The following is a 54,304-nucleotide window of genomic DNA, read 5'->3' as shown; positions in this document are numbered from 1 at the left end:
CGGTTCGCGTTCTGCGGCACGCCCCCACGGTCGGCGTACGCGCCGCCGCCGGTGTTGAACCGTCGGGACTCGGGCATGGTGTGAACGGTAGGAGCGACGCCGGCCGCCTCGGGGCGGAATGCCGGTCGATTCCCCCGTCTGGAGCGCGACCTGGCACACGCGAACGCGCGCGAAACACGCCCTTCACGCGGTGCGGCCCAGCCGGCCTCCGTCATGCGTACGGTCGGTGGGAGGTTATCAACATCAATAACGCCAGATGATGTTGATAACCTCCCACCGACCGCCGCGTCTCACGGTGCGGCTCACGAGTCAGCCGCTGATCAGGAGGACCACGCCGCCGAGCAGGGCGAGTGCCGACAGGCCCGCCAGCAGGGCGGCATGGGTGCGGGAGCCGCCGACGAGACGCAGGGCCAGGGCGAGGGGACCGATGGGCAGCATGGCGTGGGTTCCTTCCGACGGGGTGGTGGCGGCGATCCGGAGTGCGGCGGCGCCGGCGCCCAGCGCGACGCGCAGGGCGGAGAGGTCGAGGTCGGCGGCGCCGTGGACGTCGGCGCGCCACTGCTCCAGGTAGCGGGCGCGCCGGTCGGCTCCGGGCAGGAGGGCGGCGGCGACTCGGACCACCGCCAACGCGAGCCGGGTCACTGGGCGGTCCGGGTCACTGGGCGGTCCGGGTCATTGGGCGGTCCGGGGACGTAAGGGCGCCTGGGCCCGGGCACCGGCGCGGGCGACGACCCGGCGGGCCTCGGCGGCGCCATCGGCGGTCAGCCGGTACATGCGGCGGCGGGGGCCGCGGCGGGTGGCGTCGTCGTCCCAGTGCGAGGTGACCCAGCCGGCGTGCTCGAGGCGGTCGAGCAGGGGGTAGACGCTCCCGGACGGCCGCCCGGTCACCTTGATGATCTCCAGGCCCCACCGGGGCTGGTCGCTGTCGAGCAGCACCCCCAGCACGTCGACGGTCGCCCGTCCGATCCGGCCCAACGGCTCCATGCGGCTTACCCTACCTATGTAGTTTAAGCGCGTCCAGCAGAATGGGCGTATGCGTCTGGTGTCGTTGCTGCCGTCGGCCACCGAGATCGTCTACGCGCTCGGGCTGGGCGACGACCTGGTCGGCGTCACGTTCGAGTGCGACGAGCCGGCCCGCGCCCGCGTCGACAAGGCCGTGGTGGTCGGCGGCCGCGACACCCGCGGCTTGACGCCGGCGGCGATCGACGCCTACGTGCGCGAGCGTGTCGCCGCCGGCGACGACCTCTACACGCTGCACGCGGGCGCGTTGGCCGCCCTCGACCCCGACCTGATCCTCACGCAGGACCTCTGCCGCGTCTGCGCGCTGCCCGCCGGCGACGTCGACGCGGCGCTGGCCCACCTCGGCTGCCGCGCCGACGTCCTGTCGCTCGACCCGCACACGCTCGACGAGGTTCTCGCGACGATCACCGCGGTCGGCGAGCGGGCCGGCGTGCCGGACCGGGCGGCCGACGTCGTGGCCGGGCTGCGTCGCCGGCTCGCGGCGATCGCGTCGTCGGTGCGGGGACGCACACCGCCGCGCGTCGTGGTGGTGGAGTGGGTCGACCCGCCCTTCACGGCGGGGCACTGGGTGCCGGACCTGGTGCGCGCGGCGGGTGGGGAGCCGGTCGCGGCCCGTCCGGGTGGGCGCTCCGTGGTGACGACGTGGGGCGACCTCGCCGCCGCCGCGCCCGACGTGGTGCTGGTGGCCCCGTGCGGCTACGACCTGGCCGGTGCCGCGGAGCAGGCCCGTACGGTGCTGCCGCACTTCCCCGGTGCCCGGGTGTGGGCGATCGACGCGAACGGCCTCGTGGTGCGGCCCGGCCCCCGCCTGGTCGACGGGGTGGCGGCGATCGCCGCGATCCTGCACCCCGACGCCGTGCCGCCCGCGCCGGAGGGGGCGATGGTGCGGGTCACCGCGTGACCCGACCCACCCAGGCGTCGACCTCGCTGCGGCGGTAGCCCCGGAGGGTCAGGTCGAAGGCCGGCTCCGGGTACGGCGGTGCCCCCGTGCGCACGCCCTCGACCCAGGCGTCGACCTGGGCCCGGTCGTACCCCCGCAGGTCGATCGCGAAGCGGGGGACGGGCGACGGCACCGGCGGCGGCACCGACAGCGGCACCGACAGCGGCAGCGCGTGGTCGGACCGCGTGAGGGCGGCCGGCGTCACGGCACGCGCCGCCCCGGACACGGCGGCGAACACCTCGTCGTACGTGCGGTCGTCGGTGTCGTCGGGCAGGTCGATGACGATCTGTCGGGGCACCGGTCCATTGTGCGGGCGGGCAGCGTCGTGCGTGGACCCGCTAGGCTCCAGCTCCGATGACAGACCTGCTGGCACAGCTCAACCGCGACATCTGGAAGCCTTTCGCCGCCGCGTACGGCGCGCTCGACGCCGGGGCGTTGATGGACCTCGCCATGGTGGCCGACCGCGGCGACCGGATCGGCATCGAGTTCCGGTTCCACGAGCGGATCGCGGCCGGCGACCTCGCCAGCGAACGCGGCCTGTTCGGCCTGTCGGTCGTGCCCGCCGAGGGTGAGCCGCGCGAGCGCTACGGCCGGTTCCACACGGTCGCCCGGCGGGTCGACGGCCGGTGGCGGTTCGCGGTCGACTACGACACGGTCGGCGGCGCCGACGCCGCGGCGTTCGGGGCGGCCGCGGCCGTCGACGACCTGGCGCGGTTCGCGCCGGCGTAGGCACATGTTCGACCGCTACCTCGCTTCACTGGCCGGTTCGTGGGACGCGCTCGCCGCGCCGCACGCCGACGCGCTCGTGGTGCGCGGCGACGGCTTCCTGGCGTCCCGCATCGACCGTCATCCGGTGCTGAACAACGTCGCGCTCCTGCGTCCCGACGCCCTGGACGCGGCGCTGGCGGTCTTCGACGGCACCGACCGGTACGCGGTCTGGTCGGCCGACGACGCCACGGCGGCGGCGATCGAAGCCGCGGGACTCGTACGCGACACGACCACGGTGCCCATGGTGTGCGACCTCGCCGACCCACCCTCCACAGTGGACGGCGTGCGCGAAGGTGTCGACCCCGACGTGGTCGCCGACATCACCGGTGTCGACGTCGCCCTGCTGCGTGGCGTGCCGGGGCTGTGGACGTTCGCGAGCGCGGGCCTGGAGTCCTGCCTCGCGCTGTTCCCGGTCGACACCGACGTGAACGTGGGCTTCGTGGGCACGCGGGAGTCCGCCCGCCGGCGCGGGCTGGCCGGCCGGGTGCTGCGGTACGCGCTGCGCGCGGCGCACGACAGCGGCTTCCGCACGGCCAGCCTGCAGTCGACCCCGATGGCGGAGGGGCTGTACCGGCAGGCGGGGTTCGTTCCGGTCGGTCACTGGCGCGAATGGGTGCCCGCCGGCTCGCGCAGCGCCGCGTAGACCTCGCTCTCGTACGCCAGCAACGCCTTGTCGCCGCGGGCGCGCGGGCGCGGCGCGTCGATGCTGAACTCGCGGGCGACGCGTCCGGGACGGGCCGACAGCAGGACGACCCGGTCGGCGAGCAGGACCGCCTCCCCGACGTCGTGGGTGACGAACACGACGGTGGTGCGCCGGCGCGACCACAGCTCCAGCAGGTCCTGCTGGAGCCGGACGCGGGTGATGTGGTCGACGGCGCCGTACGGCTCGTCCATCAGCAGCACCGACGGGTCGCGGACGAGCGCCCGCGCGAGCCCCGCGCGTTGCCGCATGCCGCCGGAGAGCTGGTGCGGGTAGCGCTCGTCCTGCCCCGCCAGGCCGACGACCGCGAGCTGCGCGGCGACGCGCCGGCGGCGGTCGGCCGCCGGCACGCCGTCGAGCTCCAGCCCGATGCCGACGTTGCGGCCGACCGTGCGCCACGGGTACAGCGCCGGGTCCTGGAAGACGACACCGATCTCCGGACGCGGGCCGTCCACCGGCCGGTCGCGGTAGCGCACCTCGCCCGCGTCGGCCCGCTGGAGCCCGGCGAGGATCTCCAGCAGCGTGCTCTTGCCGCTGCCGCTCGGCCCCAGAACGACCAGGAACTCGCCGTCGTGCACGTCGAGGCTCACGTCGTCGAGCGCGACCGTGTCGCGGAACCGCCGGGTGAGCCCGCGCACCTGGAAGGCGGTCATCACACCTTCTTCGGGTCGGGGTAGACGAACGGGAGCGCGAACTCCCGGGGAATGAACCGCTGGTCGATGAGCTTCCCGGCGTCGTAGAGCTTCTTCTGGTGGCCGACCTCGATCTCGATGTCCTGGCTCGTGCGGACCGCGTCGAGGTCGATGGCCGCGTTGCCCTCCCAGATCACGTCCTCGAGCTCGATCGCCGTGCGGACCGCCTCCTTGTCTATTGTGGACAGTTTGGCTTGCAGCCACGGGATGTACTCGTCGTAGCTCTCCTTGGCGAGCCTGTAGGCGCGGTAGTACGCGCGCAGCCCCGCCGTCAGCAGCTCCGGGTCGTTCCTGATGACGCCGTCGCCGGCGATCAGCGTGCCGGTCTGGTACGTCGGCAGGTACTCCCAGCCGCGGGCGAGCGTGACCGTCCTGCGCTCCAGCTCACCGAGTGCGGCGAACGGCTGGTGGATGATCGTCGCGTCGACCTTGCCGGTCGTGATGGCGCCGTACGCGGTCTCCTGGGTGCCGGCGGCGACGAGCGTGACGTCCTTCTTCGGGTCGAGCCCGTGCGCCCGCAGGATCTTCAGCGCGTACGTCTCCATGCCCGAGCCCGCGGTGGCGATGCCGACGGTCCTCCCGCGCAGACCCTCCACTGTGGAGAGTCCCGTCCGGCCGATGAGCCAGAACGGCCCCTTGCTGCGGAACCCGGCGCCGACGAGCTTGATGGGCGCTCCGCCGTCGGCGGCGCGCAGCTGCGTGGTGGTCGGCCCGAACGCGAACGTGACGTCGCCCGTACCGGTGGAGACGATGAGGTCGGTGGACTGGACCCACTCGACCTTCAGACCCTCCTCCTTCCAGATGCCCTTCTCCTCGGCGTAGCGCAGCGGAAGCTGCGTGTAGCTCGTCGAGTCCGGCAGTTTGATGGTCTTCAGGCCGTCGGCGCCGGCCTCCGCCGGTCCGTCACCGCACGCGGCGGTCCAGCCCAGAACGGGGGCCGCGACCAGCGCGCTCAGGATGGCTCGTCTGTGCATGGTGGGTCTCCTCAGGCGTGTTTCCAACGCAGCAGTACCTTGCGTTCCAGCAGGTCGACCAGGCCGATGATGGTCACGGCGATCACCGTGACGTAGATGACCAGACAGAACAGGGTCGGTGTGTCGTAGAGGGCGGTGGCCCGGTTGAACAGGTAGCCGATGCCTCCCTTGGAGGCGACGATCTCGGCGAAGAGGGTGCCGACGAGGATCCCGCCGCCCTCCAGCCGCACGGCGGCGAAGATCGACGTGGACGCCGACGGCAGGACCACCTTCGTGACGATCTGGCGTTGGTTGGCGCCGTTGGCGCGCGCGACCCGCAGGTGCCGCTCGTCGACCTGTTTGATGCCGGCGATCGTGTTGAACAGCGGGACGAACACCGAGAACAGGAAGACGATCGCGACCTTGTGGTCGACGCCGATGCCGAGGTACAGCGTCATCAACGGGATGACGGTGACCTTCGGAACCGCGTACAGCGCGCTGACGAACGGGCTGGCGAACCGGTGCGCCGCCGACGACAGCCCGAACCAGACGCCCAGGCCCACGCCGACGGTGACGCCGAGCGCGGTGCCGACGACGCCGGCGAACAACGTCAGCCCGGTGTGGTACAGCAGGCGCTGCTCGGAGAACAGCGTCGGGAACCGCTCGACGATCTGCGTCGGCGACGCGAGGTAGATGCGCGGCACCACGCCGTTGTCGACCAGCAGCTGCACCGTCAGCAGGATCCCGGCGAGCACGAGCAGCTGGCCGGCGCGGATCACCCAGGTCCTGCGCCGCGGCGCCGTCGGCGGCGCGGACGCCCGCTCCGCGACCGGCGTCTTCTCCAGGAGGATGCTCATCGCGAGAGCGCGGGTTCGGGCGGTGCCGTGAGCCGCGGGTCGGTGGCGTCCTCGGTGGTGCCGAGGTTGCCTTCCAGCGTCCGCGCCTCGTACTCGGTGCGGAACAGCCCGCGCCGCTGCAGCTCCGGCACCACCAGGTCGACGAACGTGTCGGCCGGTCCGCGGTGGTAGGGCGGGAACAGCTGGACCCCGTCGAGCACACCCTCGTCGAGGTTGTTCTCCAGCCAGTCCGCCGCCGTGCGGGCGTCACCGACGAGCACGCCCTGCGCGTAGCGGTGGTTGAGCGTGAACCGGTACAGGTCCCCGAGCGTGACGTCCTCGCCGAGGGTGGCGAACACGACGTCGCGCAGCCATACGCGGTCGTCGGACGACAGCCGGCCGCGGGCGGCGGGCGCGTCGTCGCGTACCAGGTCCTTCAACGTGTCGGCCGCCAGCGTCGACAGGTCGAGGACGTCGCGGACGCGTTCGGTCTCGCGGACCCCGGTGAGGTCGACGCCGAACGCCCGCGCGTAGGCCGCCGGAATCTGGGTGGTGTGCTGGAACGCCTCGATCTCGTTGAACTTCGCGCGGGCCTCGCGGTTGGTGCCGGCGACGTAGAACGTCACGCCGGGGATGATCTTGAACCGCTCGGGGTCACGTCCGCGGGCGGCGACGAGGTCCTTGAGCCGCCGGTACTCCCGCTTTCCCTCGTCGATGCCGAGGTACGGCGAGAACCGCACGTGGGCGAGGTCGGCGCCGTAGTCCAGGGACTCCTGCGACTGTCCGACGTGGACGTTCGGGATCTGCCGCTGCACCGGCGGCGGGGCGTTCAACGGTCCGCGCACCTCGAAGAACCGGCCCTTGAAGTCGACGCGCCGCCACGCGTCTGGGCGTACCAGGACGCCGCCCTCCTTGTCGTCGAGCACGAAGTCGCGGTCCCAGCTGTTCAGAAGCTGGTTGAGCACCACGGTGAACTCGCGGGCCCGCTCGTACTTGGTGGCGTCGGTGGGGATGTTGGTTCCGGCGTAGTTCAGGTGCGGGCCGCCCTCACGGTCTATGCCCATGACCACGTTGAGCGCCGCGCGCCCGTTGCTGAAGTTGTCGAGCGTGGCCAGCTGCCGGGCGACCGTGAACGGGTGCTCGAACGACGAGTTCACCGACACGAGAAAGCCGACGTTGCGGGTGATCGCGGCGGCGTAGCCGGCGAACACCGCGCTGTCCCAGCGGTGGATGCGTTGCAGCCGGTCGGGTTCGCTGGCCAGCGAGCTGCCGGCGAAGATGTAGTCGAGTCTGCCGCGCTCGGCGATGCGGGCGATGTCGACGATGACGCTCGGGTCGTACAGGCCGCTGCTGGTGGCCTCGGGAAGCCGCCACGCCTGGATGTCCCAGCCGGTTCCGTAGGCGGCGAGCCCGATCCGGAGTTTCTTCCTCATAAGCTACAAAGCCTATGGGTCAGATAGGTAATAGCAAGGTGTTGGGACGTTGGTCACCAGGGGATGTTGCGATCGGCCCGTCGCGACGTACTGTGGATGGTCCTGATTGCCGGATGGCGTTCCCATATCGTGGATACCCCGGAGACAGCTCAGGAGAGTCTTTGCTGAGGCAGATCAAGGGCGGGCGGCCGGTCGCCTCCGACGAGGAGCTCCGATCGATCGGCGGCACCGGCCGGATCTTCCGGGTCGGGTTCGGCGGACTGCTGCGCGGCGGGCGCGACGAGTGGCGCACGTTCGTCCCGTCGGTGCTCGCGGCCCTGGTGCAGGGTGGCGCGATCGTCGCCGCCGCGTCCGGTCTCGGCTGGGTCACCTCGAACGTCATCACGCCCGCGTTCACCTCCGGGCACACGGGCGTCGGCGCCGCGGCCACGGCGGCCGCCGTCATCGTGGGCTTCTCCCTGCTGCGGGTCAGCGGCCTGGCGAGCCGCCGCGTGCTGTCGGGGATCACCCAGTTCCGGCTGCAGGCCCGGTACCGCCGCGAGCTGACCCGCCGCCACCAACGGCTGAGCCTCGCCTGGCACCGGCGCAACCCGCCCGGTCAGATGCTGTCGACCGTCGGCTCCGACGTCGAGGCCGTGTGGTCGCCGATGATGCCGTTCCCGTTCGCGATCGGCGTTCTCTTCATGCTCCTCGCCGGCGTGGCGGCCACCGTGGCCGCCGATCGCGTGCTGGCGCTCGTCGCGACGGTGCTGGTGCCGCTCATCGTCGCGGTCAACCTGGTCTACCAGCGGCGGGTGGCCCCGCGCCTGCGGCACGCCCAGCAGATGCGTGCGCACGTCGCCTCGATCGCGCACGAGAGCTTCGAGGGCGAACAGGTGGTCCGCACGCTCGGGCTCCGCGACGCGCAGACGCGGCTGTTCGCCGACGCCGCGACGCGGCTGCGCGACGCGAACGTGCGCGCCGGCCGGGTCACCGCCGCGTTCGACCCGGTCGTGGAACTGCTGCCCACCACGGGCGTGCTCGTCGTGCTGCTGGTCGGCGCGAACCGCGTCGCGGTGGGCGCGATGGACACCGGCGTGCTCATCCAGGTCACCTATCTGTTGACCACGATGGCCTTCCCGCTGCAGATCATCGGCCGGCTGCTGAGCGGCCTGCCGCTGTCGGTGGTCGGGCGCGAGCGCGTCGGCCGCACGCTCGCCAGCGACGAGGAACTGCCGTACGGCGCCGGCGTGCTGGCCGACGACGGCCGCGGTGACGGTGCCGGGCTGCACGCGCGGCTCGACGGCGTCGGCTTCGGCTACGACCCGGCGCATCCGGTCGTCGACGGGCTCGACCTCGACCTGCCGCCCGGCACCGTCACCGCGGTCGTCGGCGCCACCGGCGCCGGAAAGAGCACGCTGGTGAGCCTGCTCGGCCGCCTGTTCGACCCGGCGCACGGCACCGTCACCTACGACGGCCGTGACGCGCGCGACCTCGCGCCGGGGCAGGCCACCGGCGCTGTCGCACTGGTGGCGCAGCAGACGTTCCTGTTCGACGACACGGTGCGCACGAACGTCGCGCTCGACGGCCCGTCCTCCGACGACGAGATCTGGCGGGCGCTGCGGTCCGCCTCCGCCGACCGGTTCGTCGCCGCGTTGCCGCACGGCCTCGACACCGTGCTGGGCGAGCGCGGCGCGACGCTGTCGGGCGGGCAGAGGCAACGGATCGCGTTGGCACGGGCGGTGGTCCGCCGGCCGCGGCTGCTGATCCTCGACGACGCGACGTCGGCCCTGGACACCCGGGTCGAGCGCGACATCCTGGCCCGGCTGCGCGACGCGGTGCGGGAGACCACTGGAACCGCTGGACTGTCGCGGGGAGAGGCGACGCTGCTCGTGGTGGCCTACCGCAGGAGCAGCATCGTGCTCGCCGACCGGGTGGTGTTCGTCCACGATGGACGGATCACCGCGACCGGCACCCACCGCGAGCTGTTCGCCACCGTGCCGGCCTACCGCGACCTGGTGGGTGCCTACGACGACGCCGTCGAGGTCGACGAGCTGGCCCGGGTGGTGGGGACATGAGCGGGGACGGGTCGCTCGCGACGATCCGGCGCGGCCTGCGCGCCACGCCCGAGATCTTCACGGGACTGTGGCTGACGCTGCTGCTCGCGGTGTTCGCGGCCGGTGGGCGCATCGTGGTGCCGATGGCCACCCGTTACACCGTCGACCACGGGCTCACCGACACCGGTGCCGTGCTCGGTGCGGTGTCCGTGGCGGCGCTCGTGGTCGTCGTCGCGGGGGTGTGCTCGTGGGCGATGAACACGCGCCTGGTGCGGGCCAGCGAGACCGCGCTGGCGGCGCTGCGCGTCCGTGCCTTCGACCACATCCACCGGCTGTCGTCGCTGACCCGGCACCGGGAACGCCGCGGCTCGCTGGTGGCCCGGGTCAGCTCCGACGTCGACATCATCACCCAGTTCACCCAGGCCGGCGGCGTCACGCTGCTCATCAGCCTGCTGCAGATGGGCATCGCGACGGTCGTCATGGTCTGGTACTCGTGGGTGCTCGCGTTCGTGGTGCTCGGCTGCTTCGTGCCGGCGGCGCTGCTGATGCGGGCCGCGCAGCGGCGGGTGGCCGCCCGCTACCGGCAGCTGCGCCGCGACGTGGGGGAGCTGTACGGCGTGCTGGGCGAGGCCGCGTCCGGCGCGGTCACCGTCCGCTCGTACGGGGCGGGGGAGCTGAGCCAGCGGCGGCTCGACGACGCGGTCGACACGGTGCGCCGGTCACAGACCGCGGCCCTGCCGCCGTTGGCCGTCGGCTTCTCGTTGGGGGAGCTGGTCGCGGGTGTCTCGACCGCCGCGGTCGTGGTGTGCGGGCTGGTGATGTCGACGTCCGGCTACCGCGACGGCGCGTGGGTGGGCTGGTTCGGCACGATCAGCCTCGGCGAGCTGCTGGCGTTCGTCCTTCTCATCACGTTCTTCTCCCGCCCGATCCAGCAGTCGGTCGAGATCCTCAACGAGGCCCAGAACGCGGTCGCCGGTTGGCGGCGGGTCCTCGAGATCCTCGACACGCCCGCCGACGACGGGGAGCCGGAGGAGCCGGAGCCGCTGCCGCCCGGTCCCCTCGCGGTGGAAGCGCGCGACGTGGAGTACACCTATCCGACCGGGCCGCGGGTGCTGCACGGGGTGTCGGTCGACATCCCGGCCGGCGCGCACGTGGCCGTGGTCGGCGCGACCGGCTCGGGCAAGAGCACGTTCGCGAAGCTGCTGACCCGCCAGCTCGTGCCGGAGCGCGGCGGGATCCTCCTGAACGGCGTCGCGCTCGGCCGGGTGGCGCCGGAGTCGCTGTACGGGCGGGTCGCGATCGTGCCGCAGGACTGCTTCCTGTTCGATACCACGATCGAGGAGAACCTGCGCCTGGCCCGGCCCGACAGCACCGACGACGACCTCCTCGACGCGCTCGCCGACCTCGACCTGACCGGGTGGCTCGCGTCGCTGCCCGACGGGCTGCGGACCCGCGTCGGGCTGCGGGGCGAGGAGCTGTCGGCGGGGGAGCGGCAGCTGGTCGCGCTCGTGCGCACCTACCTCGTGCGTCCCGACCTGCTGATCCTCGACGAGGCCACCAGCGCCGTCGACCCGGCCACCGACGTGCGCCTGCAGCGGGCGCTGCGCCGGGTGACCGGCGACCGCACCACGATCACGATCGCGCACCGGATGGCGACCGCGGAGACCGCCGACCGGGTGCTCGTGTTCCACAGTGGACGGATCGTCGAGCAGGGGCACCATCGCGACCTGGTGGCGCTCGACGGCGTCTACGCGGGTCTGCACCGGGCCTGGACCGCGCTGAAGGCCGACCCGGTCTGAGCCCCGGCCCGCTGCCGGCTGGGGGCGGGCGGACGGAGCCGGGACCTGCCCTCGTCCGCACCGGCAGCGGTGGTCTCGCCGGAACAGCCACGAGTATCGATTGAATACGATCGAGTCCGCAAGCGTTGCGGGCACCGGCTCCATGGAGCCATCGCGTGGAGCCACGGACGTATCGACGTGGAGCGACGGCGTTGTTACCGTGGCGCCGTGTCTGACGGGCGACGGGTGCGCGGGGAGATCGAGAAGCTGCCCAGCGGGTCGCTGCGGGTGCGGGTCTACGCGGGCATCGACCCGGTGACCCGCCGGCGGCGGTACCTGACGCGCACCGTGCCCGCCGGCCCCACCGCGGTCCGCGACGCCGAGCACCTGCGCTCCCAGTTGCTCGCCGACGCGGCCGTCCGCCCGGCGCGGCCCGCCGGGGCGGCGTGCCTCGAGGTGGTGTTCTTCGGGATGCAGAGCAACCTCGCGATCCCGGTGCTGCACGGCGTCGAGGCGGTGGCCGCCCCGCACGACCTCACCGTCGGCTTCGTCGACGTGCTGCACCGGTCGGGCCGGTCGTGGGCGCACGACCTGCTGGCCCGCCGGCCGACCGGGGTCGTCACCGTGTGCCTGAGCCCGCCCACCCTCGAGCACGAGGTCCTGGCGGCCGGCGGCGTCCCGCTCGTCACGCTCGACCCGACCGGCGAGCCGGACCATCCGGTCCCCTCGGTGGGCGCCGCCGACGCTGCCGGCGCGACCGCCGCCGCCCGGCACCTGCTGGGCCTGGGCCACCGGCGCATCGGCGTCATCACCGGCCCGCCCGACCGGCTGTGCGCCCGCGCCCGCCTCGACGGCGCCCGTGCCGCGATGGACGCCGCCGGCGTGCCGCTGGACCCCGCCCTGGTGCGGACCGGCCTGTGGTTCGCCTTCGAGGACGGCCTGAACCACGCCCGCGAACTGCTGCGCCTGCCCGACCCGCCGACCGCACTCCTGTGCGGAAACGACCTGCAGGCACTCGGCGCGTGCGAGGCGGCCCGGCGGGCGGGACTGCGGATCCCGCAGGACCTCAGCGTCGTCGGGTTCGACGACATCCCGCCGGCGAGCTGGTGCGGACCGGCGTTGACGACGGTGCGCCAGCCGTTCACCGAGATGGGCGCGGCGGCGGCCGGGATGGTGGTGTCGATGGCGGCGGGCCGTCCACCGGAGCGGACCCGCGTGGAGCTGCCGACGACCCTGATCGTCCGCGACAGCACGGCGCCACCGTCCCCTTAGGATGCCCCCGGGAACGTGTGCTCCCTGGCTCCGGACGGTGCGGAAACGGGTCACCGCGATCGGCCCGGTGCCGCGATAATCATCGACGTCATCGGGACGGTCGGAGGGAAAGCCATGAGCGGGGAGACAACGGGAACCGCGGAGTCCGAAGTGGACGATCGCGCACCGGAGAGTGCGGAAGCGGACGAACCCGCCCAGCCCGAGGCGGTCGGGAAGGACCCGGCCGGGGAGGGCACGGGTTCGCGGCGGCCGGTGGCGGTGCTCGCCATGGTGTCCGTGACGCTGCTGGTCGCCGCGGTGGTGTTCGGGGTGCTGTTCGCCCGGGAGCGGTCGCAGCGGCAGCGGGCCGAACGCGACCTCGCGGCGCAGACGGCGCTTGCCGCGCAGCGCGCGACCGACCTCGATGCCGTGCGGGCGCAGCGGGCCGAGATCGAGCGGAAGCTGGCCACGGCCGAGGCGCAGCTGCTGAGCCCGGAGGCCAAGGCCGCGATCAACGCCTGCGTGAAGTCCTACGCCGTGTTGGAGAAGACCATCGAGGACGCCGGGCGCACCGGCTACGGGTCCGGTTCCTCCGTGACGGTGCTCCCGGCCGGTGCGGCTCCCGGAAAGCTCTGCACCGCCGCCGAACCGTACCTGGCGAAGCTCGCCTGATCAGGCCGGGACGGGCAGCACCTCGACGTAGCCGTCGGTGCCGTCGACGCGGATGCGCTGCCCGTCCCGGATCAGCGTCGTCGCCCGTTCGACGCCGACGACGGCGGGCAGGCCGTACTCGCGGGCGATCACGGCCCCGTGGGTCATCAGGCCGCCGACCTCGGTCACCAGGCCGGCGATGCTGACGAACGCGGGCGTCCAGCTCGGGTCGGTGAACGCGGTGACGAGGATGTCGCCGGGCTCGAGGTCCGCGTCGGCGAGGTCGGCGATCACGCGGGCGCGGCCTTCGACGGTGCCGGCGGAGACGGCCAGGCCGACCAGGGCGCCCGGCGGGAGGCCCTCGCGGCGGTAGCTGCCGGTGACGACCTCGCCGTCGGAGGTGAAGACCCTCGGCGGGGTGAGCGCCCCGTACGACGCGTGTGCCTCCCTGCGTTCGCGGACGAGCCGCCCGTCGACGCGGCCGGTGCGCACGACGTCGTAGAGCTCGTCGAACGTCAGGTAGAAGATGTCCTCGCCGTGCTCGCGCAGCAGTGCCCGCTTGTAGACGGAGTACAGGCTCACCATGTGGTACTTGGGGTACTCCCGGTACCCGGCGAACGCGCGTACCCGGTCGATCATCTCCTTGGTCTCACGGGCTTTCCGCTCGCCGTCGGGTTGGGAACGCAGGCGCGCCAGCAGGTCCCGTTCCGCCTCACGCGCGTCCCGTAGGCCCTGTGCGAAAAGGCGCGCGCGGGCACCCGGCTCGAAGCCCCGTACGTTGCTCAGGATCAGCGGCACGAGCGCGGTCGGCCGTTCGCTCCACCGCGGCCGGGTGATGTCGATCTCGCCGACGCAGCGCATGCCGTAGCGGTCGAGGAAGGACCGGATGGCGTCGCGGGTCTCCGGTCCGCCGTCCACCGACGGCAGGTCGTCGAGGGAGTCGGCGTTCTCCAGGAACGCCACCACGTCCGGGTGGCGGCGCACCACGTCGGCGACGTCGAGAAGCGCCAGGCCCATCTCCGAGGTGACGTTGTGGGGGACCGACTGCGTGAGGCGGTCGGCCGCGTTCCGCTCGCCCAGCCACTCGTGGAGGTGGTCGTTCAGCCACCACGTGGCCTCCATGCCGGCCATGACCACGCGCATGCTCCGCGGGTCGAACATGACCCGCCGGAGGTCCTGGAGGTCGGCCCGGATGAAGTCCAGCAGCGCCGCACCGGACAGCCCGGCGATCTCGCGCTCCACGGCGGCGATCGCCGCCTCGGACCGGGCGATCAGGTCGGTGACGATCGCGGGGTCGGTCGCGATCGGTTCCTGCGCGCCGCCTCCGGGCGGTGCCCAGGGCTCGTCGGGCACCGACGGCAGGAACCCCGGGCGGTCGGCGATGGTGCGCAGCGCGTCTCCGATCAGCGGGTCGGAGCGTCCCAGGGCGCCGATGAGACCGGCGCGACCGGTGGGCGTGGCCAGCACCCGGGTGACGTCGACGAACAGCCGCCCGCCGGCCTCGGCCATCGGCCGGGGCGTGGTCAGCTGCCAGAACGACAGCCCGAGCGGCTTCAACGGGTCGGTCATCATCTGCTGGTGGCCGACGGAGACGTAGACGTGGTTCCCGCCGTCGTCGTTCGCGGGAACCGGGAACACCGTGGTGATCGGCCGGCTCTGTACGATCCACACCCGGCCGTCGTCGTCGAGGCACCACTCGATGTCCTGTGGGTGGCCGAAGTGCGCCTCGATCCGCCGGCCGAGCCCGTCGAGCCGCAGCACCTCGTCGGCGGTGAGCAGCGGACGCTCCACTGTGGACACCACCGCGCCGTCGCGCACGGTGTGGGCCTCGGCGTTCACCCGTCCCGACACGAGCGCCTCGCCGAGACCCGGCGCGGCCTCGACGGTGGTCACCCCGCGGTGGGACGTGACCGGGTCGGCGGTGAACAGCACCCCCGACGCCCTCGCGTGGACCATCCGCTGCACGACCACGGCCATGTCGACGACGCGGTCGTCGATCCCGTTGCGCCGGCGGTAGGCGACGGCCCGCTCGGTGAACAGCGACGCCCAGCACCGGCGCATGTGCCCGAGAACCGCTTCCGCACCGACGACGTCGAGGAACGTGTCGTGCTGGCCGGCGAAGGACGCGGACGGCAGGTCCTCGGCGGTCGCGCTCGACCGGACGGCGTACGCGACCCCCTCCTCGACCCGGGCGGCGACCGCCGCCGCGAGGTCGTCGGGGATCGGGACCGCCTCGACGGCCCGCCGGAGATCCGTGGTCAGCCCGTCGATCGCCGGGGTGACGATCGCATGGAAGGCCCCGGTCGTCACGCAGAAGCCCGGCGGGACCGCGACGCCCTCGATCCGGGTGAGCTCGCCGAGGTGCGCGCCCTTGCCGCCGGCGAGCGCGACCTGCGTGCGGTCGAGTCCGGTGAGGTCCACGAGGTAGCTGGTCACGCGCCCATTCTCCGCTGCGACTAGAGTCCGGATCATGGCGGGACTGCTGAGGCGTCTGATCGGTCGGGGTGGGCCACCCGGTGCGGCGCGGCCCGCGGGCCGGCGTCAGGTGCGCGCGCTGCAACGCGGGCCGCTGTCGTACTCGCCGGACGCGAACGGGCGGGCCGACCCCGGCGAGATCGTCTGGACGTGGGTCCCGTACGAGGACGACCCGAGCCAGGGCAAGGACCGTCCGGTGCTCATCGTCGGCCGTTCCGGGGCGACCGTGTTCGGGCTGATGCTGTCGAGCCAGTCCGACCGCGACGGCCAGCCGCACTGGCTCGCGCTCGGCGCCGGCTCCTGGGACCGCGACAACCGTCCCAGCTGGCTGCGGCTCGACCGCGTCCTGAAGATGCCCGACGACAGCATCCGCCGCGAGGGGGCGGTGCTGGACAAGCGCCGCTTCGACACCGTCAGCGGCGCCCTCCGCGCCGGCTACGGGTGGAGCTAGAGGTCGACGACCTTGTTCTCGCCGATCGGCGGGTTGCGGTGCAGGGCCACCGACGCGGCGTACTGGATGAGCGTCACGACCTTGCCGTGCGGGGCGTCCCAGTACTCGGCCGAGTCGGCGTGCACGCGGATCAGCGTCAGGCCGGGGGTGTCGAGGCCCTCGGGGAACCACGCCTTCAGCGGCGCGCTCCACAGCTCCTCGGCCTTCGCGCGGTCGTGGACGACCTCGGCCGTACCCGAGACCGACACCCAGGCGTTGTTCTTGGTGCCGAAGGCGACGTTCACCTGCGGGTGGGTGCGGATCTCGTCGATCTTGGGACTGTCGTCGTAGGAGAAGAACCACAGGTCGCCGTCGAATTCGACCTCCTGCAGGCCCATCGGGCGGCTCACGTGCCGGCCGTCGGCGGTCATCGTCGTGAACATGCAGATCCGTCCGCCGCGGATCAGCTCGGTGACCTTCGCCCGCGCCTCCGGGTCGGCGGTGTGCTCGGCGGTGTGGTTCAGCTCGGCGCTCATCACCTGCGCCTGCCCGCACCGGCGCGAACGAAACCTCGGGCCGGTGACACGCCGGCCGGTCCGGGGTTCCCGGGTCGGGGCGATCGGTGGAATCATCGGCGCATGACGGCGTGGCGGGACTTCGAAGCGGCGGAACCCGAGTTCGCGGCGCGCGTCCGCGCGCTGTTCGAGGCCCACCGGCACAAGACGCTGGCCACCCTGCGGGCCGACGGCTCGCCCCGGATCTCCGGCATCGAGACGGTCTTCGAGGACGGCGAGCTCGTCTTCGGCTCGATGCCCGCCGCGCGCAAGGGCGCCGACCTCCGCCGCGACCCGCGGTTCGCGCTGCACAGCTCCACCGTCGACCCGGCCGAGGGCGGCGAGGCCGACTGGCCGGGTGAGGCGAAGATCGCCGGCCGCGCTGTCGCCGCCGGGCCGACCACGGCAGGCCCGGAGGGCGACCGCTTCCACGCCGACATCACCGAGGTCGTGCACACGCACCTGAACGAGAAGGCCACCATGCTCGTCGTCGACTGGTGGACACCCACCCACGGCCTGCGCACCGTCGAACGCGCGTAGCAACGGGGGCCACGCGCGGTCGGCTAGGGAGCGTGGTCGTGGACGAGGTGGCTCGCCAGCGCGACCGCGAACTCCGCCGCGTTGCGCGCGGCGACGCGCTGCCAGCCCGACCGGTCCGCCGACCGCTTCCCGCCGTTGGCGTGGTCGCTGATCCCGCGGATGCTCAGCACCGGCAGCGAATGGTTGAGGTGACCGGCGAGCGCGGCTCCGCCACTCTCCATGTCGATGGCGACGGCGTCGTTGTAGTGGCGCCGGATCAGCTCGACTACAGGGCCCGCCAGTGAGTCGAGGAGGACCTCGCCGGCGGCGACGGGCTTCAGGTGCACGGCCGGAGCCTCGTCGGTCCAGCTCATGGTCTGCGCGATGTAGCCGGCGAGCTGCTCCAGCTCGTGCGGGGCGTTCCAGGTCTGCGGCCGGGCGAGGAAGCCGTCGCGGTCGTCCTTGCCACCGTGGAACGCGTACACCTTGGTCGCCACCACGACGTCGCCGAGGTCGATCTCGTCGTTGAGCGCACCGGCGACGCCGACGAACAGGAGCGCCTGCGGCTGGAACATGGCGATCGCACGCTCGGCGATCAACGCGCTGGCGGTGTTGCCCTGCCCGGTCCTGACCATGGCGACCCGGCAGCCGCCGCCGTTCAGCCGGCCGACCTCGAACAGGGTGCCGCCGGCGTGCTGGCACGGTTCGGGCGCCGTGACCAGGTCGCGGACGGCCTGGTACTCCAGTCCGAGTGCGGTGAGAAAGGCGACCTCCGCGGATGGAACCTCGATCCGGCTCTGTTTTCGGGCCGTCGGCATCATGGTGAACCCCCCTTGGCTCCACCGTCGGTCGGGCGGTGTCCCCCTGCCGCCTCATCAATTCGACCGGCGTGGAATTCACTATCCGTGATCATCATTCACGGTGAAATGCATCATTCAGATGGAGCCAATTCTTCGCAAAGAGGGACGGACCGCCACCTCGCATACTGCCAATGTTCTCCCTGCCAGGTGTCGCCGTGGTTCTGGTGTGCGGTCATCCGACAGAAGTCGCGGGGTCACCTTTCTGTTTCGTAAATCGCGGTTGGCGCACGCGCATTCGCCCGTTTGTGAATAATCGCGCGATGAGCGATTACGCTGACACCCATGAGGATCTCGAGCCCGGCTCACCGCGAGGGTCGGAACTCGGTCTCCGAATGCTTGCGAAGGCATGTGCGAACTCCGGATGCCCGACCATTTACGAAAGTGATCGCGGAACGTTGGTTGTCCAGGGCTATGCCGTCTCCGCCGCGCAGGCGGGTATCGACCTGCCGGACGGTGAACTGCTCGTAGAGATCCCGGTCGATCTGCTGAGTCAGGTCGCCAAAGCCGTCAACTGACCACGTGATCCGCGCCGGAGGAGGCGATGTCCGTGGAAAACCCCGACACTTCCTCCGGCACGGACGGGCCGGTCGGCCGCATTCTGGCGACGATGCGCCGCTCGAGAAAGCTCAGCGGGGCGGAACTCGCCAAGCGGGTCGGCATGAGCCAGCCGAAGATCTCCCGTCTCGAGAACGGGGTGGGCTTTCCCGACCCGGAGGACGTCGGCCGGATCGCCCGGGAGCTGGGCGCGGAGGACGATGAGATCCGCCGGCTCGTGGAGCTCGCCGAACGGGCGCACAACCGGATGACGGACTGGCGACCGTTTCCCACTCCGCTGGCGAGCAAGCAGCGGGGCGTGGCCCACTGGGAGTCCGACGCCGCGACGCTGCGACAGTTCGAACCGGCCGTGATCTGCGGGCTCCTGCAGACAAGTGGCTACGCGCGCGCGGTGTTGTCGACCTTTCAGGAACTCATTCTGCTCGACGCCGAACCCGCGGCCGGCCCGTCGGTGGCAGAGGCTGTCTCGGCCCGGATGCGGCGCCAGGAGGTGCTCGCCGACGAGGGCAAGTCGTTCCGGTTCATCCTGTCGGAGACGGCGTTGGGTAACCGGATCTGTCCCTCCGACGAGATGCCGTCCCAGATCCACCGGCTGCGTCAGGTCGCCCGGCAGGACAATGTGTCTCTGGCGATCATTCCCGCGGATGCGTTGTGGCGTGTTCCGCCGATGCACGGCTTCCAGCTCTTCGACGAGAAGACCGTGACGGTCGACCTGTTCAACACCGGCCTCGAGTCGCACGGCAGGGCCGACGCGCGCATGTACCGGCAGGTCTTCGACTGGCTCGCCGATCAGGCGGTGCACGACATCGACCCGATTCTCGATCGGTACCTCGACCGTTACGTCGATCTTCTACGGGCTCCCGGCCGCGGCTGAGTTTCCCCTGACCCGGGACGGCGGGACGCCGTTCCGGACCGGTCATACCGCCCGGCCCAGTGATTGATTGATGTGAATATCTAGACCTCCCGCCGCTTTACCGTGTTGCCATTCCACGAGAAAGCGGGAGGCGACCGTGCACCCCACCCACCGACGGCTGCTCCGATCAGCGGCCGCGACGGCGCTCGCGGCCATGCTCGCGGTGCCCCTCGGCGCCGCGAACGCGACAGCGGCACCACCCCTGGAGGCCGACACCGGTCGGGCCCTGGTCGACGAGTCGGACTTCCGCGGTGCCCCGGCCGGCGAGGAGCTGACCACCGCCCTGACGCTCAGCTACCGCCGGCCGAAGGTCGAGGTCACCCACCCCGGCGCGACGTACGTCAAGGTGCACTTCGCCTCGCTGCGGCTCGCGCCCGGCGACCACGTGACCGTCTCCGACCCGACCGGCCGCGAGGTGCACACGTACTCGGCCGACCCGACGCGGACGGTGGCCGGCGCCGCCGACAGCGGGTACACCGTCCACCGCAGCAGCGGCTTCGCCGCGATGTCGGTCGACGGCCAGACCGCGGTCGTGACGCTGCACCGGGCCTCGACGAACACGGCGTCGGCGGCCAGCCTGGACCGGCGCGGGTTCGGCGCCCGCATCGACCGGTTCTGGCGCGGCTTCACCGAGGCCGAGGTCGCCGACCGGACCATCGTCACCACCGCGGTCTGCGGCACCGACGCCCGCCGCGACGTGGTCTGCTACCGCACCAGCCACCCGACCGAGTTCGCCCGCTCGAACGCCGTGGCCCGCCTGCTGCGCAACGGCAGCGGCTTCTGCACCGCCTGGCGGGTCGGACGCACGAACCGCGCGCTGACCAACAACCACTGCGTCGCGACGGCCGCCGCCGTGCAGTCGATGGAGGTGCAGTTCGCGTACGAGTGCGCCACCTGCGGCGGCAACAACCCGGGCGCGGGCGTCAAGGTGAGCGGTGCCCAGCTGCTGCGCACCAACGCCTCGCTGGACTACACCCTGTTCTCGGTGAACAACTTCGCCACGATCGAGCGCTTCGGCACGCTGTTCCTCGACGTGCGCGCCGCAGTGACCGGTGAGCGGATCTACATCCCGGGCCACGGTGACGCCCGGCCGAAGCGACTGTCCATCTTCGACAGTGCGCAGAGCGCGCCGTTCTGCACGGTCGCGAACCCGAACCGCGGCGTCAACATCGCCTACAACTGCGACACCTCCGGCGGCAACTCCGGGTCGCCGGTGCTGGCCGGGTCGTCGCACCGCGTGATCGCCCTGCACCACCTGGGCTCCTGCCCGAACAACAACCAGGGCGTGAAGATCAACCTGATCTACCCGGAGATCAGCTCGATGATCGACAACTCCGGTTGACACCCGGCCGAAGGAGACCACCGGCGGCGGCCCACCCCTCGCGGGCCGCCGCCGGTCCCATCAGGGGGTTCCGTAGGCGCGCACGGTGATGGTCCCCGGGTCGAAGTCCTTCGGGAGGTTGTCCAGGACCACGGTCGCCCGCCCGCCGGGGCGCAGGTCGACGTAGTTGTCGCTGTAGCGGACGCCGGGAGCGGCGGTCACGCGGGCCTGGTAGGTCAGCGTGGCCGCATCGATGGTGACGGTCGCCGTGGTCGGGTCGAACGTCCACCGTGGAGCCTCCCGGCTCAGGCGCAGGTCCTTCACCTCGCCGCCGAAGAGGCGGTTGCGGGGGAAGGCGTCGTCGGTGCTGTGGACCCACACCCAGTGACCGGTGGGCAGCCGCTCCGAACGTGCCCACACCGACCTCGACTCGCCGGCCGCCAGCGTCACGGGAACGTCCAGTGTGGACAGTTCCGTGCCGTCGGCGTCGGTGAACGTGACGACCGCGGTGGTCGACACCGGCCGCGGAGTGCTGTTGCTGACCCACAGCTCCAGCGCGGCGGCGGTCTCCGCGAACGTCGCCACCACCGGGGCGAACGTGCGGCGCAGCGCGAAGAAGCTGGCCTTCGGGACGGCGTCGTAGTCGACGACCGACCAGCTGAAGCCCGGCCACACGTCGTTGAACTGCCACACGAGCGTGCCGCCGCAGTGCGGCTGCCGACGGCGGTAGTGCTCGATGCCGAACTTGAGCCCCTCTGCCTGCGCGGCCATCGTGACGTCGACGTACTCCCGCATCGTCGTGGGCAGGCCGGTGACGATCTCGAGGACCGCGTCGCCCTTGTTCTTCGGGTTGTCCTTGTTGTGGGCGTCGAACGATCCACTGTGGATCGACAGCGACTCCGCCGGGATCCAGCGCTCCAGTGTGGACAGTTCCGGCGACGCGTGGATGCCGAACTCGCTGATGAACTTGCCGCGGTCGTTGGCGTACCTACGGTGGTGACGCGCCTGGCCGGGATCGGTGTACGGACCGCCGCCCGCGCCGAAGTCGAACCCGTGCCAGACCTCCCACGCGTGCCGGTCGCCGTCGCGCACGCCGTTGGCCGCCATCCAGCCCTCCGCCGGGTCCTCGCCCCACGGGCTGCCCGGCCAGTACGGCACGCCGCCGTCGTGGCGGGCGACCGCCTCCGGCAGGATCCGATGGAAGAAGTGCCAGCCCCAGTCGCCCTCGTCGTAGCCCTGGTAGGCGAAGCCGTGCACCATCTGGACCTCGTTGTTGCCGCACCACAACGCCATGCTGGCCCGGTTGCGCAGCCGCCGCACCTGGTACGCGGCCTCCAGGGTGACCTCGCGTTGCAGGTCGGGATCGGCGCTCGGGTAGTCGATGCAGGCGAACATGAAGTCGTGCCAGACGAGGATGCCGAGCTCGTCGGTCACCGCGTAGAAGGCGTCGTGCTCGTAGACGCCGCCGCCCCAGATCCGCAGCATCGTCATGTTGCCGGCGCGGGCGAGGCCGATCAGCTCGCGGTAGCGCGCCTCGTCGACCGACCCGACGAGCATGTCGGCCGGGATCCAGTTGGCGCCGCGGGCGAACACCGGAACCCCGTTGAGGAGGAAGCGGAAGTACCGGCCGCCCTCCGGGTCGGGTGACCGGTCGAGCGCGATCGTGCGCAGCCCCACCCGGTCGGTGCGGCGGTCGAGGACCCGGCCGTCCACGTCGGACAGTTCGATGTGGACGTCGTAGAGCGTCGGTGTCCCGAGGTCGTGCGTCCACCACAGCTCGGCGTCGTCGACGCGCAGGGCCGCGCTCCCGCGGGTCCCGTCGATCGGGACCGTGACCGCCTGCGACCCGCCGGCCGGGCCGGCCAGGGTGACCCGCGCGGACAGGCCCTCGACCGGGCCAAACGCGTCGACCTCGACCGCGACGGTGAGCTCGGCCGCGGTGCCGTCGAGCGCGTCGGTGCGCACGTGGTGACCGGTGATCGCGGCGCCCCGCTCGCGCACCAGCTCGACCGGCCGCCAGATGCCGACCGACGGGACGCGCGGGCCGAAGTCCCAGCCCCAGGAGAACGTCGCCTTGCGGCGGAGCGTGGCGAGCGGCAGCTCGGTGGGCAGCCCCACCTCGGCCTCGTCGCCGTCGCCGGGCGCGGTGGCGAAAAGCGTCGCGATGCGCTCGTTCAACGCGACCGCGGCCGCCGGCGCGGTGAGACCCGCGAGCGGCGGCCGGAACCGGACGAGGACCTCGTTGCCGTCGGCCAGCAGGGACGTCACGTCGACCTCGAACGGGCGGAACATGTTCTCGTGGTGGCCGAGGTGCGTGCCGTTGAGCCACACGTCGGCGACCGTGTCGAGGCCGTGGAAGACCAGCCGCACGCGCTCGTCGTCGGCGAGCGCGCCGGGGCCGTCGAACCCGGCGCGGTACCACCAGTCACGCTCCTCGATCCAGCGGACCGACTCCTCGTTGCGGTCGTGGTAGGGGTGCTCGATGCGCCCGGCGGCGAGCAGCGACTCGTGCACGCCGCCGGGCACGACGGCCGGGATCCAGTCGGCGTCGCCGAGGTCGTCCGGCTGGCTGCCGGTGGGCGCCTCGGCCAGCGCGAAGGTGCTGATGGTCATGTCGGGACCATAACCCAAGTTGGTAGTGACTACCAGGTTTCTCCGGTAGGGTTCCGGAGGTGGGACTCCGTGAGCAGAACGCCCGCCGCGCCCGGGTCACGATCGCCGACGCGGCCCTGGACCTGTTCGACCGGCAGGGCTACGAGGCCACCACGATGGAGCAGATCGCCGCGGCCGCCGACGTCGGAACCTCGACGCTGTACCGGTACTTCCCGACCAAGGACAGCACGCTGCTGCGGCACCCCGCGTTCGACGCCCGCACGCTGTCCGACCACCTCGCGGCGCGGCCCGACGGCGAACCCGTCGAGGAGGCGCTCGGCCACGCCCTGGCCGGCTGGCTCGCCGACCTCGACGGGCAACTCGACACGGTCGCCCGGGTCCGGCTGCAGATCGACCGCAACCCGAACGTCCGAGCCCGCGTGTGGGACGTCTGGTACCGCCAGCGGACCATCCTCGAACAGGCGCTCGCCGAGCGGCTCGGCGTCGACCCCGACGCGCTGCACGTCCGGGTGGCCGCGCAGACGGTGCTGATGGTCGCGCAGCTGGCCCTGGACCAGGCCCGCTCGACGGTCGACCCCGAGCCGCTCACCGTTCACGCCGAACGCGTGGTCGCGTTGCTGGCCGACGGATCCGTGCCGCTGCCGCGGCTCACCCCGCGCAATCAGCGGAGGTCGAAGCGGCCGCGGCGGAACGCCGCCATCGGGTAGCGGGCGCCCGTCGAGTGGTCGACGACCTCGGCGCGCTGGTCGTTCCAGGTCCACTGCTTCTGGGGACGCTCACCCGTGGCGATCTGGGTGCGACGCACCCGGTTGCGGTCGGCCTCGGCGGCCTCGACCGCGGCGGCGCCCAGCCGGCGCTCCAGTTCGGCGAACGCCGCCTCGATGTTCTGCCGCTGGCTGCGTGACGCGGTGGCCACCACGACCAGCCCGGTGGGCCGGTGCGTCAGCCGCGCGCACTGCTCGGTCTTGTTGCGGTGCTGACCGCCCGGACCGGAACCGCTGTACACGTCGATGTCGACGTCGTCGCGGGACAGGCCCGGGCCGACCGTCGCGACCGCGTCGAGGACGGCGACCGTGGCGGTGGACGTGTGCCGCCGGCCGGCCCGGTCGTTACGCGGGATCCGCTGGATGCGGTGCGTACCGGTGAGGTCGTGCAGGCGCAGGCCGGCGGCGTGTCGACCGGTGACGGTCACGGTGATGGTCCGGCCGGTGCGGACGGTGGCCCGGCAGCCGTGGCGGCGGGCGTGAGCGGAGACGGCATCGGTGAGCTCGGTGGCGAACGCGACGGCGTCGTCGCCGCCCTCACCCGGCCGGATCTCGACAACCACTGTGGACATGACGAAGGAGCCCTTTCGCGGGACGCGGGGAAGGGCGCACGGCAGGGTGTCCGGGACGGCGACTGTGCGCGCCGCGGGCAGCGGAATGCCACCGACGGGGATGGGAACGCCGGCCCGCGACGTCAGCGACGGCCGGGGAGGTGGGGCACGGCACCCATGGCCGGCTGGGCCGGCGACGGGGAGACGGGTGCGCACCACATGCCTCCCAGTATGCATCACCGTCGCCACACCTTGCCGTTCCGGCAACAAGGTTTGCTGACAGGCTCGGCGAGAGCCAAGGTGAGCCGATGGACGCACAGTTCTGGGACGAGCGCTACGCCGGTCACCACCAGTTGTTCAGCGGGGCGCCCAACGGCGTGCTCGTCACCGAGGTGGCCGATCTGCCGCCGGGCCGGGCGCTCGACGTCGGCTGCGGCGAGGGCGCCGACACGCACTGGCTGGCCCGGCGCGGCTGGCGGGTCACGGCCGTCGACATCTCACGGGTCGCCCTGCGGCGGGCCGCCGACGCCGACCCGGACACCGCCGACCGCGTCGAGTGGGTGCTGGCGGACCTCACCGCGGCGCCGGCGCCCCGCGGCCCGTTCGACCTGGTCTCGGTCCACTACTTTCCGCTGCCGCGCCGGCGCGACCACGCCGCCGTGCGCGGCCTGATCGACGCGGTGGCGCCCGGCGGGACGCTCCTCTTCGTCGGCCACGACCTGGCCGACCTGCCGCCGCCCGCCGAGCTCGGCATCGACCCGACCGACTACTACCAGCCGCACGAGGTCGCCGGCCTGCTCGACGACGGCTGGACCGTGCTGGTGGACGAGACCCGGCCGCGGACGGCGTCGACCAACCACCACACCCACGACACCGTGCTGCGTGCCCGACGGGCCTAGGGCGTGTCCGGTGGATCTTGTCGAGCCGAGGCGAGGCTCAGACGGCGATCCGGCAAGGCGGAGCTTTGCCCGGATACCGGTGTTGTATCCGGGTGAAGCTCCAACGCCGCCGGGCGCCGTCTGAGTCCGCCGCAGGCCGGCAAGGATCCACCGGACACGCCCTACACGGTCCACGGGCGCAGCTTCTCCGGGTTGCGTACCGCCCAGATGTCGCGGATCCGCCCGCCGACGATGTCGAACGCGATCACCGTCACCGTCACTCCGTCCTGCTGGGCGACCAGCCCCGGCTGGCCGTTGACCGTCCGCTCCAGCAGCGTCAGGCCGGTGGCCCGCCCGGCGAGGTCGGCGAACACGCGCGCCACCTCCGCGCTGCCGACGACCGGCCGCAGCACCGCGGTCACCAGGCCGCCGCCGTCGCCGGTCGCGGTGACCGCGGGGTCGAGCACCGCGATCAGCGCGGCGATGTCGCGCGCCTGCCACGCCTGCTTGAACTCCCGGACGACCGCGGCGCGCTCCCGGGTCGGCGTCGGCGGCTCCCCGACGGACCGGACGCGCCGGCGGGCCGACGAGGCGAGCTGGCGGCACGCGGCCGGCGTGCGCCCGACGATCTCGGCCACGTCGGCGAACCCGTACCGGAACACGTCGTGGAGGATGAACGCGACCCGCTCGGCGGGGGTCATCGACTCCAGCATCACGAGGAACGCCATGCTCACCGACTCGTCGAGCGTCACGCGGTCGGCCGGGTCGACCGGACCCTGGTCGGGCACCGGCTCGGGGATCCACTCGCCGACGTAGCGCTCGCGCCGCACGCGGGCCGAGCCGAGCAGGTCGAGGCAGATGCGGCTGGCGACCGTCGTCAGCCAGGCACCGGGCGACGCGACCGCGTCGCGCTTCCCGGCCGGCTGGGCGTACCAGCGGGCGTAGGTCTCCTGCACGACGTCCTCGGCGTCGGCGAGGGAGCCGAGCAGCCGGTACGCCACGTTGATGAGGTGACGCCGCTCGCTCAGGATGTGGTCCACCCCCTTCCGACGATGCGGGGCACCGCGATGTCAGGCCTGACGGTACGGACCCGTACGTCGTCGTACCGGCCATGGAACCCGTGAAGGTCGCGATCATCTACTACAGCGCCACCGGCACCGTCCACGCACTCGCGCGGGCGGCCGGGGAGGGCGCCGACAAGGCCGGCGCCGAGGTGCGGCTGCGCAAGGTCAGGGAGCTGGCGCCCCGCGAGGCGATCGACGCCAGACCGGAGTGGGCGCGGCACGTCCACGACACCGCCGACGTCGCCGAGGCCACGCTCGACGACCTGGTGTGGGCCGACGCGGTGCTCTTCGGCACCCCGACCCGCTTCGGCAATCCGGCCAGCCAGCTCCGCACGTTCATGGAGGGGACCGGTGCCCTGTGGTTCCAGGGCCGGCTCGCCGACAAGGTGTACTCGGCGTTCACGGCGTCGAACACCGCGCACGGCGGGCAGGAGTCGACGATCCTGGCGCTGGGCAACACGTTCCACCACTGGGGCGGCATCATCGTGCCGCCCGGCTACACCGACCCGGTGCAGTTCCGGTCGGGCAACCCGTACGGCACCTCGCACGTCGCCGGCGACGGCCCGCCCGGCGAGGTCACGCTGGAGGCCGCACGGCACCAGGCCCGCCGCGTCGTCGAGACGGCGGCGGCCCTGAAAGCGGGCCGCCCCCGGTCCGCCCCACGTGGTGACGTCAAGATCGACGTCTGAGGAACGAACGTGAAGCGTGACTGCACTTTCGTTCCTCAAACAGCGATCTTCCCGGGTGCCGCGGGGGTGGCATGCCCGCGTGCCATCACCGATGGTGAGGACCGACGGGTCCGGCACATGGCGGGTCCGCGCTGAAGGCCGGTGGCTGGGTTCGCGCGGTTCGCGGCCACGCCCGTGGTGGGACGGGGCCGGTGACTGGGCCGCGTAGGTGGCTGGGCGGCGTGCGGCCCCGGCCGGCGGCTGGGCCGCCCTGCTTGCAGGTTGGCGCGCGGCCCCACCGGTGGGCAGGTCCGCGCCGGTGCGGGTGCCGCCCGGCCTCGCCGTTTGAGGCCGCGCGGTTGAGGGCCGCGCGGCCTCGAAGGTGTCACAGGTTCAGCGGGACGCCGTTCGTCGCCACCGCCAGGGTGCCGCCCATCCGGGTGCAGGCGAACACCATGACGTGTACGGGGCGGTCGGCCGGTAGGGCGACGCCGCCGTCGAGGGTGTAGCGGGTGTTCGTCACCTTGCGGCTTTCGGCAGCTGGGTCGCCGGCGCCCTCGGGGGAGCCGTCGGAGCGCCACACCACCATCACCTCGGTACAGCCCGGCGGCCACTCCCACTGCAGCCGGCCGTCGGCTTCGCGGAGGTCGGTGACGGGCGGCAGCTCCAGGTACCAGGCGGCGGCACCGGCCACGGCGGAGCCGTCGACCGTGAGGGCCACGTACCGGGTCGGCGCGGCCGGGCGGCGGTCGACGGCCAGGCCCGGTCCCATGCCGGGGACCAGTTCGCCGCACGCGGCGGGATCGGGAACCACCGACCCCGGGGCCGGGGGACGGCCACCGTCGGGCACCCGCCGGATCTCCACCTGGCCGGTGGCGGGCACCGGGTAGACCAGCCGCACCCGCTTGCCGTGTGGGAGGACCGACAGGGCGTCCACCGTCGGAGGCAGGGGGCCGGTCGGCGCAGCCGGGGCAGAAGGTGCGGAAGGCGCCGCTGTCCTGGTCACCGCGGGTTGTAGCGCGGGACGGCCCGGCGCGTCCGAACGGACCTCGGCCGAGACGACCCCCGCCCGCCGGGCCACGACCACGAACACCGGCGTGGGCTCGCCCGGCCGGGGCGCGGCCACCTCCAGCTCCGTACGGTGCGTGGTGCCGACCGACACCAGCCTCCCGTCGGGACCGGTCCTGTGGACGCGGTACTCGACCTGGCCCGGCGACGCCGAGGGCGTCCAGCTGATCGTCAGCCCGCCACCGGCGACGCGCGTGCGCACGTCACCCGGTGGCTGGACGCCGATCTCGTGGAGCGCCGCGATCAGGCCCGGATGGTCGGGCGCCGCGTTGAGCGCCGACAGCAGCGCCAGCTCCCGCGCCTGGCCGGGCAGCGTCGCGGCGTTCTGCAGCGCCGCGTCGGCGGCCGCTGTGCCGCGGTTGGCCTCCGCCAGGGCGTCGGCCACCGTCCGTCCGTTCGGACCGGAGACGTCGGACGCGATCGCCTGGATGCGCTCGAGGATGCCGCTCGCCTCGGTGTAGCGGCGGGCGGCCAGCGCGGCCACGGCCGCCGTCCAGCGCTGGTTGGCCTCGGCGAGTACGGCGGCGGCCTCGTCTGCGATGGCCCGGATCGGCGGCATCGTGCCGCCGGCGAGCTGCCGCGCCTCCTCGACCTTGGCCTGCGCCTCGGTGACCCGGCCGGCGCGCAGCGCGGCGCGGGCCTCGGACAGCTTGTCGTGCCAGGCCCGCGGCGACGCGGCCGGCGCGGGGGTGGTGCCGGCCGGTACGCGGTCGGGCCGGGCGAACCGGTCCGGGCGGGCCGGGGGAGGCGGCGGCGTCGACGGTGGACTGATCCGCTGGCCGACCGGCGGCTGGACCGTGCCGGGCGGCGGGGGCCGGTTGGACCCGACGGTGGGCCGGGCCGCGGTCGCCGGCTGGGGCACGGCCACACCCAGCTCGCGGGCGAGCGTCGACACCGCCTTGACGGCGCGGGCGTGGTCGAGCCCGAGGGCCTGCGCCTCGGTGACCATGTGCGCGTAGTCGTCGGAGGTCAGCTCGTCCTCGACGAGGACCGCCGCCGACACCCGGGGCCGCAGCTTCGCGGTGACGTCCTCGGCGAGCATGTCGAGGTAGGCCTCGGGGTCGCCGTCGAGGAGCAGGTTGGTGACGGCCGCGAGCAGGTCGTCGACGAGCGCCCGCCGCCGGTCGGGGCGCAGCTCCCGGTTGCGGGCGGCGTACATCTCGCGGGCGTTGGACAGCACCGGCTTCGGCGCGGTCGGGTCGAGCCCGAGCAGGTCGTACAGGCTCACGAACGCCGGCCGGCCGAGGATCCGGCCCAGCTCCTCCAGGTTCGCCTTCACCTGCCGGAAGACCGCTTCCGGGATGCCGGTCGGTTTCGGCGTCGCCGGCTCGTCCTCGATGATCCGGTGCCGCGCCATGCGCGCCTCGGCGTCGGCCTCGTCGAGACCGGCCTGCTTGGCGAACGCCAGCACACCGGCCCGCTTCGACCGGGGGATGCCGCCGAACCGTTCGACCAGCCGCTCGATGGCCGCGTCGAGGTCGTGGAAGCGCTCCTCGTCACGCGCCGACCGCGACGTGCGGGTCCGGGCCGCCAGCTGCAGCCGGGTCAGCCGCTCGCACATCGCGGTGCCGGCGTCGTCGTGCGCGGCGAGCAGCGCTGTCACCAGTCCCCGGTACTTGGGGTGGTTGCGGTTCTTCTGCCAGAACGCCCAGACGGCCTCGACCTGCGCGGTGGCCGCGTCGTCGGTGACGGAGTCGGCCTGTTCGAGCGGGATGTCGTACCACTCGAACGGGTCGCTGGCCGGCACGCCCCCGCGCGCCTCGATGGCGGCGAGGACGCGCTTGCGGTAGTCGTTCGCGTCGAACGTCATGGGTTCTTGCGCCACATGTTCGCGACCTGCGCCCGTTCCCGGGCCACCTCGGCCTGGCTCAGCGCCGCGCTCGTCTCGATCTGGATCTGCAGCGGCCGGTCGCGCATGCCCTCGTGCACAGCGCTCAGTGTCAGGATCCCGTCGAAGCCCATCGCGAGCGTGATCTCGATCTCGCTGCCGGCCGGGTAGCCGTGCGGGATCCCGGTGATCGACGCCTCGGCGATGATCTTGTTGACGAGCGGGTCGGACGACTCGACGCCGCCGCCCTGCTCGATGATGCGCACGGTGACGACGTCCTGGTTGTCGCGCACGGTGCCGAACGAACGGCGCACCGCCACCGGCAGCCGGTCGTTGCGGTGCACCAGGAAGACCGCTTCGAGGTCACCCCGGCCGATCGCCAGCACCCCGAACCCGCGCGAGCACACGTTCAGCACCTGGATCTCGACCGTGCGGCGCACCTGCTCGGGCGTCATGTCGAACGCGCTCGCGATGCGCTGGCAGGCCGCGTCGAGCGCGCCCGGCGCCGCCTGGCCCACCTCCGCGCCGTCGATGAGCTGACCGCGGGTGACCAGGTCGCGCACGACCAGCCGCTCGATCGCCTTCTTCTGCCCGTAGACGGCCGCGCCCTTGGCGACCGCGAGGTCGGGGTCGGCAAGCTGGGTGGGCACGCCCAGCTCCTCGTTGAGACGGGCGGCCACGGCCGGCATCCGGCTGGAGCCGCCGACCAGCAGCACCCGGTCGATCTTCTGCACGCCGCGCTTCTTCGCCGCGTCGATCGCCTGCCGCGTCAGCTCCATCGTGCGGTCGAGGAGGCTGCGGGTGAGGGTCTCGAACTCCTCGCGGGTCACGGTGACGTCGACCTCGCGGCCGTCGTGGGCGACCTTCACGGTGGTCGACGGGCGCCGCGTCAGGTTCCGCTTGGCGTTCTCGGCCGCGAGGATCAGCGCCTGCGAGCCGGCGCTGTCGTCGAGCGGGTCCTCGGCGTCGGGGTGCGCCTTGGTGAACGCGTGGCTGAGGTGGATCGCGAGCTTCTCGTCCCAGTCGGCGCCGCCGAGCTCGTGGTCGCCGTCGATCGACACGACCGCCACGCGCTTCTCGGCGAGCTCGACCACGGTGACGTCGAACGTGCCGCCGCCGAGGTCGTAGACGAGCGCGACCTCCTCGGTGGCGCTCCCGGCCGAGGTGTTGTCGAGCCGCGCGAACCCGTATGACAGGGCGGCCGCGATCGGCTCGCTGATGACGTCGACCACCGTGAGGCCGGCGTACTCGCCCGCGAGCTTGGTCGCCCGTCGCTCCTCGTCACCGAAGTAGGCCGGACACGTGATGACCACATCGTGGACCGGCGTCGGCGCGGCCAGGGCCGTGTCGTTCACGAGCGCCTTGAGGATCAGGCTGCTGACCGCGGGCGCCGACCACGCCTTGCCGTGGCTGACGAACCGCCAGTCACCGTCGCCCATCCTTCTCTTGACGAGCGTGCACACGTCCTCGGGCAGCGCGCGCGCCTGCACGCGCGCCGGCTCACCGGTCAGATAGTCGTTGGGCCCCACGAAAAGGACCACGCTCGGAAGCGTGGCCACCTCGTTCAGCATCGGGATGATCTCGGGCTGCCCCGACGCCCCGATTCCGGCCAGACAGCTGTACGTGGTACCGAGGTCGATGCCGTACACGGCCCCCGTCGAGTCGGTTCTACTGCGCGACATGCGCGGAACTTTAGCGTGCAGACGCGACGGCGGGTCGAACCGTGTCGTTCCCGCGACCCGGCTGAGGTCCGCGGCGTGGACCAATCGCTCATCCACGACCCGTCCGGCGACGGTCTCCTCGTGGAGGAGTTCATCCGCGGTGACGACCACGTCACCCTCGGTCTGACCGGTCTGCTCTGGACGGCGTCCGCACGGACCTGGCGCGACGCCGCCACGTTCGGCCGCGACCTGCGCACCGACCCCGCCCTGCTCGACCGCGTGACCCCGACCGACCGGGCCGGTGCCGCCGACGCCTGGTACCGGTCACGACGGAACGTTTCGCCTGATCCGCCTCAGAATTCCCGGGCGGCGTCGAACCAGCCGAGCGCGGTCGCCGTCGGCACCCCGCGCCGCTCGCCCTTGAGTGCGCGCAACTCGCCCCGCAGCCGTCTGCCGGTGGTCTCGTCGAGGTTGGCGGCGAGCACCGTCGTGAGGTGAGGCCAGGTGACCAGCGGCGGCAGGTCGGCGCCGTCGGGGCAGTAGAGGAGGCGCAGGCTCTGAAGGTCGCGGAGCCCGGCGAGGGCGGCGAGGTGGGTCGCGGCGCCGCTCACCGAGACGCGACGGAGCCCCGGGAACTGGAGGAGGCTCGCGCAGTCGAAGGGTTGCCGCAGCGGCGATACGTACACGTCGACCGAGCGGCAGGCGGCGAGTCCGGGAAACGCCGGCAGCGCGAGTGGCGCGGCGTCGCCGGCCGGCAGGGTGTCCGGATGCGCGGTGAGACCCGGGCAGCCGTCGGTCACTCCGACCGTCGGTAACGACAGGTCACCGGCGAGCGACAGGTCGACCAGCGACCGGGGGCCACGACCGGCCGGGACCGTGACGGGGTCGAACACCGTCCAGTCGATCCGGTCGTCGGGCGCGACCACCAGGTCGGCGCCGCTGCCGGGACCGCCGAGGTGCACGCGTCCCACGCCCCGCCGCCCGGCGGTGACAGACTCTGACCATGGGACTTTTCACCGTCTCTCAGGCCCGGGTCGAACTGGTCCGGCTGCGGCCCGTCCTCGACGAGATCGTCGCCGTGCGGGCCGACCTGGTCGAGCTGTCCGCGGCCCTGGCCGTCGGTGGCCCGCCGACCCCGCTCGGCGGGCTGCCCGAGCGCAAGGCCGCCGAGGCCAGGCTCAACGAGCTGATGACCGAGGTGCAGGAGACCGGCGTCGAGCTGAAGGGCATCGCGCCGCTGCTCGTGGACTTCCCCGCCGACCTCGACGGGGTGCCGGTGCTGCTGTGCTGGCTGGAGGGCGAGGACGACCTCGGCTGGTACCACCGCACCGACCTCGGCTTCGCCGGCCGCCGCCGGCTGCCGGCGGATCCCGGTTAAGCTGCGGCGATGGCGTTCGACGAGGACCTCGCCGACCGGGTGCGCGCCCTGGTGGCGCACCGGCCCGGCTTCGAGGAGAAGCGCATGTTCGGCGGCGCCGCGATGATGCTCCGCGGCAACATGGCGGTCGTCGTCAGCGGCAAGGGCGTCCTGATGGTCCGCGTCGACCCGGCCGACTCCGACGAGCTGGTCGCCGGGAACGGCGTCGAGCTGATGGTGATGAAGGGCCGCCCGATGAAGGGCTGGGTCACCGTCGACCCGTCGGCGTGCGCGACCGACGCCGCGCTCCGGGCCTGGGTCGACCGCGGCGTCGCGTTCGCGGCAACCCTCCCGGCCAAGTGACTCACCCGAGGACAGACCATCCGTGACCGGGAACGCGCCCCGCAGGCCGCCCGTCCGACGGTGGGTCCGACTCGAGCAGCGTCGACCCCTCGACGGGAAAGTCGACCGGCTCGTCGCCGATGTTGAGCAACGTGACCAGGCGGTCGTCCCCGGATGACGACGTGAGCGCCACCGCCGTGTTCGTCAGGTCAGAGGCCTCCGTGCGGGCGTGCGTGAGCCACGGGTGCCGGCGGCGCAGCCCGATCAGCCGCTGGTGCAGCCGGTACGTCGGCCAGCCCAGCGGCGACAGGTCGGCCGGCGTCGCCGGGAACTCGGGCCGGACCTCGTCGTCGCCGCCGTCGCGGTCCTCCTTGACGCCGCGGAACGCCTGCTCGTCGCCGTAGTAGACGCCCGGCACGCCACCGACCGTGAACAGCACCGCGAGGGCGTGGCCGAGGTGGCGTTCGTCGGTGAGGCGGCTCGCGATCCGGGTGACGTCGTGGTTGCCGACGAACGTCGCGGGGACCCCGTCGGCGAGGAACCCGTTGTGCCGCTGGAGCGCGTGGGCCAGCTCGAAGAGGTTCCCGTCGTTGAGGCTGCTCCAGGTCGCCTTCCACAGCTCGTACTGGGTCACCGAGTCCAGGCCGCTCTCGCGGAGGTAGGTGTCGCCGTGGATCACCTCGCCGCACAGCCACGCGTCGGCGTGCGTGAGCCGCTCGCGGACCCGGCGCCAGAACACCGGCGGCACCGCGTAGGCCGCGTCGAGGCGCCAGCCGGACGCGCCGCGGTCGAGCCAGTGGTCCATCACCGTCACGACGTGGTCGAGCACCTCGGGCTCGTCATGGTTCAGCGCGAGCAGGCTGCCGTGACCCTCGAAGACGGCGACGTCGCCGCCGGGCGTGCGGCGCAGCCAGTGGTCGGGCGCGTGGAACCCGCGTCCCACGTGGTTGAACACGCCGTCGAGCAGCACGTGCAGGCCGCGCCCGCGGGCGGCGGCGACCAGCCGGTCGAAGTCGGCGTCGTCGCCGAGGCGGGGGTCGACGCGGAAGTGGTCGACGGTGTCGTAGCCGTGCGACTCCGACGCGAAGACGGGCCCGAGCTGCAGCCCGGAGGCCCCGAGCTCGACGGCGTAGTCGAGCCAGTCGACGAGCCGGCCGAGGCGGTGCCCGGGACCCGCGTGCAGCGCGCCGGTGAACCCCAGCGGGTACACGTGCCACCAGATCACGTGGTCGGCCCAGCCCATGCCGGTCACCCTACGGGCCTTGCGCTCGACGTGCCCCCTGAGGATGATCAGCCGGACGATAGGGGGCCGTGAATGGCGCGGGTGGAGTTCGACGTCCGGAGCGGGACCGTTGCGCCGGAGCGGTTCATCGCCGCACTCACCGACTTCTCGCCGACCCGGGCCGAGGTGTGGCCCAACATCGACGCGGAGCATCTGAAGGTCCACGAGGTCGGCGACACCTGGGCCGACGTCACGGAGGGGTCGTCGCTGGCCGGTGGCGTGTGGGAGCGCAACCGCTACGACTGGTCGACCCCCGGCACGGTGAAGGTGGAGACGACCGAGTCGAACACCTGGCAGCCCGGCAGCTCGTGGCTGTACGAGGTCACGCCGGAGGGCGCCGGCAGCCGCGTCCACGTCACCGTGGTCCGCAACCCGAAGAGCGTCAAGGGACGGCTGATCGCCGCGCTGCTGACGATCGGCGGGCCCCGGCCGCTGCGCACGGCCACCGAGAAGGTCGTGAAGCGGCTCGAACCACCGACGTGACCGGCGTCACCCGTCGGACTGTCACGGGCGCGCGCACCCCGCCGTCGTGGCGGTATGACCCGTCGTTACGCGATCACCGAACTACCGGACGCCTACCGCGCCCTGTCCGGCGTGGAGGCCTACGCCCGCGAGCACGTCGACAAGCAGCTGCTGCACCTGGTCAAGCTGCGCGCCTCGCTGCTCAACGGCTGCGCGTTCTGCCTCGACATGCACACCGGTGAGGCGCTGAAGCACGGCGAGGACGTCCGGCGGCTGATGGCGCTCGGCGCCTGGCGGGAGGCGCCGTTCTTCGACGCGGGGGAGCGCGCCGCGTTGGCGCTCACCGACGAGGTGACCCGCCTGGGAGAGCACGGCGTGTCCGACGAGACCTGGGACGCTGCCGTCGAGCACTGGGGCCGGGAGGGCGCCGTCAACCTGGTGGTGGCGATCGGCATGATCAACCTGTGGAACCGGATCTCGGTCACCGCGCGGGCGCAACCCCCGGTGTGACCCCGACCCCCGACCCGGCCGGTGCGTTCCTGACGCACCGGCCGTTCCTGCGTGCCCTCGCCTACCGGCTGCTGGGCAGCTGGCACGACACCGAGGACGTGCTGCAGGACGCGTTCGTGCGCTGGTCGCGCGCCGACCGCACCGACGTGGACGAGCCGCGCCGCTACCTGACCCGGGTGGTGACGCGGCTCGCCGTCGACCGGTTACGCGCCCGCTCCCGGGAGGCGTACGTGGGCCCGTGGCTGCCCGAGCCGGTCGCCACCGACCCGTCGCCGTTCGGCACCGTCGACACCTCCGACCTGTCGCTGGCCGTGCTGCACCTGATGGAGCGCCTCACGCCGCCGCAGCGGGCCGTGTACGTCCTGCGGACCGCGTTCGACGTCGACTACCCGGAGATCGCCCGCATCGTCGGCCGGACGCCGGAGCACTGCCGCCAGCTCCACCACCGCGCCGCCGAGGCGCTGGGTGGAGGGCGGCGCTTCGCCGTCGACCGCACCGAGACGCTGCGGCTCGTCGACGCGTTCGCCGCCGCCGCGCGCGGCGGTGACCTGCCGGCGCTGGAGCACCTGCTGCACACCGAGGTGGTCGCGTGGAGCGACGGCGGCGGCCGGGTGCGGGCGGCGCTTCGCCCGGTGGCCGGTCCACGCAAGGTGGCCCGGCTGCTCGGCACGGTGTGGAGCCGCGCGCGGGCGTTCAGCACGTCGCCGGTCGAGGTCAACGGCGGTCCGGGACTCGTCGTGCGCTACGCCGACCGCGTGAGCGTCCTGACGGTGACCGTGACCGACGGGCTGATCGGCGGCGTCTACCTGGTGAGCAACCCGGCCAAGCTCACCCACCTGTCCCTGCCCTGATCCCGGCCAGGTCGGGTGGCAACCGGTCCCGCAGCAGGTCGGCCAGCCGGGGACGCACCCCGAACAGCCCGGTCAGCGCACGCACCGCGTCAGGATGACCCGTGACAACCTCCGGGACCGGTCGCACGTGCAAGGGGCGTGATGAGACGAGCGACGCAGACGGCCGCCGACCGGGCGTACGTGGCATTCGTGGAGTCGGCGTGGACCCGGCACCTGCGGCTGGCCGTGCTGCTGACCGGCGACCGGTGGCGCGGCGAGGAACTGCTGCAGGACACGCTGGTCAACATCTACGCGCGGTGGCGGCGCCTCGCGCGGCATGACGACCTGCACGCCTACCTCCGCCGGGCCATGGTCAACAACAACACGTCCCTGTGGCGGCGGCGACGCCGGGAGCGGCTCGTCGCCGAAGTGCCCGACCACCCGGCGCGCACCGAGGGCCGGCACCCCGACAGCGCCGACCTGCGCGCGGCCCTGCTGGCGCTGAGCCCGAAGCAGCGGGCCGTGGTGGTCCTGCGCCACTACGAGGACCTGCCGGAGAAGGAGATCGCCCGCCTCCTCGGCTGCACGGTCGGCTCGGTGAAGAGCCACCACGCCCGCGCCATCGCCCGGCTGCGCACCCTCGTGCGCGAGCCGTCCGGACTCTGAGAGGAAACGCCGATGAACACACGCTTCCCCGACCTCGACCGCGGCCTGCACGCCCTCGCCGCCGACGTACCCGCCTCGGCCCCGCCCACCGACAGGCTGCTCGACCGCGGTCGGCGGCTGCGTCGCCGTCGCACCATGGCGACGGTCGGCTCCGCGTGCGCCGTGCTCGTGCTCGCCGGCGTCGCCGTCGCGGTCACCGCGCCGGCAACGACGGCGCCGGACGGGCGCGACCGGGGCACCGCCGCGACGAGCCCGCGCCTCGACCCGGTCGCCGCGGTGACCGCGACCGAGCGGACCAGCTACACGTACACCATGAACTACCGGGCCGTGCCGATCGACGGCGTCGCCCGCACGCCCGCCGACGAGGAACTGCTCGCCAACTACGGCGGCGCCGGCCACGACTTCCTCGGCGCCTTCGACCCGGCCACGTCCACCGGCTTCCACCGCGACCCGCGGGAGTTCGGCAGCGAACGGCGGCTGATCGACGGCGTGATGTTCGACGGCAAGGGCGGCTACTGGACCGAGCTGCCCGGCCGGTACACGGGCCTGCGCGTCGGCGTGCCGGGCATGGGCACGTTCAGCGCCACCACCACCGAGTTGCTGCGGCTGCTGCGCGAGCAGGGCGCCGAGGTCACCGGGGCAGGGCCGTACACGTTCGAGATGGTGGTGCCGCCCGCGCCGGCGGAGGGGAGGTTCCCGGGCGGAACCGCGGCGGTCTCGGTGACCGGGACGGTGACGCTGACCGACGACGGGCGGTTCGTGCGGACGTTGCGGTTCTCGTCCACCCACCCGGAGCCGCAGTGGGTGCAGGGGGTGCGCATCGAGGTCACGTACACGTTCGCCGACCACGGCGCGCCGGTGGTCGTCGAACGCCCACCGACCGGCCGCTAGCGGGTGCTGCCGCGGCGGACGATCGACCACGGCGCGGCCGGCGGGCCCGCCGACCGGGCCGGCGTCGCGCCGAGTGCGGCCCGCGCGCAGGCGGCGCCCTGGTCGCGCAGCGACTGCGCCACGGTGGTCAGCCCGAGGTCCGCGGCGACGGCCGCGTCGTCCCAGCCGGTGACGGCGACCTGCGACGGGACGGCGCGGCCGGCCGCGCGGGCGGCGTCGAGCACGCCGGCGGCGAGCAGGTCGCCCATCGCGGCGACCGCGTCGGGCGGGTCGGTGGCGTCGAACAGGGCGGCGGCCAGGCGGGCGGCCTCGGCGCCGTCGTTGCGGGAGCAGACCGCGACGGTGACGTCCGTCCACGCGAGTCCCAGGTCGTCGGCCGCGTCGCGGTAGCCCTCGAGGCGTTCGCGGGTGACCGGGAACAGGACCGGCGCCGGATCCGGGCCGCGTACGACGGTGCTGATCCGCTCCCGCGACAGCGGGAAGCTGACCACGGCCGGGCGGCGGGCACCGGCGAACGCGACCGCGCCGATCGCCCGGGCGGCGGCCCGGTTGTCGATGGACACCAGCCCGAGGCCGGCCACCGCGGGTCCGCCGTGGACGACGGCCGGGCGCTTCGTCGAGCGCACCGCGGCGAGCACCGGGTCGTCGTCGGCGGTGGTCCACACGATGAAGCCGTCGACGGCGGCGGCCCGGACGCGCGGGACGTCGTCGTCGGCGCCGGTGATCGGCAGGATCGTCATGCCGTAGCCGGCACCGGCGCAGACGTCGGCGATGCCGGCCAGGAACCGGACCGCCTGCGGGTCGTCGAACGCGTAGGTCAGGTGCTCGCCCAGGACGACACCGAGGGTGCGGGTGCTGCCGCGGCGCAGCGACCGGGCGCTCGGGTCGGGGCCCGCGTAGCCGAGCCGGTCGGCGGCGGCGAGGACCCGCGCGCGGGCGTCGTCCGACACCCGGGCCGGCCGGTTGTAGGTGTACGAGGCGGTCATCACCGACACCCCGGCCGCCTCGGCCACCTGGGCGAGCGTCACGCGTTTCACGGGTACATCGTAGTTGTGTATCGTTAAACATATGCAATTCGGTGGCTCGGTCAGGGCGGCGTATGTCGCGTTCGCCGCGTTCGGTGCCTTCTGGGGGGTCTGGGGCGCCTCGGTGCCCCGGGTGCAGGAGCAGGCGGGCGTCACCGACGGTCAGCTCGGCACGGCGCTGCTGTTCGTCGGCGCCGGCGCGCTGCCGGCGATGCTGATCACCGGCCGCGCCCTGGACCGCTGGGGGCTGCGGCTGGCCGCCGTGCTGATCGCCGCCCTGGGCGTCACCGGCGCGGGGCTGGCTTTTGCCGCGGTGAACCAGGTCGGCCTGTGCGTCGGGCTGGCGGTCGTCGGCGCCACCAGCGGCGCGGCCGACGTCGCCATGAACGCGGTCGCCGGGCGGGCCGAGAAGGACGCCGGCCGGCCCGTCATCACGCGGGCGCACGGCGTGTTCTCCGGTTTCGTGGTGCTGGGAAGCCTGGCGACGGGGCTGTCCTCGGCCGCCGGGCGGCCCGTCTCCCTGCCTTTCGCCGTGGTCGCGGCGCTGTCACTGTCGGCGGCGATCTCCCTCGCGATCTCCCTGCCCGCGGCGCGGCCCGCCGCCGCGACGGCAGCGACCACCGACGGCCCGGCGCGTACCGCGCGGATCGCGCCGTTCGTGCTCATCGGGCTGCTCGGCGCGCTCGCGTTCGCCAGCGAGAACGCGCACCAGAGCTGGAGCGCGGTGTTCGCCCACGACGAGCTCGGCTCCGGGCTCGGGCTGAGCGCGGTGGCACCCGCGGTGTTCGCGGCGACGGTCGCCGTCACCCGGTTCGCCGCCGGCGGCCTGTCGGGCGAACACGACCGCACCGTGCTGCTCGCCGGCGCGACGGGTGCCGCCGTCGGCGCGGTGGTCATCGCGGCCGCGCCGACCCTGGCCGTCGCCGCGTTCGGGCTGGTCGTCGCCGCCGCGGGAACGGCGGTGCTGTTCCCGACGCTCGTCGGGATCGCGTCGCGCGGTGTCGACGAGGCCCGCCGGGGTCGGGCCACGTCGATCGTCTCGACCGTGTCCTATGTGGGCTTTCTTCTGGGACCGGTGTACGTCGGGCGGTTCTCCGACGCGGTCGGGCTGCGCGGGGCCATGGTGGCCGTCGCGGGACTCGGGGTGGCCCTGGCGGTGCTCGCCGTTCCGGTCCTGCGGTGGGCCCTAGAGTTTCGGGATGGGCTTCGACGACACCGTCCTGCCGCGTAAGCGGGTGGCCGCCACGGTGCTGTTCTTCGACACCGACGACCGGGTGCTGCTCGTCGAGCCGACGTACAAGCCGGAGTGGGAGCTCCCCGGCGGCGCGGTCGAGACCGACGAGTCGCCGTACACGGGGGCGTGCCGCGAGGTGGCGGAGGAACTGGGCCGCACCGCGCCGGTCGGGCGGCTGCTCGCGGTCGACTGGTCGCCGCCGCGTCCGGGCCGCACCGAGTGCCTCGTCTTCGTCTTCGACGGGGGAGTGCTCGCCGGCGACGAGATCGCGGCCCTGCGGCTGCCGGCCGACGAGCTGCGCGGCCTCGCCTGGTGCACACCCGCCGAGGCGGTGCAGCGGCTGCCACCGGTGCTCGCCCGGAGGCTCGCTTCGGCGTGCGCCGCCCGGTCGGCGGGCACGGTCGCCTACCTGGAGAACGGCGAACCGCGGCTGCCGTAGGCTCGGCGGATGGAGTCCCGGGTCTCGGCTGCCCTGGCCGCGGCCGGCGCCGTGGGTCCGTACTTCGCGTGGGACGAGGTGCGCTCGCCCGCCGGCTGGCAGCCGTTCGCCGACCTCGCCGACCCCGACGTGCTGGCCGGGCGGGTCGCGGTGACCCGGGCGGCGCTCGTCGGCCGGTCGGGGCCGGTGCCGGAGCGGGTGGCCGCGTCGATCCTGTCGCTCGGGATGATGTCGCGGCTGGTGTCGGCGCCACTGGCCGCGGTCGCTCTCGCGGAGGTGCTGCCGGTGCCGCGACCCGACGGCACGTGGTGGCGCGCGGTCGCGGGCGGGCCGCTGCCGGTGGGCTGGTCGGCGGTCGACGCCGTCGACACGCGGGCGCTGGACGACGCGGCGGTCGCGGCCGCGTTCACGGAGGCCGTCGTGGACGGGCTCGTCGGTCCGGTGCTGGCGGCGTTCCGGGACCGGTTCCGCCTGTCGCCGAAGGTGCTGACCGGCAACGTGGCGTCGGCCCTCGGCGGGGCGGTCACGATGCTGTCGGGTACGCGTCCGGCCCGGGCGGACCGGGCCGGTCGGGTGGTGGAACGGCTCCTCGCGCGCGCGCCGCTCGCCGGTGCGGCGTCGGTGCGCCGGTCGGGTCCGGCGCGGTGGGTGCTCGAACGGCACAACTGCTGCCTGTACTACCGGATCCCGGGCGGCGGCTACTGCGGTGACTGCGTGCTGCTGCGCCGGGGAAATGTCGGCGGGTCCCGCTAGGGTCCCGGACGACGAGCACAGCGCCGGCCACGGGGCCTACGTCGCCTGGCTGGCCGCGGAGTTCGGCCTCAACCCGCCCGACGACCCCGACGCGATCGTGGCCGCGGCCACCGAGCGGTACGGCAAGCAGTTCGCCGAGTGGCACGGGCGGTACCTGCCGGCCTAGCCACCCGACACCGCCGCTGGCACCGATCAGGTGGGCAGCCGGTAGACCGACACGTGCGACGGCGAGTCGGCCACGAACTCCGCGCCGGCCCAGTCGGCGTGGCGGCTCTCCAGCTCGAAGCCGGCCAGCTGGGCCATGAGGTCGAGCTCGGCCGGCCAGATGTAGCGCTGCGGGGTCCGGAAGACCTCCGCCTCCGGGCCACCGGCGGGATCGAAGCGGAAGTGGTGCGACACCACGTGCTGGCGCAGCACGTCGTAGGTGTCGAGCCCGACGTAGCCGTCCTCGGCGGTGAACACGAGCGCGCGCTGGCCCGGCGGCAGCTTGCGCAGCTCGGGCACCCACAGCTCGATGACGAACCGTCCACCGGGTCCGAGGTGGCGGGCGGCGTTGCGGAAGCAGGCCACCTGCTCGCGCTGGGTGAGCAGGTTCGCGATGGTGTTGAACACGAGATAGACCAGCGTGAAGCGCCCCGGCACGGTCGCGCTCGCCATGTCGCCGATCACCACGGGAACGGTGCGCTCGTCGACCTTCGTGCGCAGCTGGTCGACCATCGGCCGCGACAGCTCGACGCCGCTGACCGGCACACCCCGCTCGGCCAGCGGCACGGCCACGCGTCCGGTGCCGATCGCGAACTCCAACGCCGGTCCGGCGCCCGCGAGCCCGGCCAGCCGGTCGACCGCGGGACCCAGCACCTCCGGGGCGAACATGCCCGTGCCGGGGGTGTCGTACCGCCGCGCGGTGCGTTCGTCCCAGATGTCCTCCTGCCGCACGACCGCCACCCTACCCGCGGCCCCGGGACGCCCCCCTCTCCGCCGATCTTGCACTTGTGGCCGCCACTATTGGCGGACATGTCATGTTTTGAGGGAGGCCACAACTGCAAGATCGGCGTACGCCTCGACAACGGTGCGACCGCGAGTGGCGCCGGCCCGGCGGGATTGTCGACAACAGGGGCTTCGCTCGTCCACGGATCTGCTCACCTCTTCCATCAGGCGAGCCGCGTGTGATAGACCGACTTCGCTGGATCACTTGGATTCAATCGATAGAAGGGGTCCGAATGGCTACTCCGCCGATCAGCCGTCGAACCGTCCTGGCCGCCGGCGCGGGTGCCGCCGCCGCAGGCCTCACAGTGCCGGGCGCCGCACACGCCGGGCACTCGACCGGCAGCGTGGGGTTCACGCTCAACGCGCAGGTGCTCGACGGGGGCGAGCAGGTCACGTCGGTCACCCTCGACACGTCGCGGTTGGGACCGGTGGACCCGGCCAGCCTGACGACCGGCACGTTCACCGTCCACGCCAAGGCCACCAGCCCGCTCCCGCTCGCGCCCGGTGACCTGATCTTCAGCGAGTACGACCTCGACCGCACGGTCACCGCCGCCCGGGTCGACCGCCGCGGCGACATCGTGCTCGACCTCAGCACCGCGGAGGGCCAGGTCGGCGGCGGCACGCTCGGCTACATCGTCAGCAAGGGCCGCAACGTCCAGCTGAAGCTGGTCTACACGATCACCCAGAACGCGCCGATCTCCGTGCGGCGCCGTCCCGTGACGATCTCCACGTTCAGGCAGGGCCGGCTGTCGAACCCCGAGGTCGACGCGTTCAGCTACCACACCTCGCGCTCCGGGATGAAGTACCGGCTGTACTCGCCGTCGGCGCGCGGCCGGCGTCCGCTCGTCGTGTGGCTGCACGGCGGCGGCGAGGGCGCCTCGCTCCCGGACAACTACTACGACAACGAGACGACGCTGCGCGCCAACCGCGGCGCGCTCGGCTTCGCCACCCGCGAGGCCCAGCGGATCTTCGACGGCGCGTACGTCGTCGCGCCGCAGAGCTTCTCGGCGTGGATGCAGGACGGTCCGCGCTTCGCCCCGCTCATCCGCGAGATCATCCTGGACCTGGTGCGCCGCAAGGACATCGACCCCAGGCGGATCTACGTGGCCGGCTGCAGCAACGGCGGCTACATGAGCATGGAGATGACGGTGTTCTACCCCGAGCTGTTCGCGGCCTCGGTGCCCATCTGCGGGGTGGTCCAGGCCCTCCAGGGCGGAGAGCGGCTCATCACCGACGACGAGCTGCGCGCCATCACGACGCCGACCTGGCTCGTCACCTCGCTCGACGACACCACGGTGCCGCCGGAGCCGAACACCGTGCACGCCCACAACCTGATCCCGGGCTCGCTGGTCACCCTGTACGAGCACGTCGTCTGGAACGGGTACCAGTTCCCCGGCCACTGGTCGTGGATCTACGTCGCGCGCAACGACCCGAGCATCGACGGCCAGCACATCTGGCAGTGGATGGCCCGCCAGCGGGGTTAGGGCTTGTCGGTCTGGTACACGTCCGGGATGCCGTCGGCGTCGAGGTCGAGCTCCTCGGCGACGCGGATGTCCCGGTAGCGCTGGTTGCGGATCCGCAGGACGACGGCGGCGACGGCGGCGGCCAGCAACGAGCCCAGCAGGATCCCGATCTTGGCCTGGTCGTTGCGGTCGCTGCCGGTGCCGAACGCCAGCTCGCCGATCAGCAGCGACACGGTGAAGCCCATCCCGGCCAGCAGCGACAGCCCGAGCACGTCCCACCAGGCCAGGTCGGCGGACAGCTGCGCGCGGGTGAACCGCTGCGTCGCCCACGTGGCACCGAGGACGCCGACGGTCTTCCCGACGACGAGGGCCACGGCCACCGCGACGGTGACGGGTGCGGTGAGGTGGCCTCCGCCGGTCCCGACGACCGTGACCCCGGCGGCGAAGAACGCGAACACCGGAACCGCGACCCCGGCGGAGAGGGGCCGCCAGCGGCGCTCGATGCGCTCGGCGAGGTCTGTGTCGTTCCTGGCGACCGGGACCGCGAAACCCAGCAGCACCCCGGCGACGGTGGCGTGCACCCCCGACTCGTGCACGAGCAGCCAGGTCGCGACGGCCGGGACGATCAGCAGCCAGCGCACCCGCTTCCAGCGCAGCCCGACCGCGAAGACCGCGAGGGGCACCAGCGCTCCGGCCAGCGGGAGCAGCGCGAGGTCGTCGGTGTAGATGACGCCGATGACGATGATTCCGAGCAGGTCGTCGACGACGGCGAGCGTGAGCAGGAACGTCCGCAGCGCGACCGGCAGGTGGGTGCTGATCACGGCGAGCACGGCCAGCGCGAAGGCGATGTCGGTGGCGACCGGGATCGCCCAGCCCGCCAGCGCGTCACCGGCTCCGCTGGCCGCGACCACCGCGACGTAGATCAGCGCCGGCACGATCATCCCGCCGACGGCCGCGGCCACCGGCAGCGCCGCGCGGCGCACGTCGCGCAGGTCGCCGGCGACGAACTCGCGCTTGAGCTCCAGCCCGGCCACGAAGAAGAAGATCGCGAGGAGACCGTCGGCCGCCCACGTGGCGAGGCTGAGGTCCAGGTGCCACGCCGCCGGGCCGACCGTCGTCTCGCTCAGCGTGTGGTACGACGCCCGCCAGGGGGAGTTCGCCCACGCCAGGGCCACCACCGCGGCGACGAGCAGCAGGATCCCGCCGACCGACTCGGTACGCAGGATGTCTGCGACCCGGCTGACCTCCGGCCAGCTACCGCGGCTGAGGAAGGGGCGGGACTTCGACACGGGTGAACCTCCGAGGGCACGACGACGACGTCGCCGACCAGGCTTCCCGGCACACCGGAACCCACCTTAGCCGATGGCCCGCCCATGTGGATCACGGTCCGGCGCGGTGGGCGCCGGCGGCGTCCACGCTGGCGGCGCCGTCGCCGCCCATGCTTGCGGCGCCGGCGCCGGCGCCGTCCGTGCCTGCGGCAGCGAGGGGACCGCGGGGAAGCGGCGGTGCAGCAGAACCGCGCCGACGAACACGGCCGGCACGGACAGCCAGCGCAGCGGCGCGAACGGGATGCCCAGCACCAGCACGCTCATGCCGCCGAACCCGACGACCGCCCACCGGTTGCGCCAGGCGTAGCGCAGGTGATCACGCCGACCGGTCACCCCGCGGTGGTGCAACGGCAGCCCGACCGCGATCAGCCCGACCACGAACCCGTTGAGCACCACGGCGACGACCGTGGCCGCGAGCAGGTTCACGCCGGGCACGAGCAGCACCGGCGTCACGACGAGGCCGCCGAACACCACCACCAGCGTCAGCAGGACGGTCTGGGACATGACGAACACGCTGGTCGATGCCCACCCGGAACCGGGTGGTGGCCCGACCGGCTCCAGCCGCCGCTCCAACGACCGCACGGTCAGCACATAGAACGGCGCGCCGACGAACAGGGTCAACGGGATGACGAGGAAGCCCATCACCGTGTACGCCAGCGCGGTGACCCCCCAGTGGACGGTCCACTCGACGATCCACCGCAGCACCGACCACCACCCGTCGGCGAAGCCGGCCACCCACTCGGCGAACCGGTGGGTGGCGACGTTCACGGCGGCCTCGCTGGCGAGGGTCAACGCGTACAGGATCGCGGCGGGCAGCAGGGCGTACAGCCACAGCAGTGGCCGGGTGACGAACGTCCAGAGGCCGCGCCAGAACGTCCCGATGCCCGTGCCGAACTCGGCGACCGCCGACACGGTCCGCCGCGCGGCCCTGACCCCGTGCGCGGCCGCGGTGCGCCCCACCTGCCCGGCGCCGGCGGCGAGGCGTCCGGTGTCGACGGCACCGACGGACGACCGGACCTGCCGCACCTGGCGCATGCCGGCCTCGCGCCCGCGCCGCACGAGCTCGCTCTGGTCGGCGGACCGGACCCGCGCGGACACCCCGCGGACGAACGACCGCGTCTGGTCGACGTCCTGCCGTGGACCGGGAGGCGCACCCGGCGGCTCGGCCGCCGGCCACGCCGGCGTCGTAGGAGAAGGGGGCAGGTACGGGGCGGCGTACGGAGCCGCCGGTGGTGGCGCTGACGGATCCGGGTCGGGCGTCGGCCCGGTGGGGGTCATCGGCTGCTCCGGGGTCGGAAGACCGGCACACCGCCGGTCCAGAGATTGTGCCGGAACGGGCCGGAGCGTGGGGGCGTGCCGGGCGACCTCGCGCCCGACCTCAGGACGCGCTTCTCACAGCGGCCAGGTCGGCCGGGTCGGTGTTCGCGCCGCAGACGACCACGGCCACCCGCTCGTCGGTAGCCGGCTGGTAGGCGCCGCCCACCAGCGCGGCCAGCGCGGCGGCGCCGCCCGGCTCGACGGCGAGGCGCAGCTCGTCCCAGAGGAGCTGGCGGGCGTCCATGATCGCCTTGTCGTCGACGAGGACGGAGCGCACGCCGGTCGCGACCGCGGTCTCCAGCGTCAGCCCGCTGATCCGCCGCGCGCCCAGCGAGTCGGCGGCGACGCCGTCGACGTCGACGTCGACCGGCCGGCCCGCCGCCAGGGCGCCGGCCAGGGTCGCCGCCCGGTGCGGCTCCACCGCCACCACCTGGACCGTGCCGCCGTACCAGGCGGCGATCCCGCCGATGAGCCCGCCGCCGCCGACCGCGACGACCACCGTGTCGACGCCCGGAGCCTGCTCGGCCAGCTCGAGCCCGACCGTGCCCTGCCCCGCCTGCACCTCCGGGTCGTCGTAGGCGTGCACCACCAGCGCGCCGGTGGCCGCCGCCCGTTCCACACTGGCCGCGTACGCCTCCGCGTACTGCCGGCCCACCTGTGTCACGCGCGCCCCGTACCCGACCAGCCGCCGCACCTTCACCGGCGACGACGTCTCCGGCACGAAGACCTCTGCCGGGACGCCCAGCTCGCGGGCCGCGTACGCGACCGCGAGCCCATGGTTGCCGCCCGAGGCGGCGATCACGCCGGTGTCCGGGATGGTGTGGGAGAGCAGGCGGTTGAACGATCCCCGCGGCTTGAACGATCCGGTGTGCTGCAGGTGTTCGAGCTTCAGCGTCACCGGGTGTCCGAAGGCGGACGGCTCGACGGTCACCACCGGGGTGCGGCGCACCCGGCCGCTGATCCGGTCCGCCGCCGCCCGGATCTCGTCCATGCTGATCACGTCCCTACTCAACCATCTCCGCTCCGGAGGTATCACGCGGGTGGTCGAGGCGATCAGTACCCATGACGGGCTTCGAGGAGGTCTGCGCATGAACCACATCGACGCGGGCACGGATGCCGTCACGGCCCTGGTCGAGGCGGCCCGCCAGGACGACCCCGAGGCGTGGCACCGGCTGGTCGACCGGTACGCACCGCTGATCGCGGCGGTCGTGCGGGGGTTCCGGCTGCAGTCGTCCGACGCCGAGGACATCGTCCAGACCGTGTGGATGCGCCTGTACGAGCATCTCCACGAACTGCGCGAACCCCGCGCCCTACCCAGATGGGTGGTCACCACCACCCGCAACGAGTGCCTCCGGCTGCTCCGGACCACCCAGCGGGTCCACCCGGTCGACCCGACCGGCGGCCCGGAGGCGCTCGACCGCGCGGTGGCGACCGCGGTCGAGGACCATATCCTCGATGTCGAGCGCCACGAGGTGCTCCTCGCCGCGATCGCCCAGCTGCCCGACCAGCAGCGCACCCTGCTGCTCCTGCTGGTGGCCGACCCGCCCGTGCCCTACCGCGAGATCAGCCGCCGCACCGGTATCCCGTCCGGTGGCATCGGTCCCACCCGAGCCCGGGCGCTGCGGCGCCTGCGCGAGTCGGCCGAGGTCCTCGGCCTGATGCACACCCGCCCGCACGCCGGATCGAATGGAGGTGACCGGCGATGACCGCGGACCGCTGGCAGGACGACGACCAGCTGCTGGCCGACCTGGCCGAGGCGGTGCGTGCCACCGACCCGACCACCGACTGGGTCCGGCGTCTCGGGGCCGAGGTCCCCCTGTTCCGCCAGCTCGACCAGGACATCGAGCTGGCGACGCTCACCTACGACTCCGCGCTCGACCCCGCCCTCGTGGCGCGCAACGGCGGCACGGCCGAGTACCGCACGCTGCTGTTCCAGGGGCGGTCCGGGCAGGTGCAGCTCGAGGCGGTCGGTCGCCAGGTGATCGGCCAGGTGATGCCGTCGCTGGGCGGCACCGTGTCGATCGACGCCCGCGACGGCACCGTGGCGACCGCCGACGTCGACGAGACCGGATGCTTCCAGGTGCCGTCGGTGCCGACCGGGCTGCTGAGGCTGGTGTGGAACGCGCCGACCGGGGTGCTGGCGACCGAGTGGGCCCGCTGGTTCTGAGCCGCCCGGGACCCTAGCCCTCGCCGAAGCAGACCAGCGACCCGGCGAGCGCGATGTCGCCGTTGTCGCAGGCCTGCCGCTGCGCCGCCGCGAGGGCCTCGGCCGGTGCGGCGCCGGCCCGCAGCCGCCGGTGCAGGTCGACCATCAGGGCCGGCGCCTCCGGGTCGAGCACCGGGAGCATGTTCCCGATCAGGGTCACCGTGCCCAGCGCGAGGAACGCGCCGACCAGGCCGAGCACCGCTCCGCTGGGCAGCACGGCGCCGCGGCCGGACTCGCAGGCCGACAGGATCACCCGGTTCGGTGCGGCGGGCAGGCGCTCCAGGTCGTAGACGGTCAGCGGACCGTCGCCGAGCCGCAGGTACGAGAACAGCGGGTTGTCCAGTCGCAGCGAGCCGTGGGTCGCCAGGTGCACGAGGCCGGCGCCGGAGATCTCCTTCAGCACGGCCTCGACGCTGGCGTCGTCTCCGCTCAGCTCGACCGCGTCGGGGTAGATCGACCCGATCCGGCCGACCTCCGACCGCGCTCCCGCGAGCCCGGGCCCGGCCACGAGCACGACCTGCCCGGCGGGACGCTCGGCCGCCCGCACCGCCGCGCGGTGCCACAACGTCGCCGACGGCGCCACGCTGACCGGGACGCCGTGGCACGACGGCAGCAGCGACCACGTGACCGCCTGCAGGTCGGGCGTCGGAACGATCACCAGCGCCCGGCCCTCGAGGGTGCGGGCCAGCGGCTTGAGCAGCACCTGGTCGAGGCGCCGGCAGACGTGCTCGGCGCCCACGACCGCCGACTCCAGCGACATCGGCGACCCCGCCCGCAGCGCGAGCCGGCGCAGCAGGAACGGCAGGACCGTGAGGTCACGCACGACGGGCGCGACCGGCCCGAGCGCGTGGTGGCGCAGCCGCCCCCGGCACAACGTCAACGCGTGCAGGTCGCCGTCGGCCTGGAAGTACTCGACGAGGGCACGGTCGCCGAGCGGCCCGGCGAGCTCGCCGGCCGACGGCGCCGGCACCGGCCGGTCGGGCCCCGCCGGCGCGAGGCGGAACCGGTCACGGACCGCGCCCTCCATCTCGATCAGCCGCCGCCGCAGCTCACCGGTCGGCCGGCCGGCGACGATCGCGGACTGGACCTGCCGGCCGACGCGGCGCAGCTCGGTGAGGTCGCGGGCGAGCAGGTCGTCGCCCGGCGGCCGCACCGGCCGCTGGAGCAGGTGCGCGGCCCGGACCCGCTCGACGGCCGCGAGCAGCCGCGCCGGCCGCCCGGCCATCGCGATCGTGAGCCCGAGCTGGGCGAGGCCGGTGAGGTTGGCCGACGCGCTGGCGCGCAGGTCGGTGGCGCCCAGCGACGCGTGGTGCTCCCGCAGCACCGCGATGCCGCGCCCGACCGCCCGGGACGCGCCGCGCCGGTCGCCGGTGCCGACCCGCAGCAGCGCCTCGGCGTGCCAGGCCTGCGCCCGCTGCTGCGCGGTGCCCCGGCGCCGCCACGCCGCGACGGCGGCCAGCTCGCGCCGGGCCAGCGCGGTGTCGCCGCGGCCGAGCGCCAGCCTGCCGGCCGTGAGCCGGGCGTCGACGGCCCAGTAGGCCCAGCCGGCCCGTTCCAGCGCCGCCGCCGCGCGCGTCACCTCGCGGGGTGCGACCTCGTCGGGCGTGGCCACCGTGCGGGCGTGGACCTCGATGTACCGGGCCAGGGCCGCCCACCGCGGCCGGCGCTGCGCCCGGAACGCCTCGGCGGCCGCGACGGCCGCCTCCCGCGCCTGCGCCGGGTCGTCGTCGAGGAGGCGGGCCTTGGCGAGCAGCAGCTGCGCCTCGGCGAGGTCGGCCTGCTGGCGGACGCGGTGCAGCTCCTCGATCGCCTCCCGCGCCGCGGCGGTGGCCTCCTCGGCCAGCCCCATCGACAGGGCGAACTCGCACCGGTCCATCGCCAGCGTCGCGGGCGGGCGGCGGTGCTTCTCGTACTCGACGCGGGCCCGTTCGAACCGGGCGAGGGTGGTGGGCGCGTCGGCGCGGCTCGCCGACACGCACCCGAGGTTGTGCCAGAGGATCGCGACGTTGAGCGGCTGGTCGAGCCCCTGGAACAGCTCCTCGGCCCGCAGGAAGTCGGCCTCGGCGGCGTCGTAGGCCTGCCGGTACAGGTGCAGGACGCCCCTGTTCATGTGCAGCCGCGCGAGCCCCAGCCGGTCGCCGGTGCGCTGGAACCCGCCCTGCGCCGAGCGGTACTCCGCCAGCGCCTCCTCCCACACCCCGAGCCCCTTGAGGACCAGACCCCGGTACATCGCCAGCCACGCCGCGGCCGGTCCGCGCAGCACCCCGGTGGCGAGGTCGAGCTCGTGCAGCGCCTGGCTGGTCTTGCCCTGCCGCGACAGCACGTAGCCGAGGTTCATGCGGGCCTCGGCGGCGGTCTCGGGGTGGTCGGTGGCCAGCCGGATCGCGCGCCGCAGGTGACGGACGGCCATGTCGAAGTCGGACAGGTGCATCGCGGCGAGCCCGAGCGCGCGTTCGGCGGTGGCGCTGGCCACGACGTCCTTCTGCTTCTTCGCCAACGCGGCCGCCACACCGGCCAGGAGCTGCGCCTCGGCGGGCTTGGACAGCACCAGCCGGACCGCCTCGACGGCCATGTCAGCTGCGAGCAGGTCCATGATCACCTCTGCGCGACGCGAACCCTGAAGATATCGCTTCCGCAATCGACGCGGTCGGGAGCTGTGGAAAGTGCCAGACACGGGTATTTTCGGCCCGCTCCGGAGGATCTGTCGAACAGATAAGTCCCGAAGGAGTGGCTCATGTCGCGCACCAGGTTGATTGTCGAACAACGCTACGTCGACCACGTGAAATCGATCCTGGACGATCCCGATCGCGAGCGGACGACGGTGGAACCGGCGTCCCGGATGAACGCCCCGGCGTGCATCGTCTTCGACGGAGACCACGCCGACGCGGTCGGCCGGCTGGACGGGTCCGTCGCGACGTTCGGGTGGCGGCCCGAGGTCGACGTCGACCACGACCTCGACGTTCCGGTCGACGGCCAGCCGCAGGACTCGGCGGCGGCCGACCGGCCACGCCCGATCAGGATCGCGGCCTCGCTGGAGGGCAACACCGACGGGGAGGGACTCACCGCCGGCTGCGTCGACACGTCCGTGGCGTTCAACGACCTGCTGTTCGGTGCCGTCGCGGCGTCGCCGGGCGAGGTGCTCTTCGACCGTGAGGACCTCGACGGTGACGGCGACGACCGACCCGACCGGCAGGCCGGCCACGCCACGTTCGTCGCCGGGCTGATCCTGCGCGAGGCGCCGGCGGCGACGGTGCGGGTGGAGGGCGTCCTCGACAACTCCGGTCACGCGCTCACCAGCCAGGCGGTCGACGCGGCGATCCGGCTGGCCGAGCAGAAGGTGCACGTGCTGAACCTGTCGCTCGGCACGCACGCGCACGGCGAGGTCCCGCTCGGGTTCAGGCACATGCTGCGCGAGATCAACCCGGAGATCGTGATCGTCGCGGCCGCGGGGAACCTGAAGCGGGTCGGTTCCGCGTTCGCCGCGCCGGCGCCGTTCTTCCCGGCATCGCTCGACGGCGTGCTGTCCGTCGGCGCGGCCGTGCCGACGGAAGGTGACGCGGGGGACGACCGGTGGGTGCCCGCCGAGTACAGCAACCACGGCCCGTGGATCGACCTCTTCGCGTACGGCACCCGGCTCGTCAGCACGTTCTTCACGTTCCAGCCCGACCGGCCGACCGCCGACAACCCGCCGTTCAGGGGCTGGGCCGAGTGGAGCGGCACGTCGTTCGCGACGGCCACCGTCACCGGGAAGATCCTCGCGACGATGTCACGCATGCACCTGACGGCCCGCGAGGCCGCCGACTACCTGCGCCGCGACGCCGACCGGCACGTCGACCTCGACGGCTACCGGGTTCCGGTGGTCACCCAGCAGCAGTGGCTCGGCGGCCTGAAGGTCCCGTACCCCCTGGAGTGGACGCGGTGAACGGACCCGACGGGGGAGAGGCGAGCGAGACCGCCGAACTACGGATCATGACGTTCGAGGCGCCGAGCTTCGTGATCGAGCTGGCCAGCACCCGTCACGGGCTGGTGGGCCAGATCGTGCCGCCCGACAGCGGGTCGGCGTGGCTGCACACCGACGCCGGGTCCACCGCGCCGGTGGAGATCGACCACTGTGGATGCTTCGTGATCCGCGTGCGGCCGGAGGAGCCGTTCCAGCTCGCGTGCCGGACCCACTCCGGCGGCAGCGTGCGCACCGGCTGGATCAGGCCGTAGGGTCTCCGCGCCGTCGACAGGCCGGTGCTCGGACCGGGTCAGTCGGCCGTGTACGGCTTGCCGGGCCAGTAGGCCCACTCCTCGAAGTCCTCGACCCGGCCGTCGTCGGCGAAGCGCAGCACCCACAGGTCCCGGTACTCCCGCGAGACCGGCTCGCCGTAGTGCACCTCGAGGCGGACCACGGCGTCGCGTCCCTCGACGGCGACCGGCTCCACCGTCACCGTGAACGTCTGCCCGTCGTCCTCCCGCCAGAACGCGCGGATCGCGGCGTGGCCGACCTCGGACTTCTCGTACGGCGACCGTCGGTACCGCGCGTCCTCGGTGAACAGGCGCTCGACGGCCGTCACGTCACCCTCGCGCCAGGCCCGCTCGTAGCCCGCGACCCACTCCATGACTCCGGCTCGATCCATGCCGGCCACTCTCGCACGTCACCGTCGCGTCCGCTCGTGAGCGTTGGTCCGGTCCAAGGTGACCGCGCGACCGCCGGCGGCACCGACACCGGCGCGTACCTCGACGCCCTGGCCGGCTGGGGACCCGCGGCCGCGCCGGCCGCGCCGGAGATCGCCGCTCAGCTCGACGACGTGTACGCGGTGCGGGCGTGCGTGGCGCTCGGGCGCATCGGTCCACCCGCCGACGCGGCCGCGGCCACGCTGGCGGAGCTCGCGTCCGGACGGCGGCGACCACCGCGCGTGGGCGGGGTGGCCCGCGACCGGCGCTGTCGGTGCTCGGCGACGCGGTCGCCCGCGGCGCGGGTCACGCGGTGCTGCCGTTCCTGGCCGACCTCGGTCCGCTGGCGTCGGGTCACGCTGACCGGGTCCGCCGCCTGCTCGCCCTTCCCGGCGCGTGGAACCGGGTGGAGGCCGCCGGGGCGTGGTGGCGGATCACCGGTGACGCGGCTCAGGCGGTCCCGGCGCTTTTGGCCGCCGTGGAACCGTTGCGCGAGCGCCGGTCCGGCCCGGCGGTGCGCGCGGCCGTGCGCCTCCTGGGCGCGATCGGACCCGGCGCGGAAGCCGCGCTGCCCCGGCTGGACGTCGCGGTGGCGGACGAGCGCCGCTGCGCCGACCGCCGGAGTCGGCAACCGATCCGCGACGACGAGGCCCTCGTGCACGACGCCCGCGTCGCCCGCGACCGGATCCGCTCCGGCACCACTGCCTGGTGTCCCGGGTCGCAGGTTCGCCCGCAGTCGTGGACTGGGCAACGCCGGTCCGCCTTGATCGTCG

58 protein-coding genes (1 of these 58 cut by a window edge) are annotated in these 54,304 nt (G+C 73.3%); 32 read left to right on the top strand and 26 right to left on the bottom strand.

Annotated features, from left to right (window positions below; translation table 11 throughout):
• From Voc01_RS44645 to Voc01_RS44635, 3 genes are all read right to left on the bottom strand, one after another.
• A protein-coding gene (locus Voc01_RS44645; RefSeq protein WP_203933831.1) for a hypothetical protein crosses the window boundary here: on the bottom strand, window positions 1-77 show its start. 349 nt of this gene lie to the left of the window's left edge; 77 of the gene's 426 nt are visible here — the first part of the coding sequence; it begins with the start codon at window positions 75-77; its stop codon lies off the left edge, out of view.
• Window positions 78-309: 232 nt separating this feature from the next.
• Entirely contained in the window at window positions 310-642 is a 333-nt protein-coding gene (locus tag Voc01_RS44640; RefSeq protein WP_203933830.1) for a hypothetical protein, read from the bottom strand.
• 30 nt (window positions 643-672) lie between these two features.
• Entirely contained in the window at window positions 673-984 is a 312-nt protein-coding gene (locus Voc01_RS44635) for a PadR family transcriptional regulator (RefSeq protein ID WP_203933829.1), read from the bottom strand.
• A gap of 49 nt (window positions 985-1,033) precedes the next feature.
• Here Voc01_RS44635 and Voc01_RS44630 point away from each other — a divergent pair, with 49 nt between their 5' ends.
• A complete protein-coding gene (locus Voc01_RS44630; RefSeq protein WP_203933828.1) occupies window positions 1,034-1,921 on the top strand; it encodes a cobalamin-binding protein in 888 nt (295 codons plus the stop codon).
• On the opposite strand, the gene Voc01_RS44625 is transcribed toward Voc01_RS44630, so the two are convergent.
• A complete protein-coding gene (locus Voc01_RS44625) occupies window positions 1,911-2,258 on the bottom strand; it encodes a hypothetical protein (protein ID WP_203933827.1) in 348 nt (115 codons plus the stop codon). The two genes, Voc01_RS44630 and Voc01_RS44625, sit on opposite strands and share 11 nt — an antisense overlap.
• A gap of 56 nt (window positions 2,259-2,314) precedes the next feature.
• Here Voc01_RS44625 and Voc01_RS44620 point away from each other — a divergent pair, with 56 nt between their 5' ends.
• Window positions 2,315-2,689, top strand: coding sequence for a Cif family virulence factor (locus Voc01_RS44620; RefSeq protein ID WP_203933826.1), 375 nt, complete (start codon window positions 2,315-2,317; stop codon window positions 2,687-2,689).
• A gap of 4 nt (window positions 2,690-2,693) precedes the next feature.
• A complete protein-coding gene (locus tag Voc01_RS44615; protein WP_203933825.1) occupies window positions 2,694-3,371 on the top strand; it encodes a GNAT family N-acetyltransferase in 678 nt (225 codons plus the stop codon).
• Here the strand turns inward: Voc01_RS44615 and Voc01_RS44610 are convergent.
• From Voc01_RS44610 to Voc01_RS44595, 4 genes are read right to left on the bottom strand one after another with little or no spacing between them, the layout of a single operon-like run.
• Window positions 3,326-4,081, bottom strand: coding sequence for an ABC transporter ATP-binding protein (locus tag Voc01_RS44610; protein ID WP_203933824.1), 756 nt, complete (start codon window positions 4,079-4,081; stop codon window positions 3,326-3,328). The genes Voc01_RS44615 and Voc01_RS44610 overlap by 46 nt on opposite strands.
• A complete protein-coding gene (locus Voc01_RS44605) occupies window positions 4,081-5,094 on the bottom strand; it encodes an ABC transporter substrate-binding protein (RefSeq protein ID WP_203933823.1) in 1,014 nt (337 codons plus the stop codon). The genes Voc01_RS44610 and Voc01_RS44605 overlap by 1 nt, the downstream gene beginning before the upstream one ends.
• Before the next feature lie 11 nt (window positions 5,095-5,105).
• Window positions 5,106-5,930 (bottom strand): ABC transporter permease, encoded by an 825-nt coding sequence (locus tag Voc01_RS44600; protein ID WP_203933822.1) that lies wholly within the window; start codon window positions 5,928-5,930, stop codon window positions 5,106-5,108.
• A complete protein-coding gene (locus tag Voc01_RS44595) occupies window positions 5,927-7,342 on the bottom strand; it encodes an NtaA/DmoA family FMN-dependent monooxygenase (RefSeq protein WP_203933821.1) in 1,416 nt (471 codons plus the stop codon). Before Voc01_RS44595 ends, Voc01_RS44600 begins: the two co-directional genes overlap by 4 nt.
• Window positions 7,343-7,503: 161 nt before the next feature.
• Here Voc01_RS44595 and Voc01_RS44590 point away from each other — a divergent pair, with 161 nt between their 5' ends.
• The 4 genes from Voc01_RS44590 to Voc01_RS44575 all read left to right on the top strand — a co-directional run bounded on the left by Voc01_RS44590 (window position 7,504) and on the right by Voc01_RS44575 (window position 13,079).
• Window positions 7,504-9,399 carry an ABC transporter ATP-binding protein gene (locus Voc01_RS44590; RefSeq protein ID WP_203933820.1) on the top strand — a complete coding sequence of 632 codons (1,896 nt, stop codon included), beginning with the start codon at window positions 7,504-7,506 and terminating at the stop codon, window positions 9,397-9,399.
• Window positions 9,396-11,177 carry an ABC transporter ATP-binding protein gene (locus Voc01_RS44585; RefSeq protein ID WP_203933819.1) on the top strand — a complete coding sequence of 594 codons (1,782 nt, stop codon included), beginning with the start codon at window positions 9,396-9,398 and terminating at the stop codon, window positions 11,175-11,177. The genes Voc01_RS44590 and Voc01_RS44585 overlap by 4 nt, the downstream gene beginning before the upstream one ends.
• A 207-nt stretch (window positions 11,178-11,384) precedes the next feature.
• Window positions 11,385-12,428, top strand: coding sequence for a substrate-binding domain-containing protein (locus Voc01_RS44580; RefSeq protein WP_203933818.1), 1,044 nt, complete (start codon window positions 11,385-11,387; stop codon window positions 12,426-12,428).
• Between the two features lie 150 nt (window positions 12,429-12,578).
• A complete protein-coding gene (locus Voc01_RS44575; RefSeq protein WP_203933817.1) occupies window positions 12,579-13,079 on the top strand; it encodes a hypothetical protein in 501 nt (166 codons plus the stop codon).
• Here the strand turns inward: Voc01_RS44575 and Voc01_RS44570 are convergent, their stop codons facing one another.
• The gene (locus tag Voc01_RS44570; protein ID WP_239160933.1) at window positions 13,080-15,494 is read right to left on the bottom strand and encodes a phosphoenolpyruvate synthase; all 2,415 of its coding nucleotides are present in this window, start codon (window positions 15,492-15,494) and stop codon (window positions 13,080-13,082) included.
• 34 nt (window positions 15,495-15,528) lie between these two features.
• Here Voc01_RS44570 and Voc01_RS44565 point away from each other — a divergent pair, with 34 nt between their 5' ends.
• Entirely contained in the window at window positions 15,529-15,984 is a 456-nt protein-coding gene (locus tag Voc01_RS44565; protein WP_203933815.1) for a type II toxin-antitoxin system PemK/MazF family toxin, read from the top strand.
• On the opposite strand, the gene Voc01_RS44560 is transcribed toward Voc01_RS44565, so the two are convergent.
• On the bottom strand, window positions 15,981-16,499 hold the full coding sequence (locus Voc01_RS44560; RefSeq protein ID WP_203933814.1) for a pyridoxamine 5'-phosphate oxidase family protein: 519 nt from the start codon (window positions 16,497-16,499) through the stop codon (window positions 15,981-15,983). The two genes, Voc01_RS44565 and Voc01_RS44560, sit on opposite strands and share 4 nt — an antisense overlap.
• Before the next feature lie 102 nt (window positions 16,500-16,601).
• On the opposite strand from Voc01_RS44560, the gene Voc01_RS44555 reads away from it, so the two are divergent.
• Complete coding sequence (locus Voc01_RS44555) at window positions 16,602-17,057, top strand: pyridoxamine 5'-phosphate oxidase family protein (RefSeq protein ID WP_203933813.1); 456 nt, start codon at window positions 16,602-16,604, stop codon at window positions 17,055-17,057.
• 23 nt (window positions 17,058-17,080) lie between these two features.
• Here the strand turns inward: Voc01_RS44555 and Voc01_RS44550 are convergent, their stop codons facing one another.
• Complete coding sequence (locus Voc01_RS44550) at window positions 17,081-17,857, bottom strand: 5'-methylthioadenosine/S-adenosylhomocysteine nucleosidase family protein (protein ID WP_203933812.1); 777 nt, start codon at window positions 17,855-17,857, stop codon at window positions 17,081-17,083.
• A 299-nt stretch (window positions 17,858-18,156) separates the two neighbouring features.
• On the opposite strand from Voc01_RS44550, the gene Voc01_RS44545 reads away from it, so the two are divergent.
• The 3 genes from Voc01_RS44545 (at window position 18,157) to Voc01_RS44535 (ending at window position 20,706) form a co-directional block, all read left to right on the top strand.
• Window positions 18,157-18,411, top strand: a complete 255-nt coding sequence (locus Voc01_RS44545) for a hypothetical protein (RefSeq protein ID WP_239160932.1) — start codon at window positions 18,157-18,159, stop codon at window positions 18,409-18,411.
• Between the two features lie 26 nt (window positions 18,412-18,437).
• Window positions 18,438-19,325, top strand: coding sequence for a helix-turn-helix domain-containing protein (locus Voc01_RS44540; RefSeq protein ID WP_275423817.1), 888 nt, complete (start codon window positions 18,438-18,440; stop codon window positions 19,323-19,325).
• A gap of 136 nt (window positions 19,326-19,461) precedes the next feature.
• Entirely contained in the window at window positions 19,462-20,706 is a 1,245-nt protein-coding gene (locus Voc01_RS44535; protein WP_239160931.1) for a trypsin-like serine peptidase, read from the top strand.
• Between the two features lie 60 nt (window positions 20,707-20,766).
• Here Voc01_RS44535 and Voc01_RS44530 read toward each other — a convergent pair whose 3' ends face one another.
• Entirely contained in the window at window positions 20,767-23,298 is a 2,532-nt protein-coding gene (locus tag Voc01_RS44530; RefSeq protein WP_203933810.1) for a glycoside hydrolase family 2 protein, read from the bottom strand.
• Window positions 23,299-23,357: 59 nt separating this feature from the next.
• Here Voc01_RS44530 and Voc01_RS44525 point away from each other — a divergent pair, with 59 nt between their 5' ends.
• Complete coding sequence (locus Voc01_RS44525; protein ID WP_203933809.1) at window positions 23,358-24,005, top strand: TetR/AcrR family transcriptional regulator; 648 nt, start codon at window positions 23,358-23,360, stop codon at window positions 24,003-24,005.
• Here the strand turns inward: Voc01_RS44525 and Voc01_RS44520 are convergent.
• Window positions 23,960-24,634 (bottom strand): peptide chain release factor-like protein, encoded by a 675-nt coding sequence (locus tag Voc01_RS44520; protein WP_203933808.1) that lies wholly within the window; start codon window positions 24,632-24,634, stop codon window positions 23,960-23,962. The two genes, Voc01_RS44525 and Voc01_RS44520, sit on opposite strands and share 46 nt — an antisense overlap.
• A 287-nt stretch (window positions 24,635-24,921) precedes the next feature.
• Here Voc01_RS44520 and Voc01_RS44515 point away from each other — a divergent pair, with 287 nt between their 5' ends.
• Entirely contained in the window at window positions 24,922-25,512 is a 591-nt protein-coding gene (locus Voc01_RS44515) for a class I SAM-dependent methyltransferase (RefSeq protein ID WP_203933807.1), read from the top strand.
• Between the two features lie 161 nt (window positions 25,513-25,673).
• Here Voc01_RS44515 and sigJ (Voc01_RS44510) read toward each other — a convergent pair whose 3' ends face one another.
• The gene (gene sigJ / locus Voc01_RS44510) at window positions 25,674-26,531 is read right to left on the bottom strand and encodes an RNA polymerase sigma factor SigJ (protein WP_239160930.1); all 858 of its coding nucleotides are present in this window, start codon (window positions 26,529-26,531) and stop codon (window positions 25,674-25,676) included.
• A gap of 71 nt (window positions 26,532-26,602) precedes the next feature.
• Here sigJ (Voc01_RS44510) and wrbA point away from each other — a divergent pair, with 71 nt between their 5' ends.
• Window positions 26,603-27,244, top strand: a complete 642-nt coding sequence (wrbA, locus tag Voc01_RS44505; RefSeq protein WP_203933806.1) for an NAD(P)H:quinone oxidoreductase — start codon at window positions 26,603-26,605, stop codon at window positions 27,242-27,244.
• A 364-nt stretch (window positions 27,245-27,608) separates the two neighbouring features.
• Here wrbA and Voc01_RS44500 read toward each other — a convergent pair whose 3' ends face one another.
• From Voc01_RS44500 to Voc01_RS44490, 3 genes are all read right to left on the bottom strand, one after another.
• The gene (locus Voc01_RS44500; protein WP_203933805.1) at window positions 27,609-30,101 is read right to left on the bottom strand and encodes a hypothetical protein; all 2,493 of its coding nucleotides are present in this window, start codon (window positions 30,099-30,101) and stop codon (window positions 27,609-27,611) included.
• The gene (locus Voc01_RS44495; RefSeq protein ID WP_203933804.1) at window positions 30,098-31,801 is read right to left on the bottom strand and encodes an Hsp70 family protein; all 1,704 of its coding nucleotides are present in this window, start codon (window positions 31,799-31,801) and stop codon (window positions 30,098-30,100) included. The genes Voc01_RS44500 and Voc01_RS44495 overlap by 4 nt, the downstream gene beginning before the upstream one ends.
• A gap of 332 nt (window positions 31,802-32,133) precedes the next feature.
• Entirely contained in the window at window positions 32,134-32,751 is a 618-nt protein-coding gene (locus Voc01_RS44490; protein ID WP_203933803.1) for a hypothetical protein, read from the bottom strand.
• Window positions 32,752-32,783: 32 nt separating this feature from the next.
• Between Voc01_RS44490 and Voc01_RS44485 the strand changes: the two genes are divergently transcribed.
• Both Voc01_RS44485 and Voc01_RS44480 read left to right on the top strand, forming a co-directional pair.
• Window positions 32,784-33,158, top strand: a complete 375-nt coding sequence (locus tag Voc01_RS44485; protein ID WP_203933802.1) for a DUF2203 domain-containing protein — start codon at window positions 32,784-32,786, stop codon at window positions 33,156-33,158.
• A gap of 9 nt (window positions 33,159-33,167) precedes the next feature.
• Window positions 33,168-33,500 (top strand): TfoX/Sxy family protein, encoded by a 333-nt coding sequence (locus Voc01_RS44480; RefSeq protein WP_203933801.1) that lies wholly within the window; start codon window positions 33,168-33,170, stop codon window positions 33,498-33,500.
• A gap of 1 nt (window position 33,501) precedes the next feature.
• Here Voc01_RS44480 and Voc01_RS44475 read toward each other — a convergent pair whose 3' ends face one another.
• Window positions 33,502-34,722, bottom strand: a complete 1,221-nt coding sequence (locus Voc01_RS44475) for an alpha-amylase family glycosyl hydrolase (RefSeq protein ID WP_203933800.1) — start codon at window positions 34,720-34,722, stop codon at window positions 33,502-33,504.
• A 72-nt stretch (window positions 34,723-34,794) separates the two neighbouring features.
• On the opposite strand from Voc01_RS44475, the gene Voc01_RS44470 reads away from it, so the two are divergent.
• From Voc01_RS44470 to Voc01_RS44450, 5 genes are all read left to right on the top strand, one after another.
• Window positions 34,795-35,244 (top strand): hypothetical protein, encoded by a 450-nt coding sequence (locus Voc01_RS44470; protein WP_203933799.1) that lies wholly within the window; start codon window positions 34,795-34,797, stop codon window positions 35,242-35,244.
• A gap of 54 nt (window positions 35,245-35,298) precedes the next feature.
• Window positions 35,299-35,733, top strand: coding sequence for a carboxymuconolactone decarboxylase family protein (locus Voc01_RS44465; protein WP_203933798.1), 435 nt, complete (start codon window positions 35,299-35,301; stop codon window positions 35,731-35,733).
• Window positions 35,688-36,584 (top strand): RNA polymerase sigma factor SigJ, encoded by an 897-nt coding sequence (sigJ, locus tag Voc01_RS44460; protein WP_239160929.1) that lies wholly within the window; start codon window positions 35,688-35,690, stop codon window positions 36,582-36,584. The genes Voc01_RS44465 and sigJ (Voc01_RS44460) overlap by 46 nt, the downstream gene beginning before the upstream one ends.
• Window positions 36,585-36,725: 141 nt before the next feature.
• Window positions 36,726-37,229, top strand: a complete 504-nt coding sequence (locus tag Voc01_RS44455) for a SigE family RNA polymerase sigma factor (protein WP_203933797.1) — start codon at window positions 36,726-36,728, stop codon at window positions 37,227-37,229.
• A gap of 12 nt (window positions 37,230-37,241) precedes the next feature.
• On the top strand, window positions 37,242-38,120 hold the full coding sequence (locus Voc01_RS44450; protein ID WP_203933796.1) for a hypothetical protein: 879 nt from the start codon (window positions 37,242-37,244) through the stop codon (window positions 38,118-38,120).
• Here the strand turns inward: Voc01_RS44450 and Voc01_RS44445 are convergent.
• Window positions 38,117-39,157, bottom strand: coding sequence for a LacI family DNA-binding transcriptional regulator (locus tag Voc01_RS44445; RefSeq protein ID WP_203933795.1), 1,041 nt, complete (start codon window positions 39,155-39,157; stop codon window positions 38,117-38,119). The genes Voc01_RS44450 and Voc01_RS44445 overlap by 4 nt on opposite strands.
• Before the next feature lie 31 nt (window positions 39,158-39,188).
• Between Voc01_RS44445 and Voc01_RS44440 the strand changes: the two genes are divergently transcribed.
• Genes Voc01_RS44440 through Voc01_RS44425 form a run of 4 tightly spaced genes read left to right on the top strand, consistent with a single transcriptional unit; the run spans window position 39,189 to window position 41,737 of the window.
• A complete protein-coding gene (locus Voc01_RS44440) occupies window positions 39,189-40,376 on the top strand; it encodes an MFS transporter (protein ID WP_203933794.1) in 1,188 nt (395 codons plus the stop codon).
• The gene (locus tag Voc01_RS44435; protein WP_203933793.1) at window positions 40,345-40,818 is read left to right on the top strand and encodes an NUDIX domain-containing protein; all 474 of its coding nucleotides are present in this window, start codon (window positions 40,345-40,347) and stop codon (window positions 40,816-40,818) included. The genes Voc01_RS44440 and Voc01_RS44435 overlap by 32 nt, the downstream gene beginning before the upstream one ends.
• Window positions 40,819-40,827: 9 nt before the next feature.
• Window positions 40,828-41,571, top strand: a complete 744-nt coding sequence (locus tag Voc01_RS44430; protein WP_203933792.1) for a (2Fe-2S)-binding protein — start codon at window positions 40,828-40,830, stop codon at window positions 41,569-41,571.
• The gene (locus Voc01_RS44425) at window positions 41,552-41,737 is read left to right on the top strand and encodes a hypothetical protein (protein WP_203933791.1); all 186 of its coding nucleotides are present in this window, start codon (window positions 41,552-41,554) and stop codon (window positions 41,735-41,737) included. The genes Voc01_RS44430 and Voc01_RS44425 overlap by 20 nt, the downstream gene beginning before the upstream one ends.
• 26 nt (window positions 41,738-41,763) lie before the next feature.
• On the opposite strand, the gene Voc01_RS44420 is transcribed toward Voc01_RS44425, so the two are convergent.
• Window positions 41,764-42,507, bottom strand: a complete 744-nt coding sequence (locus tag Voc01_RS44420; RefSeq protein WP_239160928.1) for a class I SAM-dependent DNA methyltransferase — start codon at window positions 42,505-42,507, stop codon at window positions 41,764-41,766.
• Between the two features lie 284 nt (window positions 42,508-42,791).
• On the opposite strand from Voc01_RS44420, the gene Voc01_RS44415 reads away from it, so the two are divergent.
• On the top strand, window positions 42,792-44,042 hold the full coding sequence (locus Voc01_RS44415) for a prolyl oligopeptidase family serine peptidase (protein WP_203933790.1): 1,251 nt from the start codon (window positions 42,792-42,794) through the stop codon (window positions 44,040-44,042).
• Here the strand turns inward: Voc01_RS44415 and nhaA are convergent.
• From nhaA to Voc01_RS44400, 3 genes are all read right to left on the bottom strand, one after another.
• Entirely contained in the window at window positions 44,039-45,310 is a 1,272-nt protein-coding gene (nhaA, locus tag Voc01_RS44410; protein WP_203933789.1) for a Na+/H+ antiporter NhaA, read from the bottom strand. The two genes, Voc01_RS44415 and nhaA, sit on opposite strands and share 4 nt — an antisense overlap.
• Before the next feature lie 66 nt (window positions 45,311-45,376).
• Window positions 45,377-46,627, bottom strand: a complete 1,251-nt coding sequence (locus tag Voc01_RS44405; RefSeq protein WP_203933788.1) for an EI24 domain-containing protein — start codon at window positions 46,625-46,627, stop codon at window positions 45,377-45,379.
• A 100-nt stretch (window positions 46,628-46,727) separates the two neighbouring features.
• A complete protein-coding gene (locus Voc01_RS44400) occupies window positions 46,728-47,657 on the bottom strand; it encodes a threonine/serine dehydratase (RefSeq protein WP_307781614.1) in 930 nt (309 codons plus the stop codon).
• A 97-nt stretch (window positions 47,658-47,754) separates the two neighbouring features.
• Here Voc01_RS44400 and Voc01_RS44395 point away from each other — a divergent pair, with 97 nt between their 5' ends.
• Both Voc01_RS44395 and Voc01_RS44390 read left to right on the top strand, forming a co-directional pair.
• A complete protein-coding gene (locus Voc01_RS44395) occupies window positions 47,755-48,372 on the top strand; it encodes an RNA polymerase sigma factor (protein ID WP_203933786.1) in 618 nt (205 codons plus the stop codon).
• A complete protein-coding gene (locus Voc01_RS44390; RefSeq protein ID WP_203933785.1) occupies window positions 48,369-48,833 on the top strand; it encodes a hypothetical protein in 465 nt (154 codons plus the stop codon). The genes Voc01_RS44395 and Voc01_RS44390 overlap by 4 nt, the downstream gene beginning before the upstream one ends.
• A gap of 13 nt (window positions 48,834-48,846) precedes the next feature.
• Here the strand turns inward: Voc01_RS44390 and Voc01_RS44385 are convergent, their stop codons facing one another.
• On the bottom strand, window positions 48,847-51,465 hold the full coding sequence (locus Voc01_RS44385) for a CHAT domain-containing protein (RefSeq protein WP_203933784.1): 2,619 nt from the start codon (window positions 51,463-51,465) through the stop codon (window positions 48,847-48,849).
• Between the two features lie 141 nt (window positions 51,466-51,606).
• On the opposite strand from Voc01_RS44385, the gene Voc01_RS44380 reads away from it, so the two are divergent.
• Both Voc01_RS44380 and Voc01_RS44375 read left to right on the top strand, forming a co-directional pair.
• Entirely contained in the window at window positions 51,607-52,794 is a 1,188-nt protein-coding gene (locus Voc01_RS44380) for a S8 family peptidase (protein WP_203933783.1), read from the top strand.
• Window positions 52,791-53,084 (top strand): hypothetical protein, encoded by a 294-nt coding sequence (locus Voc01_RS44375; protein WP_203933782.1) that lies wholly within the window; start codon window positions 52,791-52,793, stop codon window positions 53,082-53,084. The genes Voc01_RS44380 and Voc01_RS44375 overlap by 4 nt, the downstream gene beginning before the upstream one ends.
• 38 nt (window positions 53,085-53,122) lie before the next feature.
• Here Voc01_RS44375 and Voc01_RS44370 read toward each other — a convergent pair whose 3' ends face one another.
• On the bottom strand, window positions 53,123-53,494 hold the full coding sequence (locus tag Voc01_RS44370) for a YybH family protein (protein WP_203933781.1): 372 nt from the start codon (window positions 53,492-53,494) through the stop codon (window positions 53,123-53,125).
• A 158-nt stretch (window positions 53,495-53,652) separates the two neighbouring features.
• A complete protein-coding gene (locus tag Voc01_RS44365; protein WP_203933780.1) occupies window positions 53,653-53,841 on the bottom strand; it encodes a hypothetical protein in 189 nt (62 codons plus the stop codon).
• Window positions 53,842-53,844: 3 nt separating this feature from the next.
• Here Voc01_RS44365 and Voc01_RS44360 point away from each other — a divergent pair.
• On the top strand, window positions 53,845-54,304 hold a 460-nt coding region (locus tag Voc01_RS44360; protein WP_203933779.1), incomplete at its 3' end, for a hypothetical protein.

The organism is Virgisporangium ochraceum (genome assembly GCF_016863655.1).
In the GTDB taxonomy this organism is placed as follows: Bacteria; Actinomycetota; Actinomycetes; order Mycobacteriales; family Micromonosporaceae; genus Virgisporangium; species Virgisporangium ochraceum.
Note: the sequence above shows the minus strand (reverse complement) of the source record. Positions and strands in the feature narration are given on the sequence as shown.

Excerpts from the sequence above, each read along its gene's own strand:
- Voc01_RS44635 (WP_203933829.1), bottom strand. The coding sequence starts at position 984 with ATGGAGCCGTTGGGCCGGATCGGACGGGCGACCGTCGACGTGCTGGGG.
- Voc01_RS44630 (WP_203933828.1), top strand. The coding sequence starts at position 1,034 with ATGCGTCTGGTGTCGTTGCTGCCGTCGGCCACCGAGATCGTCTACGCG.
- Voc01_RS44620 (WP_203933826.1), top strand. The coding sequence starts at position 2,315 with ATGACAGACCTGCTGGCACAGCTCAACCGCGACATCTGGAAGCCTTTC.
- Voc01_RS44615 (WP_203933825.1), top strand. The coding sequence starts at position 2,694 with ATGTTCGACCGCTACCTCGCTTCACTGGCCGGTTCGTGGGACGCGCTC.
- Voc01_RS44610 (WP_203933824.1), bottom strand. The coding sequence starts at position 4,081 with ATGACCGCCTTCCAGGTGCGCGGGCTCACCCGGCGGTTCCGCGACACG.
- Voc01_RS44605 (WP_203933823.1), bottom strand. The coding sequence starts at position 5,094 with ATGCACAGACGAGCCATCCTGAGCGCGCTGGTCGCGGCCCCCGTTCTG.
- Voc01_RS44600 (WP_203933822.1), bottom strand. The coding sequence starts at position 5,930 with ATGAGCATCCTCCTGGAGAAGACGCCGGTCGCGGAGCGGGCGTCCGCG.
- Voc01_RS44595 (WP_203933821.1), bottom strand. The coding sequence starts at position 7,342 with ATGAGGAAGAAACTCCGGATCGGGCTCGCCGCCTACGGAACCGGCTGG.
- Voc01_RS44585 (WP_203933819.1), top strand. The coding sequence starts at position 9,396 with ATGAGCGGGGACGGGTCGCTCGCGACGATCCGGCGCGGCCTGCGCGCC.
- Voc01_RS44565 (WP_203933815.1), top strand. The coding sequence starts at position 15,529 with ATGGCGGGACTGCTGAGGCGTCTGATCGGTCGGGGTGGGCCACCCGGT.
- Voc01_RS44560 (WP_203933814.1), bottom strand. The coding sequence starts at position 16,499 with ATGAGCGCCGAGCTGAACCACACCGCCGAGCACACCGCCGACCCGGAG.
- Voc01_RS44555 (WP_203933813.1), top strand. The coding sequence starts at position 16,602 with ATGACGGCGTGGCGGGACTTCGAAGCGGCGGAACCCGAGTTCGCGGCG.
- Voc01_RS44550 (WP_203933812.1), bottom strand. The coding sequence starts at position 17,857 with ATGATGCCGACGGCCCGAAAACAGAGCCGGATCGAGGTTCCATCCGCG.
- Voc01_RS44545 (WP_239160932.1), top strand. The coding sequence starts at position 18,157 with ATGAGCGATTACGCTGACACCCATGAGGATCTCGAGCCCGGCTCACCG.
- Voc01_RS44540 (WP_275423817.1), top strand. The coding sequence starts at position 18,438 with ATGTCCGTGGAAAACCCCGACACTTCCTCCGGCACGGACGGGCCGGTC.
- Voc01_RS44530 (WP_203933810.1), bottom strand. The coding sequence starts at position 23,298 with ATGACCATCAGCACCTTCGCGCTGGCCGAGGCGCCCACCGGCAGCCAG.
- Voc01_RS44520 (WP_203933808.1), bottom strand. The coding sequence starts at position 24,634 with ATGTCCACAGTGGTTGTCGAGATCCGGCCGGGTGAGGGCGGCGACGAC.
- Voc01_RS44515 (WP_203933807.1), top strand. The coding sequence starts at position 24,922 with ATGGACGCACAGTTCTGGGACGAGCGCTACGCCGGTCACCACCAGTTG.
- wrbA (WP_203933806.1), top strand. The coding sequence starts at position 26,603 with ATGGAACCCGTGAAGGTCGCGATCATCTACTACAGCGCCACCGGCACC.
- Voc01_RS44500 (WP_203933805.1), bottom strand. The coding sequence starts at position 30,101 with ATGACGTTCGACGCGAACGACTACCGCAAGCGCGTCCTCGCCGCCATC.
- Voc01_RS44495 (WP_203933804.1), bottom strand. The coding sequence starts at position 31,801 with ATGTCGCGCAGTAGAACCGACTCGACGGGGGCCGTGTACGGCATCGAC.
- Voc01_RS44485 (WP_203933802.1), top strand. The coding sequence starts at position 32,784 with ATGGGACTTTTCACCGTCTCTCAGGCCCGGGTCGAACTGGTCCGGCTG.
- Voc01_RS44480 (WP_203933801.1), top strand. The coding sequence starts at position 33,168 with ATGGCGTTCGACGAGGACCTCGCCGACCGGGTGCGCGCCCTGGTGGCG.
- Voc01_RS44475 (WP_203933800.1), bottom strand. The coding sequence starts at position 34,722 with ATGGGCTGGGCCGACCACGTGATCTGGTGGCACGTGTACCCGCTGGGG.
- Voc01_RS44470 (WP_203933799.1), top strand. The coding sequence starts at position 34,795 with ATGGCGCGGGTGGAGTTCGACGTCCGGAGCGGGACCGTTGCGCCGGAG.
- Voc01_RS44465 (WP_203933798.1), top strand. The coding sequence starts at position 35,299 with ATGACCCGTCGTTACGCGATCACCGAACTACCGGACGCCTACCGCGCC.
- Voc01_RS44455 (WP_203933797.1), top strand. The coding sequence starts at position 36,726 with ATGAGACGAGCGACGCAGACGGCCGCCGACCGGGCGTACGTGGCATTC.
- Voc01_RS44450 (WP_203933796.1), top strand. The coding sequence starts at position 37,242 with ATGAACACACGCTTCCCCGACCTCGACCGCGGCCTGCACGCCCTCGCC.
- Voc01_RS44440 (WP_203933794.1), top strand. The coding sequence starts at position 39,189 with ATGCAATTCGGTGGCTCGGTCAGGGCGGCGTATGTCGCGTTCGCCGCG.
- Voc01_RS44435 (WP_203933793.1), top strand. The coding sequence starts at position 40,345 with ATGGGCTTCGACGACACCGTCCTGCCGCGTAAGCGGGTGGCCGCCACG.
- Voc01_RS44430 (WP_203933792.1), top strand. The coding sequence starts at position 40,828 with ATGGAGTCCCGGGTCTCGGCTGCCCTGGCCGCGGCCGGCGCCGTGGGT.
- Voc01_RS44425 (WP_203933791.1), top strand. The coding sequence starts at position 41,552 with ATGTCGGCGGGTCCCGCTAGGGTCCCGGACGACGAGCACAGCGCCGGC.
- Voc01_RS44415 (WP_203933790.1), top strand. The coding sequence starts at position 42,792 with ATGGCTACTCCGCCGATCAGCCGTCGAACCGTCCTGGCCGCCGGCGCG.
- Voc01_RS44405 (WP_203933788.1), bottom strand. The coding sequence starts at position 46,627 with ATGACCCCCACCGGGCCGACGCCCGACCCGGATCCGTCAGCGCCACCA.
- Voc01_RS44400 (WP_307781614.1), bottom strand. The coding sequence starts at position 47,657 with ATGGACGAGATCCGGGCGGCGGCGGACCGGATCAGCGGCCGGGTGCGC.
- Voc01_RS44395 (WP_203933786.1), top strand. The coding sequence starts at position 47,755 with ATGAACCACATCGACGCGGGCACGGATGCCGTCACGGCCCTGGTCGAG.
- Voc01_RS44390 (WP_203933785.1), top strand. The coding sequence starts at position 48,369 with ATGACCGCGGACCGCTGGCAGGACGACGACCAGCTGCTGGCCGACCTG.
- Voc01_RS44385 (WP_203933784.1), bottom strand. The coding sequence starts at position 51,465 with ATGGACCTGCTCGCAGCTGACATGGCCGTCGAGGCGGTCCGGCTGGTG.
- Voc01_RS44380 (WP_203933783.1), top strand. The coding sequence starts at position 51,607 with ATGTCGCGCACCAGGTTGATTGTCGAACAACGCTACGTCGACCACGTG.
- Voc01_RS44370 (WP_203933781.1), bottom strand. The coding sequence starts at position 53,494 with ATGGATCGAGCCGGAGTCATGGAGTGGGTCGCGGGCTACGAGCGGGCC.